This window comes from Nocardioides xinjiangensis (assembly GCF_017916455.1).
Lineage (GTDB): Bacteria > Actinomycetota > Actinomycetes > Propionibacteriales > Nocardioidaceae > Nocardioides > Nocardioides xinjiangensis.
The window spans coordinates 57672-113676 of sequence record NZ_JAFMSY010000002.1; the positions used below are offsets into that span (position 1 = coordinate 57672).

General features: G+C 73.2%; 55 protein-coding genes and 1 riboswitch (2 of these 56 only partly in view). Of the genes, 25 read left to right on the forward strand and 30 right to left on the reverse strand.

Annotated features, from left to right (window positions below; genetic code table 11):
* The 12 genes from J3P38_RS11245 to J3P38_RS11300 all read left to right on the forward strand — a co-directional run.
* A protein-coding gene (locus J3P38_RS11245) for a hemolysin family protein (RefSeq protein ID WP_210440893.1) crosses the window boundary here: on the forward strand, positions 1–510 show its 3' portion. Its footprint begins 552 nt before the window's first position; the window shows 510 of its 1062 coding nt (coding positions 553–1062); the start codon falls outside the window, past its left edge; the stop codon is at positions 508–510.
* A 20-nt stretch (positions 511–530) separates the two neighbouring features.
* Positions 531–1130, forward strand: coding sequence for a CDP-alcohol phosphatidyltransferase family protein (locus J3P38_RS11250; protein ID WP_210440894.1), 600 nt, complete (start codon positions 531–533; stop codon positions 1128–1130).
* Positions 1123–2007 carry a DUF881 domain-containing protein gene (locus J3P38_RS11255; protein ID WP_210503722.1) on the forward strand — a complete coding sequence of 295 codons (885 nt, stop codon included), beginning with the start codon at positions 1123–1125 and terminating at the stop codon, positions 2005–2007. The genes J3P38_RS11250 and J3P38_RS11255 overlap by 8 nt, the downstream gene beginning before the upstream one ends.
* The gene (locus J3P38_RS11260; protein ID WP_210440896.1) at positions 2004–2336 is read left to right on the forward strand and encodes a small basic family protein; all 333 of its coding nucleotides are present in this window, start codon (positions 2004–2006) and stop codon (positions 2334–2336) included. Before J3P38_RS11255 ends, J3P38_RS11260 begins: the two co-directional genes overlap by 4 nt.
* Positions 2329–3093, forward strand: a complete 765-nt coding sequence (locus J3P38_RS11265; RefSeq protein WP_210503723.1) for a DUF881 domain-containing protein — start codon at positions 2329–2331, stop codon at positions 3091–3093. The genes J3P38_RS11260 and J3P38_RS11265 overlap by 8 nt, the downstream gene beginning before the upstream one ends.
* 58 nt (positions 3094–3151) lie before the next feature.
* Complete coding sequence (gene gcvH, locus J3P38_RS11270) at positions 3152–3538, forward strand: glycine cleavage system protein GcvH (protein WP_307807862.1); 387 nt, start codon at positions 3152–3154, stop codon at positions 3536–3538.
* A gap of 110 nt (positions 3539–3648) precedes the next feature.
* Positions 3649–4161 carry an FHA domain-containing protein gene (locus J3P38_RS11275; RefSeq protein WP_210440899.1) on the forward strand — a complete coding sequence of 171 codons (513 nt, stop codon included), beginning with the start codon at positions 3649–3651 and terminating at the stop codon, positions 4159–4161.
* A 3-nt stretch (positions 4162–4164) separates the two neighbouring features.
* The gene (gene ftsR / locus J3P38_RS11280; RefSeq protein WP_210440900.1) at positions 4165–4905 is read left to right on the forward strand and encodes a transcriptional regulator FtsR; all 741 of its coding nucleotides are present in this window, start codon (positions 4165–4167) and stop codon (positions 4903–4905) included.
* Between the two features lie 114 nt (positions 4906–5019).
* Positions 5020–5487 (forward strand): bifunctional nuclease family protein, encoded by a 468-nt coding sequence (locus J3P38_RS11285; protein WP_210440901.1) that lies wholly within the window; start codon positions 5020–5022, stop codon positions 5485–5487.
* Between the two features lie 280 nt (positions 5488–5767).
* Positions 5768–6337, forward strand: coding sequence for a MerR family transcriptional regulator (locus J3P38_RS11290; protein ID WP_210441576.1), 570 nt, complete (start codon positions 5768–5770; stop codon positions 6335–6337).
* A gap of 90 nt (positions 6338–6427) precedes the next feature.
* Positions 6428–6532: riboswitch (glycine riboswitch) on the forward strand.
* Positions 6533–6708: 176 nt separating this feature from the next.
* Entirely contained in the window at positions 6709–9474 is a 2766-nt protein-coding gene (gcvP, locus tag J3P38_RS11295; protein WP_246856046.1) for an aminomethyl-transferring glycine dehydrogenase, read from the forward strand.
* A gap of 33 nt (positions 9475–9507) precedes the next feature.
* Positions 9508–10794 (forward strand): serine hydrolase domain-containing protein, encoded by a 1287-nt coding sequence (locus tag J3P38_RS11300; RefSeq protein WP_210503726.1) that lies wholly within the window; start codon positions 9508–9510, stop codon positions 10792–10794.
* 18 nt (positions 10795–10812) lie between these two features.
* On the opposite strand, the gene J3P38_RS11305 is transcribed toward J3P38_RS11300, so the two are convergent.
* The 5 genes from J3P38_RS11305 to J3P38_RS11325 all read right to left on the reverse strand — a co-directional run bounded on the left by J3P38_RS11305 (position 10813) and on the right by J3P38_RS11325 (position 18888).
* Entirely contained in the window at positions 10813–12210 is a 1398-nt protein-coding gene (locus tag J3P38_RS11305) for a metallopeptidase TldD-related protein (RefSeq protein ID WP_210503727.1), read from the reverse strand.
* Positions 12210–13730, reverse strand: a complete 1521-nt coding sequence (locus J3P38_RS11310; RefSeq protein WP_210503728.1) for a TldD/PmbA family protein — start codon at positions 13728–13730, stop codon at positions 12210–12212. Before J3P38_RS11310 ends, J3P38_RS11305 begins: the two co-directional genes overlap by 1 nt.
* A 61-nt stretch (positions 13731–13791) precedes the next feature.
* Positions 13792–16803: an AAA family ATPase gene (locus J3P38_RS11315; protein ID WP_210503729.1), complete on the reverse strand. Its 3012-nt coding sequence runs from the start codon at positions 16801–16803 to the stop codon at positions 13792–13794.
* A complete protein-coding gene (locus J3P38_RS18400; RefSeq protein WP_210503730.1) occupies positions 16800–17987 on the reverse strand; it encodes an exonuclease SbcCD subunit D in 1188 nt (395 codons plus the stop codon). The genes J3P38_RS11315 and J3P38_RS18400 overlap by 4 nt, the downstream gene beginning before the upstream one ends.
* Positions 17988–18060: 73 nt before the next feature.
* Entirely contained in the window at positions 18061–18888 is an 828-nt protein-coding gene (locus J3P38_RS11325) for a formate dehydrogenase accessory sulfurtransferase FdhD (RefSeq protein WP_210503731.1), read from the reverse strand.
* A gap of 183 nt (positions 18889–19071) precedes the next feature.
* Between J3P38_RS11325 and J3P38_RS11330 the strand changes: the two genes are divergently transcribed.
* Together J3P38_RS11330 and J3P38_RS11335 are read left to right on the forward strand one after the other, a co-directional pair.
* Positions 19072–19215 (forward strand): hypothetical protein, encoded by a 144-nt coding sequence (locus J3P38_RS11330; protein WP_210440909.1) that lies wholly within the window; start codon positions 19072–19074, stop codon positions 19213–19215.
* 104 nt (positions 19216–19319) lie between these two features.
* A complete protein-coding gene (locus tag J3P38_RS11335) occupies positions 19320–19763 on the forward strand; it encodes an OsmC family protein (protein ID WP_210503732.1) in 444 nt (147 codons plus the stop codon).
* On the opposite strand, the gene J3P38_RS11340 is transcribed toward J3P38_RS11335, so the two are convergent.
* The 3 genes from J3P38_RS11340 to J3P38_RS11350 are packed head-to-tail and all read right to left on the reverse strand — an operon-like array spanning position 19750 to position 21832.
* Entirely contained in the window at positions 19750–20475 is a 726-nt protein-coding gene (locus J3P38_RS11340; protein WP_210503733.1) for a peptidylprolyl isomerase, read from the reverse strand. The two genes, J3P38_RS11335 and J3P38_RS11340, sit on opposite strands and share 14 nt — an antisense overlap.
* A 25-nt stretch (positions 20476–20500) precedes the next feature.
* The gene (locus J3P38_RS11345; RefSeq protein ID WP_210503734.1) at positions 20501–21352 is read right to left on the reverse strand and encodes an aldo/keto reductase; all 852 of its coding nucleotides are present in this window, start codon (positions 21350–21352) and stop codon (positions 20501–20503) included.
* A gap of 57 nt (positions 21353–21409) precedes the next feature.
* Complete coding sequence (locus J3P38_RS11350; protein ID WP_210503735.1) at positions 21410–21832, reverse strand: hypothetical protein; 423 nt, start codon at positions 21830–21832, stop codon at positions 21410–21412.
* Positions 21833–21922: 90 nt separating this feature from the next.
* Between J3P38_RS11350 and J3P38_RS11355 the strand changes: the two genes are divergently transcribed.
* Positions 21923–23122, forward strand: coding sequence for an SPL family radical SAM protein (locus J3P38_RS11355; protein ID WP_246856047.1), 1200 nt, complete (start codon positions 21923–21925; stop codon positions 23120–23122).
* A 4-nt stretch (positions 23123–23126) separates the two neighbouring features.
* On the opposite strand, the gene J3P38_RS11360 is transcribed toward J3P38_RS11355, so the two are convergent.
* Positions 23127–23735: an SGNH/GDSL hydrolase family protein gene (locus J3P38_RS11360; RefSeq protein ID WP_210503736.1), complete on the reverse strand. Its 609-nt coding sequence runs from the start codon at positions 23733–23735 to the stop codon at positions 23127–23129.
* A gap of 219 nt (positions 23736–23954) precedes the next feature.
* A complete protein-coding gene (gene mmuM, locus J3P38_RS11365) occupies positions 23955–24869 on the reverse strand; it encodes a homocysteine S-methyltransferase (RefSeq protein WP_210503737.1) in 915 nt (304 codons plus the stop codon).
* A gap of 63 nt (positions 24870–24932) precedes the next feature.
* On the opposite strand from mmuM, the gene J3P38_RS11370 reads away from it, so the two are divergent.
* On the forward strand, positions 24933–25724 hold the full coding sequence (locus J3P38_RS11370) for an Fpg/Nei family DNA glycosylase (RefSeq protein ID WP_210440916.1): 792 nt from the start codon (positions 24933–24935) through the stop codon (positions 25722–25724).
* Positions 25725–25745: 21 nt separating this feature from the next.
* Here the strand turns inward: J3P38_RS11370 and J3P38_RS11375 are convergent, their stop codons facing one another.
* Complete coding sequence (locus J3P38_RS11375; RefSeq protein ID WP_210503738.1) at positions 25746–26411, reverse strand: alpha/beta fold hydrolase; 666 nt, start codon at positions 26409–26411, stop codon at positions 25746–25748.
* Positions 26411–28771 (reverse strand): ATP-binding cassette domain-containing protein, encoded by a 2361-nt coding sequence (locus J3P38_RS11380; RefSeq protein WP_210503739.1) that lies wholly within the window; start codon positions 28769–28771, stop codon positions 26411–26413. Before J3P38_RS11380 ends, J3P38_RS11375 begins: the two co-directional genes overlap by 1 nt.
* Positions 28772–28958: 187 nt before the next feature.
* Between J3P38_RS11380 and J3P38_RS11385 the strand changes: the two genes are divergently transcribed.
* Positions 28959–29441, forward strand: a complete 483-nt coding sequence (locus tag J3P38_RS11385) for a pyridoxamine 5'-phosphate oxidase family protein (protein WP_210503740.1) — start codon at positions 28959–28961, stop codon at positions 29439–29441.
* A gap of 19 nt (positions 29442–29460) precedes the next feature.
* Positions 29461–30255 (forward strand): SRPBCC family protein, encoded by a 795-nt coding sequence (locus J3P38_RS11390; protein ID WP_210503741.1) that lies wholly within the window; start codon positions 29461–29463, stop codon positions 30253–30255.
* 1 nt (position 30256) lies between these two features.
* Here the strand turns inward: J3P38_RS11390 and J3P38_RS11395 are convergent, their stop codons facing one another.
* On the reverse strand, positions 30257–31390 hold the full coding sequence (locus J3P38_RS11395) for a DNA glycosylase AlkZ-like family protein (RefSeq protein WP_210503742.1): 1134 nt from the start codon (positions 31388–31390) through the stop codon (positions 30257–30259).
* A gap of 151 nt (positions 31391–31541) precedes the next feature.
* Here J3P38_RS11395 and J3P38_RS11400 point away from each other — a divergent pair, with 151 nt between their 5' ends.
* Positions 31542–31727: a hypothetical protein gene (locus J3P38_RS11400; RefSeq protein ID WP_210441671.1), complete on the forward strand. Its 186-nt coding sequence runs from the start codon at positions 31542–31544 to the stop codon at positions 31725–31727.
* 69 nt (positions 31728–31796) lie between these two features.
* Here the strand turns inward: J3P38_RS11400 and J3P38_RS11405 are convergent, their stop codons facing one another.
* Positions 31797–33593, reverse strand: a complete 1797-nt coding sequence (locus J3P38_RS11405) for an alkaline phosphatase D family protein (protein ID WP_307807864.1) — start codon at positions 33591–33593, stop codon at positions 31797–31799.
* A complete protein-coding gene (locus J3P38_RS11410; RefSeq protein WP_210503743.1) occupies positions 33590–34606 on the reverse strand; it encodes a zinc-dependent alcohol dehydrogenase family protein in 1017 nt (338 codons plus the stop codon). The genes J3P38_RS11405 and J3P38_RS11410 overlap by 4 nt, the downstream gene beginning before the upstream one ends.
* Before the next feature lie 82 nt (positions 34607–34688).
* Between J3P38_RS11410 and J3P38_RS11415 the strand changes: the two genes are divergently transcribed.
* Positions 34689–36212, forward strand: coding sequence for a helix-turn-helix domain-containing protein (locus J3P38_RS11415; RefSeq protein ID WP_210503744.1), 1524 nt, complete (start codon positions 34689–34691; stop codon positions 36210–36212).
* Positions 36213–36373: 161 nt separating this feature from the next.
* Here the strand turns inward: J3P38_RS11415 and J3P38_RS11420 are convergent, their stop codons facing one another.
* Positions 36374–36625 carry a TFIIB-type zinc ribbon-containing protein gene (locus tag J3P38_RS11420; protein ID WP_210440924.1) on the reverse strand — a complete coding sequence of 84 codons (252 nt, stop codon included), beginning with the start codon at positions 36623–36625 and terminating at the stop codon, positions 36374–36376.
* 117 nt (positions 36626–36742) lie between these two features.
* Between J3P38_RS11420 and J3P38_RS11425 the strand changes: the two genes are divergently transcribed.
* From J3P38_RS11425 to J3P38_RS11435, 3 genes are all read left to right on the forward strand, one after another.
* Positions 36743–37567 (forward strand): glycerophosphodiester phosphodiesterase, encoded by an 825-nt coding sequence (locus J3P38_RS11425; protein WP_307807865.1) that lies wholly within the window; start codon positions 36743–36745, stop codon positions 37565–37567.
* A complete protein-coding gene (locus J3P38_RS11430) occupies positions 37564–38919 on the forward strand; it encodes an MFS transporter (RefSeq protein WP_210440925.1) in 1356 nt (451 codons plus the stop codon). Before J3P38_RS11425 ends, J3P38_RS11430 begins: the two co-directional genes overlap by 4 nt.
* 256 nt (positions 38920–39175) lie before the next feature.
* Positions 39176–39556: an RNA polymerase-binding protein RbpA gene (locus J3P38_RS11435; protein WP_210440926.1), complete on the forward strand. Its 381-nt coding sequence runs from the start codon at positions 39176–39178 to the stop codon at positions 39554–39556.
* Between the two features lie 36 nt (positions 39557–39592).
* Here J3P38_RS11435 and J3P38_RS11440 read toward each other — a convergent pair whose 3' ends face one another.
* The 7 genes from J3P38_RS11440 to kdd form a co-directional block, all read right to left on the reverse strand.
* Positions 39593–40120: an FxsA family protein gene (locus J3P38_RS11440; protein WP_210440927.1), complete on the reverse strand. Its 528-nt coding sequence runs from the start codon at positions 40118–40120 to the stop codon at positions 39593–39595.
* On the reverse strand, positions 40117–40869 hold the full coding sequence (locus tag J3P38_RS11445) for a polyprenol monophosphomannose synthase (RefSeq protein WP_374222535.1): 753 nt from the start codon (positions 40867–40869) through the stop codon (positions 40117–40119). The genes J3P38_RS11440 and J3P38_RS11445 overlap by 4 nt, the downstream gene beginning before the upstream one ends.
* A 6-nt stretch (positions 40870–40875) precedes the next feature.
* Positions 40876–42405, reverse strand: coding sequence for an apolipoprotein N-acyltransferase (lnt, locus tag J3P38_RS11450; protein ID WP_210440928.1), 1530 nt, complete (start codon positions 42403–42405; stop codon positions 40876–40878).
* 465 nt (positions 42406–42870) lie between these two features.
* Positions 42871–43269, reverse strand: a complete 399-nt coding sequence (gene kal, locus J3P38_RS11455; RefSeq protein WP_210440929.1) for a 3-aminobutyryl-CoA ammonia lyase — start codon at positions 43267–43269, stop codon at positions 42871–42873.
* Positions 43266–44036: a lysine 5,6-aminomutase subunit beta gene (gene kamE, locus J3P38_RS11460; protein ID WP_210440930.1), complete on the reverse strand. Its 771-nt coding sequence runs from the start codon at positions 44034–44036 to the stop codon at positions 43266–43268. Before kamE ends, kal begins: the two co-directional genes overlap by 4 nt.
* The gene (kamD, locus tag J3P38_RS11465; protein WP_210503745.1) at positions 44033–45619 is read right to left on the reverse strand and encodes a lysine 5,6-aminomutase subunit alpha; all 1587 of its coding nucleotides are present in this window, start codon (positions 45617–45619) and stop codon (positions 44033–44035) included. Before kamD ends, kamE begins: the two co-directional genes overlap by 4 nt.
* A gap of 1 nt (position 45620) precedes the next feature.
* Positions 45621–46688, reverse strand: a complete 1068-nt coding sequence (gene kdd / locus J3P38_RS11470) for an L-erythro-3,5-diaminohexanoate dehydrogenase (protein ID WP_210503746.1) — start codon at positions 46686–46688, stop codon at positions 45621–45623.
* A 166-nt stretch (positions 46689–46854) separates the two neighbouring features.
* On the opposite strand from kdd, the gene J3P38_RS11475 reads away from it, so the two are divergent.
* Together J3P38_RS11475 and J3P38_RS11480 are read left to right on the forward strand one after the other, a co-directional pair.
* Entirely contained in the window at positions 46855–48309 is a 1455-nt protein-coding gene (locus J3P38_RS11475; protein ID WP_210440933.1) for a KamA family radical SAM protein, read from the forward strand.
* Between the two features lie 208 nt (positions 48310–48517).
* Positions 48518–49474: a hypothetical protein gene (locus tag J3P38_RS11480; RefSeq protein WP_210440934.1), complete on the forward strand. Its 957-nt coding sequence runs from the start codon at positions 48518–48520 to the stop codon at positions 49472–49474.
* Between the two features lie 90 nt (positions 49475–49564).
* On the opposite strand, the gene J3P38_RS11485 is transcribed toward J3P38_RS11480, so the two are convergent.
* From J3P38_RS11485 to tatC, 7 genes are all read right to left on the reverse strand, one after another.
* Entirely contained in the window at positions 49565–50206 is a 642-nt protein-coding gene (locus tag J3P38_RS11485; protein WP_210503747.1) for a maleylpyruvate isomerase family mycothiol-dependent enzyme, read from the reverse strand.
* A 34-nt stretch (positions 50207–50240) separates the two neighbouring features.
* The gene (locus tag J3P38_RS18405; RefSeq protein ID WP_307807866.1) at positions 50241–50693 is read right to left on the reverse strand and encodes an Lrp/AsnC family transcriptional regulator; all 453 of its coding nucleotides are present in this window, start codon (positions 50691–50693) and stop codon (positions 50241–50243) included.
* A 9-nt stretch (positions 50694–50702) separates the two neighbouring features.
* The gene (locus J3P38_RS11495) at positions 50703–51644 is read right to left on the reverse strand and encodes a 5'-3' exonuclease (protein WP_246856048.1); all 942 of its coding nucleotides are present in this window, start codon (positions 51642–51644) and stop codon (positions 50703–50705) included.
* A gap of 12 nt (positions 51645–51656) precedes the next feature.
* Positions 51657–54461 carry a DEAD/DEAH box helicase gene (locus J3P38_RS11500; RefSeq protein ID WP_210440936.1) on the reverse strand — a complete coding sequence of 935 codons (2805 nt, stop codon included), beginning with the start codon at positions 54459–54461 and terminating at the stop codon, positions 51657–51659.
* A complete protein-coding gene (locus J3P38_RS11505) occupies positions 54458–55363 on the reverse strand; it encodes a diacylglycerol kinase (RefSeq protein WP_246856049.1) in 906 nt (301 codons plus the stop codon). Before J3P38_RS11505 ends, J3P38_RS11500 begins: the two co-directional genes overlap by 4 nt.
* A gap of 72 nt (positions 55364–55435) precedes the next feature.
* Entirely contained in the window at positions 55436–55840 is a 405-nt protein-coding gene (locus J3P38_RS11510; protein ID WP_210440937.1) for a hypothetical protein, read from the reverse strand.
* 32 nt (positions 55841–55872) lie between these two features.
* Positions 55873–56005: the 3' portion of a twin-arginine translocase subunit TatC gene (tatC, locus tag J3P38_RS11515; RefSeq protein ID WP_210440938.1), read on the reverse strand. Its footprint extends 635 nt past the window's final position; the window shows 133 of its 768 coding nt (coding positions 636–768); its start codon lies off the right edge, out of view; its stop codon occupies positions 55873–55875.

A 56005-nucleotide genomic window follows, 5' to 3' on the forward strand; every position in this document is an offset into this window, starting at 1 on the left:
GAGGTCGCCGCCCTCGTCGAGGAGTCGCGGGGCGAGGGGCTGCTCGAGGCGGAGGAGTACGACCGGCTCGCCGGCGCCCTCGGGTTCACCGAGAAGTCCGTGTCCTCGATCCTGATGACCCCCGACACCCTCGCCACCGTCGCCCCCGGGTCGACCGTCGCCGACGTCGAGGCGCTGTGCGCGGCCACCGGCTTCAGCCGGTTCCCGGTCGCCGGTCCCGACGGCACGCTGCTCGGCTACCTCCACATCAAGGACGCGCTGGAGTCCGACGACGACAAGCGCTCGCGCGTCATCGAGGACAAGTGGATCCGGCCGTTCGCGTCGGTCAACCCCGACGACCTGCTCCACGACGCGCTCGAGAGCCTCCAGGCCAAGGGCGCCCACATGGCACGCGTGGTGCGGCGCGACGGCGAGGTCATCGGCCTGGTCACGCTGGAGGACGTGCTCGAGGAGCTGGTCGGCGAGATCCGCGACGCGGCACACCACGACGTGTCACCGGTGGACGCCTGAGCGCTGGATAGGGTTCGTCCGTGCCAGAGGAAGCGACCCGCGTCTGGACCGTGCCCAACATCATCAGTGTGGTGCGGCTCGCCGGTGTGCCGTTGTTCCTGTGGCTCGTCCTGGGGCCCGAGGCCGACGCCCTCGCCCTCGTCGTCCTCATGGTGGCCGGGTTCACCGACTTCCTCGACGGCTGGCTGGCGCGCCGGCTGGACCAGTACTCCACCCTCGGGGAGATCCTCGACCCGGTCGCCGACAGGCTCTACATCCTGGCGGTCGTGGTCGGGCTGCTCCTGCGCGACATCATCCCGTGGTGGGTGGCGGTCGCGCTGCCGCTGCGTGACCTCTTCCTGTGGGGACTCGTGCCGGTCCTGCGCACCCGGGGCTACTCCGCGCTCCCGGTGCACTTCCTCGGCAAGGCCGCCACCTTCAACCTGCTCTACGCGTTCCCGCTGCTCCTGCTGGGCGGTGGCGACGGCATCGTCGCCACCCTCGCCCGGACCTTCGGGTGGGCGTTCGCGTGGTGGGGCATCGGCCTCTACTGGTGGGCCGGTGTCCTCTACGCGTGGCAGGTGCGCACGCTGCTGAGGGACACCCCCCGCCGCACGTCACCGGCGTCCGAGCATGGCTGAGCCCTCCGCCGGCACCACCGAGCGCCGCCTCCCCGAGCACGTCACCACGCCGCTGCTGACGCTGATCACCACGCGCTCGATGGACGAGGACTACGCGCACGTCGCGCAGCAGCGTGCCGCAGCGGGCGACGTACGCCCCCAGGTCGCGCGGCCGCACTGGTCGAGCGTGCTCGCGATCGCCGCGCTGGGCGTGATGGCGGCCGTCGTGGCCGCGCAGACGGACCGGCAGGCCGACGTCGACGAGCTGAGCCGCGCCGCGCTCATCGAGCAGATCGACATGCGCAGCGACGAGGTCCGCGCGCTGCAGCGCCAGGTCGTCGAGCTGACCAGCTCCAACGCGGACGCGGCGAGCAGGAGCACGCAGCTGCAGGGACGGCTCGACGACATCCAGTCGCGTGTGCGGCGCGCCGAGCTCAACACCGGCTACTCGGCCGTGCACGGCCCCGGCGTGCGCATCACCGTCGACAACCGGCCCGACGTCGAGGTCAACAGCGAGATCCGCGACGAGGACCTCGCGATCCTCGTCGACGGGCTCTTCGAGGCGGGCGCGGAGGCCGTCGCCGTCAACGACCAGCGGATCAACGTCCTCGGCGGGATCCGCAACACCAACCGCGCGATCCACGTGAACGGGCGGCCCGTCATCCCGCCCTACGTGGTGTCCGCGATCGGCGACCCGAGGACCCTGCAGGCGCGCCTGCTCCAGACCAGCCAGGGGCAGGAGTGGTTCACGCTCGTCGACGGGCTGGACTTCGTCTACTCGTCGGAGAATGTGGACGACATCCGCCTGCCGCCGGCGCCCGAGCGGGCGCTTCGTGATGTGATCGAGCTCGACGCCGACGCCTCCAGCGGACCGACCAGAGAGGGGAGCTCGCCGTGATCGCCGCCCTTGGGCTGCTCCTCGGCATCATCGCCGGACTCGCGTTCGCGCCCGACGTGCCCCTGGGCCTGCAGAACTACCTGCCCATCGCGGTCGTGGCGGCCCTCGACGCGGTGTTCGGCGGCCTGCGCGCCTACCTCGACGGCATCTTCGACGACAAGGTCTTCGTCGTCTCGTTCGTCAGCAACGTCGTCGTGGCCGCGGCGATCGTCTACCTCGGCGACCAGCTCGGCGTCGGGTCGCAGCTGAGCACGGGCGTCATCGTCGTGCTCGGCATCCGCATCTTCTCCAACGTGGCGGCGATCCGCAGGCACGTGTTCCATGCCTGACGAGCGACCGGCGCACGGGCGGCCCGCACCGGACGAGCCCGGCCGCGAGCGGCTCCGGGTGGCGCTGACGAAGCCGACGCGCCGCCAGGCGGTGGTGGCCGTGCTCCTCGCGGTGCTCGGCTTCGCCTTCGTCGTCCAGGTCCGCGACACGCAGGCCAACGACACCTACGAGGGACTGCGCGAGGGCGAGCTCATCGAGGTGCTCGACGGACTCACCGGCACCGCCGAGCGGGCGCGCCGCGAGGTCGACCGGCTCGAGGCGCGCCGCGACGAGCTCCAGGACGAGAACCAGGCCCGCGCCGCCGCCCTCGACGAGGCCGAGCAGCGGGTGCGCACGCTCAACATCATCGCCGGCCTCGTGCCGGTCACGGGCCCCGGCCTGCGGGTGACCATCACCGAGTCCACCAGCCGGGTCAGCGTCGGGTCGCTGCTCGACACCGTCCAGGAGCTGCGCACCGCCGGAGCGGAGGCGATGGAGTTCAACGACTCCATCCGCCTCGGCGCGGACAGCTCGTTCGAGAACGCCGTCGGCGGGATCGAGCTCGACGACCAGCTGCTCGAGCCGCCGTACGTCCTCGACGTCATCGGCGACCCGCACGTCCTCCGCACGGCGCTGACCTTCTCGACCGGCCCCATCGAGACGCTCGAGACGCTCGACGGCGCGACGGTGACCGTCGAGGAGCTCGAGCAGGTCGAGATCACCAGCGTCCGCGACGCGCCCCGGCCCGAGTATGCGGAGCCCGGCAGCGGCCAGTAGCCTGCCGAGGAGCCGCGGCCACCAGCCGACGTACCCGCCGACCACCCGAGGAGCCCCCGTGTATCCGGAGAACCTGAAGTACACCAGCGAGCACGAGTGGGTCCGCACCCCCGGCGACACCGACGGCTCGGTCCGGGTCGGCATCACGGAGTTCGCGCAGGACGCCCTCGGCGACATCGTCTACGTGTCGCTGCCGCAGGTGGGCGACCAAGTCACGGCCGGCGAGACCTGCGGCGAGCTCGAGTCGACCAAGTCGGTCAGCGACATCTACGCGCCGGTCACCGGCGAGGTGGTCGCCACCAACTCGGCCCTCGACGCCACGCCCGAGCTGGTCAACAGCGACCCCTACGAGGCCGGCTGGCTCTTCGAGGTCAGCGTCACCGACGCGTCCGAGGTCGACGGCCTCATGGACGCCGCGGCCTACCAGGCCGGCCTGGGCGGCTGAGTCGTCCGCCCGGTCGCCGACCACCGGATCCACCGGGCTGGTAAGTTCGGACCAACCGTCAACCTCAACCCTCGGCTGAGGGTTCAGTGTCGATCCGTCGAGGAGCCTCCATGCCGTTCTGCACCGCCTGTGGCAAGCAGAACCCTGACGATGCCCGCTTCTGTGCCCAGTGCGGCACCAAGCTGCTCGGCGGGGACGACGCGGGCACCAGCCCGGTCGAGACCACAGCGACGATCACCTTCGGGGCGCCCGACCAGCGCGAGTCCTCCGACCGCCAGCTGAGCCCGGTCGACGCGGCCGCCGTGGACGCGCTGCCCGAGGGTCACGCCCTGCTCGTCGTCCAGCGCGGTCCCAGCGCCGGCAGCCGCTTCCTGCTCGACACCGACGTCGTCGGTGCGGGCCGTCACCCCGACAGCGAGATCTTCCTCGACGACGTCACCGTCTCGCGCCGGCACGCGGAGTTCCGGCGCTCCGGCACCGGCTACGCCGTCAGCGACGTGGGCAGCCTCAACGGCACCTACGTCAACCGCGACCGCATCGACTCCGTCGAGCTAAACGACGGCGACGAGGTGCAGATCGGCAAGTACCGGCTCGTCTTCTTCTCCTCCCACCCGGGCAGCTGATCCGTGGCCGCCTCGGCATCGGCAGGGCAGGGTCGCGGCGCCCGCTACAACATCGGGCAGGTCCTCGACCAGCTCCGTCCTGACTTCCCGGGCGTGACGATCCCCAAGATCCGCTTCCTCGAGGACCAGGGCCTGGTCAAGCCCGAGCGCACCGCGGCCGGCTACCGGAAGTTCTCGGGCGAGGACGTCGCGCGGCTGCGCTACATCCTGCTGATGCAGCGCGACCACTACCTGCCGCTGAAGGTCATCGGCGACCACCTCGACGCCATCGACCGCGGCCTCGAGCCGCCGGCGATCGAGTCGGTCGTGCCGACGGTGCCCAAGGTGGCCCTCGCCTCCGACGGGCTGCCCAGCCCGGAGTCGTTCCGCCGCACCAGCGACCTGCGTCTCTCGCGCCGGGAGCTGATCAAGGTCGCGGAGATCTCCGAGGAGCTGCTCGCGCAGCTCGAGCAGTACGGCCTGGTCAGCGCGCGGACCGGCACGGGGCACTTCGACAGCGACGCCCTCGTCGTCGCCCAGACCGCGCGCGAGCTGGCCGACTTCGGCTTCGAGCCGCGCCACCTGCGGGCCTTCAAGACGGCGGCCGACCGGGAGGTCGGGCTGGTGCAGCAGGTCGTGGCCCCGCTGGCCCGGGGCCGCGACGCGGCTGCTCGCGGACGCGCCGAGGACGCCACCTCGGAGATCGCGGCCCTGTCGGTGCGGCTGCACGCCACGCTGGTGAAGGTGGGCCTCGACCGGGGCTGACCCCTGAGCGGTGCGTCCCGCGGGTGCGTGGCCGGCCACCCGCCGGCGGGGACGCTCGGAGGGGCACCGCCGACAGGCACCTCCAACCTCACCAGCCGTGAGTAGGGTGGAGCCATGCGGGAAATGGACGTCATCGGGGTCCGTGTCGAGATGCCCTCCAACCAGCCCATCGTGCTGCTGCGCGAGGTCACGGGGGAGCGCTACCTGCCGATCTGGATCGGGGCGGTCGAGGCCACGGCCATCGCGTTCGCCCAGCAGGGCGTCACGCCCCCGCGCCCCCTGACGCACGACCTCATGCGCGACGTGCTCGAGGCGACGGGCCAGCGGCTCGACGAGGTGCGGATCATCGACATGCAGGACGGCGTCTTCTACGCCCAGCTGGTCTTCGAGGGCGGCGCCGAGGTCGGAGCGCGCCCCTCGGACTCCATCGCCCTGGCCCTGCGCACGGGCAGCCGCATCGTGTGCGCCGAGTCGGTGCTCGAGGAGGCCGGGCTCGCCGTGCCGGCCGAGCAGGAGGACGAGGTGGAGCGGTTCCGCGAGTTCCTCGACCACGTCTCGCCCGACGACTTCGAGTCGCCTTGAGCGAACGGGCGGCCGGGGCGTCCCTCGCCCTCCTACGTCGTCCGGTAACCATCACCCTCAACCTGAGGTTCAGGGTTTGCGACACGCCGGGTCGTGGATGGACAACCCGCACGTGCGGGCTTACCTTGAACTGTCTCTGTTGTAACTCCACCGTTGTGGTTGCCGGTCCTCCGGCTGCCGGGCGGGCCCTTCCCCCAGGAGTTACCGCTCAGCGGAGGATCTGACCTGGAGGGTCACTGTGGGTAGCAACGAGAACGAGCAGGGCGCGGACGCCGCCGGGATGAAGGCTGCTGCCGAGGCGGCCGGCCTCGCCGAGGAGCAGGGTCTGCTCTTCGACGACGACGTCTCGCCGCTGCCCAGCGACACCGGCTACCGCGGGCCGACCGCCTGCAACGCGGCCGGCATCACCTACCGGCAGCTCGACTACTGGGCCCGCACCGGGCTGGTCGAGCCGAGCGTGCGCGGCGCGGCCGGGTCCGGCTCGCAGCGGCTCTACTCCTTCCGCGACATCCTGATCCTCAAGGTCGTCAAGCGGCTGCTCGACGCGGGCATCTCGCTGCAGCAGATCCGCACCGCGACCGCCCACCTCCGCGAGCGCGGCACCGACGACCTGACCCGGGTCACCCTGATGAGCGACGGGGCCTCGGTCTACGAGTGCACGAGCAACGACGAGGTCATCGACCTGCTGCAGGGCGGCCAGGGCGTCTTCGGCATCGCGATCGGCGGCGTCTGGCGCGAGATCGAGGGCACGCTCGCCGAGCTGCCGTCCGAGCGCACCGCCGAGGAGGCCGGCACGGCCGTCCCGGGCGACGAGCTCGCCGCGCGCCGCGCGGCTCGCAAGACCGGCTGAGCCCCGCCACTCCCCGCACCACGTCGAGGCCGTCCGGACACCGGGCGGCCTCGCCCAACTCCCGGGTGGGCCGCTAGACTCGTCGTGCTGACATCCCATGCGGGAGAGTCACCGCGGCCGGCTCGCCGGCCTGCGGTGCGCCGAAGGGGCAATTCCTCCCCGGAACCTCTCAGGCACCCGGACCGCGCTGGGTTGGCACTCTGGAGGCCACCGGGCCGACAGAGGGGGAGGTCCAGTGACCTCAGGGAGCCCTCGTGCCGGACGCCACCCCGACCCCCGCCCCGACCCCCGCCCCGACCCCAGTCCCCGCCGACACGCTCGGGGAGTTCGTTCGCCGCCACATCGGCCCCGACGAGTCTTCCGTCGCACACATGCTGCGGGCGGTCGGTCACGAGTCGCTCGAGTCGCTGATGGCGGCTGCGGTCCCGGGCGGCATCCGCACCGCCGCCGCGCTCGACCTGCCCGACCCGCTCGACGAGGAGGCCACGGCCCGCGCGCTGCGGACCCTCGCCTCGCAGAACCGTCCCGCCGAGGCGATGATCGGACTGGGCTACCACGCGACCATCACGCCGCCGGTCATCCGGCGCAACGTGCTGGAGGACCCCTCCTGGTACACGGCGTACACGCCCTACCAGCCCGAGATCTCCCAGGGCCGCCTCGAGGCGCTCCTGAACTTCCAGACCGTCGTCGCCGACCTCACGGGCCTGCCGACGGCCAACGCCTCGCTGCTCGACGAGGGCACCGCGGCCGCCGAGGCCATGACGCTCGTGCGTCGTGCGCAGCGCAACGCCAGCGGCCCGTTCGTCGTCGACGCCGACGCCCTGCCCCAGACGATCGACGTCGTGCGCACCCGCGCCGAGGGAATGGGCATCGAGGTGGTCGTGGCCGACCTCGACGAGGGGTTGCCCGAGGGCGACGTGTGCGGCGTGCTGGTCCAGTACCCCGGCGCCTCGGGGGAGGTGCGCGACCCCCGGCCGGTGATCGACGCCGTGCACGAGCGCGGCGGTCTCGCCGTCGTCGCCGCCGACATCCTCGGACTGGCCCTGCTGGAGGCGCCCGGGACCTTGGGCGCCGACGTCGTGGTGGGGTCGTCGCAGCGCTTCGGCGTGCCCCTGTTCTACGGCGGTCCGCACGCCGGCTTCATGGCGGTGTCCTCCGGCCTGGAGCGCCACCTGCCCGGCCGCCTGGTGGGCGTCTCGGTGGACGCCGAGGGCCGCCCGGCGTACCGCCTCGCCCTGCAGACGCGGGAGCAGCACATCCGTCGCGACAAGGCGACGTCCAACATCTGCACCGCCCAGGTGCTGCTCGCGGTCGTGGCCTCGATGTACGCCGTCTACCACGGGCCCGACGGGCTGCGGCGGATCGCGCGGCGCACGCACGAGCACGCCGGCCGGATCGTCGCGGCGCTGCGTGCCGGGGGAGTGACGGTCCTCAACGAGACCTGGTTCGACACCCTCACCGTCGCCGTGCCGGGTCGCGCCGGCGAGGTGGTCGCAGCCGCCCGCCAGGTGGGCCTGCACCTGCGGCTGGTCGACGAGGACCACGTCGGCCTCTCGACGTCCGAGCGCACCAGCCCCTCGACGGTGGCTGCTGTCCTGAGGGCCTTCGGCGTGGCTCCGGCGGCGGACGACGTGGAGCCGGGACTGCCCGATCAGCTCGTGCGCACGACGGACTTCCTGACCCACGAGGTGTTCAACTCCCACCACAGCGAGACGCAGATGCTGCGCTACCTGCACCGCCTGTCGTCGCGTGACTACGCCCTCGACCGGGGGATGATCCCGCTCGGGTCGTGCACGATGAAGCTGAACGCGACCACGGAGATGGAGCCGGTGAGCCTGCCCGGGTTCGCCGACCTGCACCCGTTCGCCCCGGCCCAGGACGCCACGGGCTACCGCGAGCTCGTCGACGACGTCGAGCGGTGGCTGGCCGAGGTGACGGGCTACGACAAGGTCTCCGTGCAGCCCAACGCCGGCTCCCAGGGCGAGCTCGCCGGCCTGCTGGCGATCCGCGGCTACCACCTCGCCAACGGCGACGTGGGCCGCGACGTCTGCCTGATCCCGTCCTCGGCGCACGGCACGAACGCGGCCTCGGCGGTGATGGCGGGCATGAAGGTCGTGGTGGTCAAGGCCTCCGACGACGGCTCGGTGGACCTCGACGACCTGCTGGTCAAGTGCGAGCAGCACGCCGAGACGCTGGCCGCGATCATGGTGACGTACCCCTCGACGCACGGCGCCTACGAGGACACCATCACCGACCTGTGCAAGATCGTCCACGACCACGGCGGGCAGGTGTACGTCGACGGCGCCAACCTCAACGCGCTGCTCGGCCACGCCCGGCCCGGCGAGTTCGGCGGCGACGTCTCGCACCTCAACCTGCACAAGACGTTCTGCATCCCGCACGGTGGTGGTGGTCCCGGCGTCGGCCCCGTCGCCGTGCGCTCGCACCTCGCGCCGTACCTGCCCTCGCACGCGTCGCACCCCGAGGCCGGGAAGCGGCAGGGCATCGGTCCCATCAGCGCGGCGCCCTACGGCTCGGCCGGCATCCTGCCGATCACGTGGGCCTACATCCGCATGATGGGCGCCGAGGGGCTCACGCGCGCCACGGCGGTCGCGGTGCTGTCGGCGAACTACATCGCCCACCGGCTCGGGGACCACTTCCCGGTGCTCTACCGCGGCCACGGCGACCTGGTGGCGCACGAGTGCATCCTCGACCTGCGCGGCATCACCAAGGCCAGCGGCGTCACGGTCGACGACGTCGCGAAGCGGCTCGTCGACTACGGCTTCCACGCCCCGACGATGTCGTTCCCGGTGGCCGGGACGCTGATGGTCGAGCCCACGGAGTCCGAAGACCTCGGCGAGATCGACCGGTTCTGCGACGCGATGATCGCCATCCGTGCGGAGATCGCACGCGTCGAGGCGGGGGACTGGACGCCCGAGGACTCCCCGCTGCGGCACGCGCCGCACACCGCCCGCGCGCTGGTCGGCGAGTGGGAGCGTCCGTACACCCGCGAGCTCGGCGTCTTCCCGCGGGGCATCGACCCCGACAAGTACTGGCCGCCCGTGGCCCGGATCGACCAGGCCTACGGCGACCGCAACCTGGTCTGCTCGTGCCCGTCCCCGGAGGCGTTCGCCGAGTGACCGCCACGGCGCAACGCGCCTAGGGTCGGGTCCATGGGCGACCAGCGACAGCGACTGCTGGACCTCGCTCAGGCGGAGGGCCGGCTGACGTCGGTCGTCGGCGCGGTCCTCGACCGCTACGGCGCGGTGTGGGCCGGTGGTGCCGGCCAGGCGCCGGGCCTCGACGGGCAGTACCGCATCGGGTCGATCACCAAGACGATGACGGCCGTCCTCGTCCTGCAGGCGCGCGACGAGGGCCTGCTCGACCTCGACGACCCGCTGTCCGCGCACCTCGGCGACGTCGGCTACGGCGAGGTCACCCTCCGCGAGGCGCTCGCCCACTCCTCGGGGATGCAGAGCGAGCCGCGCGGCCCCTGGTGGGAGCGCACGCGGGGCGGCGACTTCGCGGCGCTGGTCGCCGCCAACGACGGCAGCGGGCGGGTCGCGCGGGCGGGGGAGTGGTTCCACTACTCCAACCTGGGCTACGGACTGCTCGGGGAGGTCGTCGCCCGTCGGTTCGGCGCGCCCTGGCGCGCGCTCGTGGCCGAGCGGCTGCTGCAGCCGCTCGGGATGCGCACGACGTCGTACCTGCCGCGTCCCGGTGCCCAGGCGGGCTGGAGCGTCGACCACTTCACCGGCATCCGGGTGCACGAGCCGCTCGCCGACACCGGGGCGATGGCGCCGGCGGGGCAGCTGTGGTCCACGCTCCCGGACCTCGTCACCTGGGGACAGGTGCTCGGGGGTGCCCGGCCCGACGTGCTGGCGGTGCCCTCGCTGGAGGAGATGCAGCGGCCGGTCACGGCCGGCTACGGGCTCGGGCTGATGCTCGACACGCACCCGGGCGGCCGTCTGGTGGGGCACACCGGGTCGGTGCCGGGCTTCCTCGCCGCGCTGCACGTCGACCCCGTGAGCGGGATCGGCGCGGTCGTGCTGGCCAACGCCACCACCGGCATCGACCCGCGAGAGCTCGCCGTCTCGCTCATCGACGGCGACCCGGACGCCGACGACGCCCGCCCGGTGCCCTGGCGGCCGACGGTGGCCCTGCCACCCGAGGTCCACGGCGTACCGGGGCTCTGGTTCTGGGGCAACACCGCCTACGACGTGCGCTGGCACAACGACGGGCTCGAGCTGCGGGCCATGGCCCGCGGCAACGTCGTCACCGACCGCTTCGAGGTCGTCGACGGGGTGCTCGTCGGGACGCTCGGCTACCACCGGGGCGAGCGGCTGGCGCTCGTGCGCCGCCCGGACGGCTCGATCCGCAACCTCGAGTGCGCGACGTTCGTGTACACCCGCACGCCCTACGACCCCGAGGTCGACATCCCGGGCGGCCACCCGCGGTGAGCGGAGCAGGCGGGCGGGTCAGACTCCCTGCGACACGCTCGACATGTTGAAGTCCGGGATGCGCAGCGCCGGGGTCGCGGTCCGTGAGAAGTAGTCGTCGCCCCACTCGCGGCTGAAGCTCGGCACGGACGCCGTGGCCGCGCTGAACCGGTTGAGCAGGTCGATGGGGCTCTCGTTCCAGCGGAAGTTGTTGGCCGCGCCGACGATCTCGCCGTCCTCGACCACGTAGACGCCGTCGCGGGTCAGCCCGGTCAGCAGCATGGTCTGCGGGTCGACCTCGCGGATGTACCACAGGCAGGTCAGGAGCAGACCGCGCTGCGTGCCGGCGACGAGGTCGTCGATCGTGCCGGCGCCGTCACCGACCTCGAGGACGAGGTTGTCGATCATCGGCGTCACCGGCTGCCCCGTCATCGCCGCGGAGTGGCGGGTCTGCAGCAGCCCGGTGAGGAGGCCGTCGCGGATCCAGTCGGTGCGCTCGAGGGCGAGCCCGTTGTCGAAGACGGAGTCGGTGTTGTCCGAGGACCCCGCGACGACGAACGGCGCGCACTCCAGGCCGGGATGGGCGGGGTCGGAGAACAGGTTGACCCCGGGAGCCGCCACCTTGTCGTGGATCCGCGTCCCGCCGCCTCGGCGGCTGTAGACCGACTCGCCCTCGTGTGCCACGCGGGCGCCGGCGCCCCAGTAGGCGTCGATCATCAGGTCGGCGACCGAGGACGGAGGGAGGATCGTGTCGTAGCGGCCGGCGGGCAGGTCGACCCGCCGCTCCGCCCACGCCAGCCGCTGGGCGACGGTGGCGGCCATCGCCGCGGCGTCGACGTCGCGGAAGTCGCGCGTGGCCCCACCGGTCCAGGCGCTGCGGGTCAGCGAGGCGTCCTTGCCGGTGCAGGCGTAGTGCCCGGTGGGCTGCACGTGACGCAGCCGCAGCCCGCGGGAGGAGCCGAGGTAGGTCGTCACGACCTCGTGGTTGACGAAGCCGTAGAGCAACCGGTCCTCCGCCGTCGCCTGGACGAACGCCTCGCCGAGCGCCGGGGCGAAGGCGTCGTAGACGCCGATGTCGGTGGTCACCGGCTGGTCGTCCCAGTCAGGGGACGTGAGGTCGGCGACCAGCTCGGCCTCGTCCTCGGCGGGGGTGCCGGCGCGAGCCGCGGCGTCGGCGGCCTCGACGAGCGCGCCGACCTGCGCGGTGGTGGCGGCGCTCCCGGACACCGATCCGGTGGCGATCCCGCCGTCGACCGAGGCGAAGCTGATGACGGTCACCGAGACCTCGGTCATCACCCCGTTGGTGGTCAGGGTGTTGTTGGCCCAGCGCAGGTTGGCGCTGGTGGCGTCGCGGACGATGGCGATGCAGTCGTCCGCGGTCGACGTGGCGAGCGCGTGCTCGACGAGTTGCTGGGCGGTGCTGCGCATGGACGTCATCAGTGGCCTGCCTCGTCGAGGGTGTTGAGGATGTTGACCCCGCGGAACAGCGCGGTCGGGCAGCCGTGGCTGACCGCGGCCACCTGGCCGGGCTGGGCCTTGCCGCAGTTGAACGCCCCGCCGAGCACCCAGGTGTCCGGGCCGCCGACCGCCTCCATGGAGCCCCAGAAGTCCGTGGTGGTGGCCTGGTAGGCGACGTCGCGCAGCATCCCGTCGAGACGGCCGTCGGTGATCTTGTAGAACCGCTGGCCGGTGAACTGGAAGTTGAAGCGCTGCATGTCGATCGACCAGGACTTGTCGCCGACCACGTAGATGCCGCGCTCCACCCGGGCGATCAGGTCGTCGGTGCTCAGTCCGTCGGTGCCGGGCAGGAGCGAGACGTTGGCCATGCGCTGGATCGGGATGTGCCCCGGCGAGTCGGCGTACGCGCACCCGTTCGATCGCCCGCCGTTGAGCTCCGGCTTGAGGTGGCCCATCGAGCGGTCGAGCTGGTAGCCGACGAGCACGCCGTCGCGGACGATGTCCCACGTCTGTGTCTGCACCCCCTCGTCGTCGTAGCCGACCGTCGCCAGGCCGTGCTCCTGGGTGCGGTCGCCGGTGACGTTCATGACCGGGGAGCCGTACTGCAGGGTGCCGAGCTTGTCGTAGGTGGCGAACGAGGTGCCGGCGTAGTTGGCCTCGTAGCCGAGTGCCCGGTCGAGCTCGGTGGCGTGGCCGATCGACTCGTGGATGGTGAGCCAGAGGTTCGAGGGGTGCACGACGAGGTCGTACGCCCCGGCCTGCACGCTGGGCGCCTTCAGCTTCTCGGCGAGCAGCTCGGGCACCTCGGCGAGCTCGGCGTCCCAGTCCCAGTGGGACCCGGTGAGGTACTCCCACCCGCGTCCCACCGGCGGGGCGATCGAGGCCATCGAGTCGAAGACGCCGGTCTCCGCGTCCTCGCCCGTGGCCTCGAACCCCGGCTGGAGGCGGACGCGCTGCTGGGTGGTGCGGGTGCCGGACAGGTCGGCGTAGTACTTGTTCTCCTGCACCTGCTGCAGGAACGCCGTGGCGTGGGCGACGGCGGCACCGGCGCGGAGCCGCTCGGTCCAGTCGACGAGCAGCGCGGCCTTGTCGCGGGTGGGCACCTCGAGCGGGTTGACCTCGTAGCCCGAGACCCAGGTGACGTCGCCGTGGACCGGCTCGGGCGCCAGCTCGACCGGGGTCGTGGTCATCGCCGCCGCGACCCGAGCGACCGAGACGGCCGTGTCCGCGACACGTCGGGCCTCGGCGTCGGTGAGCACCACCCCGGACGCGAAGCCCCACGCGCCGTCGTGGACGACGCGGACCGCGAAGCCGAGGTCCTCGGCGTCGCTTGCGGTCTGGAGGACCCCGTCGCGCGCGCCGAGGTACTGGTAGCGGTTGCGCTCGAACCGGAAGTCCGCGTGGCTCGCGCCGAGCTCCGCGGCCCGGTCCAGGGCCACCTCGCCGAGCCGGCGGTGCGGCAGGTCGCTGAAGGTCGGGTCGAGCCCGGGCGCACTCATGCGCACGAACCTAGCCGAGCACCAGGGCGCGGCACGACCGACATCCTGGGCAGCAGCACGATCAGGCGAGGGCGAGGGTGGTGCGGCTGCCGCTGCGGCCCCGGTGGACGCGCAGCTGGGTGGGGATGCGGGTCTGCAGCTCGGGGACGTGGCTGACCACGCCGACCACACGCCCGCCGTCGCGCAACGTGTCCAGGGTGTCCATCACGTCCTCCAACGTCTCGGAGTCGAGCGCGCCGAAGCCCTCGTCGACGAAGAGGGTGTCGAGGTCGGTGCCGCCGGCCTCGTCGGTGATCACGTCGGCGAGGCCGAGGGCCAGGGCGAGGGACACCACGAAGGTCTCGCCGCCGGACAGGGTGGCGGGGTCGCGGTCGTCGCCGGTCCAGTCGTCGCGGACCAGCAGGCTCAACCCGCCGCGTGTCTCACCGGCACCGCGTCGGCCCGTGTGGACGAGCGTGTAGCGCTGGTCGCTCATCGTCGTCAGTCGCAGGTTCGCCGCGTCGACGACCTGCCCCAGGCGGTGCGCGAGGACGTAGGCGGACAGCCGCATCTGGAGCCGGTTGTCGGGGTGCTTGCCCTCGACCAGCGCGGCGAGGTCGGTGACGAGGTCGAGGTCGTCGAGGACCGGCTGCCAGGCCGACAGCGCAGCCGTCACCTCCTCGGCGAGGCCGCCGAGCCGGCGGGCGCGGTCGCGCAGCGCCAGGTCGCGCTGGCGGGCGGCGACCGCCTCCTCCCTGGCGGTGCGGTGGGCCCGCGCCAGCGCCTCCAGGTCGGGCGGATCGGCCTCGGCGGACCGGGCCAGGGCCTCGTCGGCGAGGAGTGCGCCCACGCGGGCGACCTCGCGCTCGTGGCTCTCGATGGCGTCGAGCAGCGCGGCGAGGGTGTCGGGCGGCAGCCAGGCGGCGGCTGCTGCGGCGGACGACGCGAAGCCGGCAGCGGCAGCCACCTCGTCGGCGGCGGCCTGTGCGCTCGTCGCCGTGCCGCGGGACCGGGCGAGGTCGGACGTGATCTCGTGGTGCCGCCGCGCGAGTGACTCGACCCGCTGGTGGTGCGCGGCGAGGGCGTCGAGGTCGGAGCCCTCACCGAGCACCGCGCCGATCTGCTCGTGCAGCGCCTCGATGCGGGACGTCAGGACCGCGGCCTCCGTCTCGTGTCGGGACACAGCAGCGACGAGCCGCTCGCGCTCACCGGTGAGGGAGGCCTGCTCCGTGCGGAGGTCGTCGACGCGCGTCGCCAGCGGTTCGGCGCGGGCCGCCGCGGCGCGTGCCCGGTCGCGCTGCGCGGTGACGCGCAGCTCCTCGGCGAGCAGGCGCTCGAGCGACTCGCCCGACTCGGTGCGGGCCACCGCGAGCTGCGCCTCGAGGCCGCGGACCTGCTGGGCGTGTGCCTCGACGACCACCTCGAGGTCGTCGACCTCACGACGGGCGCGGCGCTCGGCGGCCTCGTCGGGCGCGCCGGGCGCCGGTGAGGCGGGGGAGGGGTGCTCGGCCGAGCCGCACACGGGGCAGCAGGCCCCGACGGCGAGCTTGCCGGCGATCTCGGCGGCCATCCCGTCCAGTCGCTGCTCTCGGATCTCGACCAGGGTCTCCCGGGCGAGCAGCCGCGCCTCCGTGGCCCCGCGCAGCTCGGCCTCGGCCGCCGCCAGCCTGGAGGTGAGCTCCTCGGCGGCGCGTGCCGCGCCCACCCGGGCGCCGAGCACTCGCAGCTCGCGGTCGAGCGCCTCGGCGGTGGTGACCGCTTCGCGTGCCGCCGCGAGGTCCGGCTCGAGCCGCGCGAGCGCCAGGGGCACCTCCGCGAGGCGTTCGTCGACCTGCCGCAGCTGCGCCTCGAGCTGCTCCCGCGCCCGAGCGGCGGCGGTGACCTCGCGGTCGAGGTCGCGGGCCTGTCGCTGCAGGGGACGCACGCGAGCGACGTCGGCCAGGGTGCTGGTCGCCGTGCGCAGGTGGTCGTCGACGTCCGTCGCCTCGAGGGACGGCGCGCCCAGGACGCCGGCGAGCGCGGCGAGGGCGTCAGCTGCTCGCCGCTCGAGGTCGGCGACCTCGGCGCGGGACTGGACCGCGAGGTCGTGCAGGGACCGCACCGCAGTGGCGCGCTGGGCTGCGGCGGCGCGGTGAATGCGGGAGGCGTGCTGGGCGGCCTCGGCCTCGAGCGCCGTCCACGAGCGGTGCGCGGCGGCGTGGGTGGCGCGCAGGCGGGCGAGCTCGACGCCTGCGGCGTCGGCCGCCGCGGCCGCTGCCTCGGCGCGGGTCGCCGCGTCGACGGCGATCGCCTGCTCCTCCGACGCGCGGACCGCTGACTCCAGCATCGCGCGCACCCAGGGTCCGAGCGACGTGGGGTCGGCCGTCCACTCCTCGGGCACACCCTCGCCGCCCACCTCGCTGACGCGGCTGACCAGGTCGGCGACCGCGGAGCGGTGTGCGTCGCAGGTGCGCCTCAGCTCGACGCGGCGGTCACGCAGCCAGCGCTCGGTGCGGTCGAAGCGTCCGGTCTGGAAGACCTGCTGCAGCAGGGCGTGCCGCTCCTCGGAGCGGGCCCGCAGGAACGCCTGGAACCTGCCCTGGGGCAGCAGCGCGACCTGGCAGAACTGGGGCAGCGTCATCCCGACGAGCCGGGTCACGAGGTGCCCGGCCTCGTCCAACCGGGTGGTGAGCGGCTGCCACTGGTGACCCGCGCCGTCCGACCCGTCACCGGTGGTGTCGTCGGCGGGCGGACGACGCTCCGAGATCACCACCCGCGCCTGCTCGGTCGTCGTGCCGCTCCCGCGCTTCTTGGGGCGGGTCCAGGCCGGCGACCGGTCGATGCGGAACCGCCGGCCCGAGAGAGTGGCCTCGAGCACGACCCGGGGAGCCACGCCGGGCGCGGCATGGTCGGAGCGCAGCCGCTTGGCGATCGCCCGGTCGCCGGGCACGTCGCCGTAGAGGGCGAAGCACACGGCGTCGAGGACGCTCGACTTGCCGGCTCCGGTCGGCCCGCTGAGCAGGAACAGCCCAGCCGCTGATAGGGCGTCGAAGTCGACCGTCGTCGGGTCGGCGAACGGGCCGAAACCGACCACGTCGAGGCGGTGGAGCCTCACCCGGCACCACCGGGTGCGGGCGCTGCCGCCGCGGTGACGAGCACGTCCTGGTCGGGGTCGTGGCAGCAGGCGTCGACGGCCTCCTGGAGCAGGGCCGACTCGGCCGCGGTCGCCCCGGTGCCGCGCACGTGGCGCACGAAGTCGAGCGCGATCGCGTGGTCGCCGGCCCCGGCGGCCGGTCGCGGCGGCGCCTGCGGGTCGGCGGCCGGGATGGGGAACTGCAGGACCAGCGTGTGCGGGAAGCGTCGGCGCAGCTGCTCCATGGCGCGAGCCGGCCGACGCGGGTCGGTGAGGGTCACCTGGACCCAGTCGTGTTCGTGGTGGGTGAGCGAGGGGTCGGCGAGGAGGTCGTGCAGGGTGCCGGAGAGGCGTGCGAGCCGGCGCGGGACCGGCGCGTCGATCCACGTGGACGAGACCAGGCCGGTGGCCCCGAGCTCGACGAGCCAGGAGCCCTTGACCTGGTCGGCCTCGGAGAAGGAGTAGGCCAGGGGCGAGCCGGAGTAGCGCAGGCCCTCGGACAGGACGTGGCGGCCGTGCAGGTGGCCCAGGGCGGTGTAGTCGACGCCCTCGAAGACCGTGGTGGCGACGCGCGACACCCCGCCGACGCTGATGTCGCGCTCGGACTCCGACGGCGTGGCCCCGGCGACGAAGGCGTGGGCGAGGACGACCGACCGGGTCGTCGCCGGCCGGGCCGCGAGGTCGGCACGGACCCGGCGCATCGCCTCGCTGAGCGCCGCCTCGTGGCTGCGGTGACCGAGCGACCACGGCTCGAGGAGCGCGGAGGGGTCGAGGTAGGGGATGGCGTGGATCGCCACGTCGCCGTGGCGGTCGCCGAGCAGCACGGGGGTGCCGACCGAGGAGGCGTCGGTGCGGACGAAGACGCCGGCGGCGTCCATGAGCCTGGAGCCGAAGCCGAGCCGCCGGGCACTGTCGTGGTTGCCGCTGCTCACCACGACGCGGGCTCGCGACGCGGCGAGCCGGGCGAACGCCTCGTCGGCGAGCGCGACCGCGTCGACGTGCGGCAGCGCCCGGTCGTAGACGTCGCCGGAGACCACGACGACGTCGACCGCCTCCTGCTCCACCACCTCCAGCAGGTGGTCGACGAACGCACCCTGGTGGCCCAGGAGGCCCTCGCGGTGGAAGGACCTCCCCAGGTGCCAGTCGGAGGTGTGGAGGATGCGCACGGGACGACCGTAGAACGCACCACCGACAGCACCCGACCACCACGCCGTGGGGGCCGGGATCGGTGCCCGGGGGTCAGGAGTAGCTGACCGTGCGACGTCCGGAGGTGAAGCCCCAGAGGTCGATGCCGGCCTCCCGGGCCAGGGCGGCGGCCAGGCTGGTCGGGGCGCCGACGGCGACGATCGACCCGATGCCGCTTGCGGCGGCCTTCTGCACCAGCTCGAACCCGACGCGTCCGCTCAGCACGAGGCAGGCCGACGCCGGTGGCTCGCCGGCCAGCACCCGCGCACCGACGACCTTGTCGACGGCGTTGTGGCGGCCCACGTCCTCGCGCACCACGAGCAGCGTGCCGTCCGCGTCGGCCAGGCCCGCCGCGTGGACGCCGCCGGTCCGCGCGAACAGCTTCTGGCGCTCACGCAGCGCGTCGGGGAGGCGGCGTACGACGTCCGCGGCAGGCCGGTCGCCCGACCATCGCGCCGCCGGCCGCGTGGCGAGCGCCTCGCTGACGCTGTCCTTCCCGCACACCCCGCAGGCGGAGGACCCGGCCGACGCGGCGACGTGGCGGTGGGGGAGCTCGGCGCCGCCGGCGAGGGTCACCGTCACGACGTTGAACTCCTGCTCGGGCGTCAGGTCCGCATCGGTGCAGTAGGCGACCTGGACCAGCCCGTCCTGCGTGGCGAGGCCCTCGTTGACCAGCCAGCCGGCGGCCAGCTCGAAGTCGTGGCCGGGGGTGCGCATGGTGACCCACGCGCGGCGCGGCTCGACGCCGGCCGCGCGCACGCGGATCTCGAGCGGCTCCTCGGTGATCAGCCGGTCCTCGCGGGACACCGGGTCCGGCCCGGCGTGCTCGACGACACGTGTCCGGACCGAGGGGCCGGGCCGTCGTGCTCGATCGGTGGTCACCCCTCGACCCTAGCCCGGGGGCGTTGCGGGCGCCGCCGGCCCGGTGGCGGAGATCACCCGCTCGTGGATACCGGGCGCCCCGCGGAGTGGTCGTACGATGTAAGAGCCGCAACGACGCGGCTGCGTCTTACATCTTCTCTCGCTCAGGTGGGGGCCAGGACGCCCCCGGAAGGACAGATCCCCATGAACCCGCAGCTGCACCTCGCCATCAGCCTCGTCGATGCACGAGCGCGATCGGCCGAGGACCGTGCCCTCCTGCGCAACGTGGAGATCGCCCGTCGCGAGGAGCGCCGCGCCCGACGCGCGGCCCGCCGCAGCACCCGCTGACCCGCGGGGCCAGGGGCCAGGGGCCGCAGCGGGCCCGGCCGCTGGGCGGACCGGCGAGCTGGTCGCCGGTCGTGGCCCCTGCTCGCTCTGGCAGGGTGAGCGCCATGAGCGACCAGACGGACCCGTCCCTCCGCAGCGTCGAGCTCACCCGGATCGGGCCGGCCCGCTTCAAGGCCACCAACGCCCGCGGTGGCGAGACGTTCTTCGGCACCGGGGGAGAGGACCCCGACTTCACCCCGGTCGAGCTGCTGCTGGCGGCGATCGCCGGGTGCAGCGCCCTCGACGTCGAGGCGATCACGCACAAGCGCACGTCCAGCACCAGGTTCGACGTGCGCGCCGAGGGTCGCAAGGTGCGCGACGAGCACGGCAACCACCTGACGGGCCTGCGGGTGTCGTTCGACGTGGCCTTCCCCGAGGGCCGCGAGGGCGACGTGGCCAGCGCCCGCCTCCAGGCCGCCATCGAGATGTCGCGCGACCGGCTGTGCACGGTCTCGCGCACGGTGCAGCTGGGTGCGGACGTGGCCTACGACCGGGTCAGCCGACCGTGACCTCCTCGATGGTGACCTCCTTGTTCGGGGTGCCACCACCGGCCGGGTGGGCGCCGTCGTTGCCCTCGGCGGCGATGGCGTCGATGACCTCGAGGCCGGCGTCGTCGATGGTGCCGAAGACGGTGTAGTCGGGCGGGAACTGCGAGTCGCGGAACACGAGGAAGAACTGCGAGCCGTTGGTGTCGGGGCCCGCATTGGCCATGGCGAGCGTGCCGGCCGGGTAGGTCTCGTCGCCGCTCAGCTCGTCGGCGAAGGAGTAGCCGGCGCCGCCGGAGCCGGTGCCGGTCGGGTCGCCGCACTGGAGGATGCCGAAGCCCTCCTGGTCGCCGATGCGCGGGCACGGGGTGTCGTCGTAGAACCCCTGCTCGGCCAACGACACGAACGAGTTCACCGTGCACGGCGTGGTGGCTGCGTCGAGGGTGATGCCGATGTCGCCGAAGTTGGTCGTGATGGTCGCCGGGACGGTGCCCTCGGCCTGCGCCTCCGCGTCGGGCGCCTCGACGTCGCGGGCCGGCTCCTGCCCGTCGGTGGGGTACTCGCAGGTGGTCGTCTCGCCGGAGGCGGAGGGTGACCCGCTCGCGCTCGGGCTCTCGCTGGAGGTGTCCGTGGCGGCGTCCTGCCCGTCGGCCTCGTTGCCGCACGCGGCGAGGGAGAGGACGGACAGGCACGCGGCCACGGAGGCGAGGCGCTTCAGGGGTGAGGGGGTCGACATGGCGCCGATGGTAGCCAGCGGCTGCTCACATCTCCTCGTGGGTGTCGGGGTCGCCGCCGAACAGCCGGCCGTCGGGCTCGGCCAGCCCCGAGATCGCCGCCACCTCGTCGTCGGTGAGCTCGAAGCCGAAGACGTCGAGGTTCTGCGCCTGGCGCGCGGGGTCCGCGGACTTGGGGATCGGCAGCGAGCCGAGCTGGACGTGCCAGCGCAGGATGACCTGGCCGGGGGAGACCCCGTGCGCCGCCGCGGCCGAGGTGACGACGTCCTCCTCGAGCGGCGCGCGCCGCTTGCCCATGGGGCTCCACGCCTCGGTGCGGATGCCGAGCCGCTCGTGCACCTCCCGCATCTCGGCCTGCGGGAACCGGGGGTGCAGCTCGACCTGGTTGACCGCCGGCGTGACGCCGGTGTCGTCGATGATCCGCTCGAGGTGCTCCGCGGTGAAGTTCGAGACGCCGATGGAGCGGACCAGGCCGTCCTTCTGCAGCTGGACGAGCGCGCGCCACGCCTCGACGTACCTGCCCTGGCCGGGGTTCGGCCAGTGGATGAGGTGGAGGTCGGTGCGCTCGACGCCGAGCCGCTCGAGGGAGCCGCGCACCGACGCGATGGCGTCGTCGTACGCGTGGTGGCGGCCGGGGATCTTGCTGGCGACCAGAATCTCCTCGCGGGGGAGGCCCGAGCGTCGGACTGCCTCGCCGACCTCGACCTCGTTCTCGTAGTTGACCGCCGTGTCGAGCAGCCGGTAGCCGGCCTCGATGGCGCTCAGGATCGCCGCGGTGCCGTCCTCGCCCTGGAGCGGGTAGGTCCCGAAGCCGATCGCCGGGATGGTGGTGCCGTCGTTGAGGTCGTACGCCGGGATCGCGCTCGGGTCGTGGGCCATGGCCCCACCGTAGGGGGAGCGGCGGCAACCCGGTCAGGGGGCCGGGCGGCCGGGCCGTCAGGAAGTCAGGCCCACGACCAGGACGAGGCCGACGAGCGCGGTGGCTCCGAGGCCGTGGCCGAGGAGCACCGACTTGGGGATCTGCTTCTCGACCACCCGCACGTCCGCCGGGTCGGCGGCCGGCTTGTGCAGCGTGTCGGAGTGCCCGAACGTCCGGGCCGCCATGACGAGCCCTCCGGCCACGCTCGCCAGCAGCGAGCCGAGCGTCACCCAGACCCACATCTTGTCGGCGGTGAGCAGCCACGCGACCCACCACACCGGGGCGATGATGCCGAGCAGCGAGTGCCCGAAGACGACGAGGGACGGCAGGCGGGTGGCGCGGGCCGTGCTCGACCGGGAGTTCGACGAGGCGACGGACATGAACAGGTAGGACCCGACGACCACCTGCACCACCAGCAACATCATCACGAGCTTCGACATGACGCCCGGTACCCCGTGCGGCGCCGATCACGCGGGCACCCGGCGGCGCGGACGGGGCATGACCGGGCCCGGGGGAGGGAACCTCGTGAGATGCCCGACGAATCCGCCGGCGCGCCCGACGTGGACCTCGGCGTGCCGCTCGCGCTGGACGTCCAGCCCCTGCCGCACAGCGCGAGCGGTGAGGCCACGACCGAGACCGACCTGTCCCGGTTGGCGCCGCCCAGCCGCCCGGCGCGGCGATGGGTGCCCAAGCGCGTCGTGGTCACCCCCGCCGCGCTCGACGAGCCGCACGGCCAGCGCGTCGTGGCTCGGGTCGAGGCGCTCGGCATCGAGGTGGAGCGGCTGCGCGCGAACCGGCTGACCGGGGTGCGGGGGGAGTCGGACCGGGAGACCTACGCGCGGGCGAAGTCGACGATGGCGATCGTGGTCAGCCCACCCAGCCGGCGTCGGCTGCAGCCCATCGCGCCGAGCGCCGACTGGCGCGTCGACCTCGCCGAGGGCTGCCCGGCGCACTGCCAGTACTGCTACCTCGCGGGCTCGTTGTCCGGGCCGCCGGTCACCCGGGTCTACGCCGACCTCGACGGCATCCTCGACGGCCTCGCCGACTACGTCGGGACCGGCACCGTCACCAGCCGCTCGGCCGCCCGCAGCGAGGAGGGGACGACGTTCGAGGCCTCGTGCTACACCGACCCGCTCGCCCTCGACCACCTCACCGGCAGCTGGCAGCGGGCGATCGAGCACTTCGGCGCCTGGGACGCGCCGGTGCAGCTGCGGTGGACCACGAAGTACGGCGACGTCGACCGCTTCCTCGACCTGCCGCACGCGGGCCGGACGCGCGTGCGCTTCAGCGTCAACTGCCTGCCCGTGACCCGGCGCTGGGAGGGTGGCACCAGCACGCTCGAGCAGCGGCTCGACGCGCTCCGCCGGCTCGCCCTCGCGGGCTACCCGGTCGGGCTGACGATCGCGCCGATCATGCCGCTGGAGGGCTGGCGCGACCACTACGGCCACCTCCTCGACCTCGTCGAGCAGGCCGTGGCCGACGTACCGGCGCTGGACCTGACCGCCGAGCTGATCACCCACCGCTTCACCGCGTCGAGCAAGGAGGTCCTGCTCGGGTGGTACCCACGCACCACGCTGGAGATGGACGAGGCGCGACGCTCGGTCAAGCGCGGCAAGTTCGGCACGAGCAAGCACGTCTACCCCCGCGAGGTGATGGCCGAGCTGCGAACGTGGTTCGACGACGAGCTCGGCCGGCGGCTGCCGCAGTGCCGGATGCTCTACTGGACGTGAGGGATCACCGGCGGCCGACGACGTCGCGGGCCGCCGCCTCGACGGCCGGCAGCATCGCGTCGGCGATGACGGCGTAGCCGGCGCTCGAGGGGTGGAACCGGTCGGTGGAGAACAGTGAGGGATCCGTGCCGAACGCCCGGGAGGCTCGCTGGTCGCCGTCGGCGACGCGGCCGCCCTCGGCCAGCACGGCCGCCGACTGCCGCTCGCGCAGCACGTCGCCGGCCGCGCGGACGACGTCGCGCAGGTACGGCGGCACGTGGGGGACCGCGCTGAGGTCGGGTGCGGGTGCCACCACGACCTCGCTGCCGGCGGCGCGGAGGCGGCGTACGGCGTCGGCCAGCGCGGCCACCGCCCGGTCGACCGGCTCGCGGTGGGTGAGGTCGTTGGCGCCGATGACGACCACGGCCAGCTGCGGGGACCACCGCAGGGCGGCGTCCACCTGGGCGGCGAGCCCGGCGCTGCGGGCGCCCGGCACGGCGTACGTCGCGAGCTCGACGTCGACGCCGCGCACCACCAGGCCGTCGACCAGACGCGGACCCAGCCGTTCCCGGTCCCGGCTCGCTCCCTGTCCCCACGCGATGGAGTCGCCGAGCAGCGCGAGTCGAACGGTCATGTCCTCAGCAGAGCAGACCGGACCAAGGAACGGGGGGCAGGGCAGGGAGAGGGGCGGGGCCCGACCGCCATGCATAATGACATAATGTCAGTTATCGGCGATATGGCCAGGCGTGGCGGCCGCGCCCATCGTCGGCCCGAGGTGCAGCCAGCCCTGACGGGACATCGTGGAACATCGGGGTCGTCCAGTGACCCCGAACCTCCACCATCTCGGACGTGCTCAGCTGCCGCTGACGCGGCCGAGCGCCCGGCGCAGGGACGAGACGTCCTCGGGCCCGACGCGGCAGCACCCGCCGACGAGCCGCGCGCCGCCGGCGACCCAGCCCGCCACGTCGTCGGCGTGGAAGGCCGAACGGCCCTCCCACATGCGAGTGGCGGCGTTCCACGACTGGCCGGAGTTCGGGTAGACCACGACCGGGCGTCGAGCACCGACGAGCGGGACCGCCGTCCCCGCGTCGGCCGGCGTCGTGCAGTTCACCCCCACCGCGATCACCTCCGCCACGTCGGCGGCCATGGCGAACGCCTCCGCCAGCGGCTCGCCCGCCCGGGTCCGGCCGCCGGCGGCCGACAGCGACAGCCACGCCGGGACGCCGGTGCCGTCGAGCTCCGCCAGCACGGCCTCCACCTCGGCCAGGCACGGCACGGTCTCGACGGCCAGGACGTCCGCACCCGAGCCGACGGTCGAGGCCAGGACCTCGAGCCTCGGGCGGTGGAAGGCCCGCAACCCGGCGACGTCGAGGTCGTAGTCGCCGCGGTACTCCGAGCCGTCGGCCAGCACCGCGCCGTACGGGCCCACCGAGGCGGCGACCCAGCCGCCCGGCGCCACGGCGTCCCGTGCCGCCGCGGCCAGCTCGACGCTGCGCCGGAGCAGGGCGGCGACCTCCCCGCGGTCCGCGCCCTGCGCGCCGAAGCCCTCGAAGGAGACCTGGTACGACGCCGTCGTGGCGACCTCGGCGCCGGCGGCGAAGAACTCCCGGTGGGCGGCCTCGACGGCCGCGGGCTCGTCACGGAGCAGCCGGGCCGACCAGAGGTCGCTGGACAGGTCGTGGCCGTGCCGCTCGAGCAGCGTGGCGAGGCCGCCGTCGAGGACGACGGCGCGCGAGGCGACGGCGTCGCGGAGGCTCGTGCGGGTCATGGCGGCGAGTCTGGCACCCGAGGGGTGTGCCCGGTCCCTTGCCCGGTGGGCGAGCATCGGTGCGTGCCAGAGGGACACACCATCCACCGCCTCGCCCGTCGCCATGCCCGGCTGCTCGTCGGCCACCCGGTGGCCGCCGACAGCCCCCAGGGCCGCTTCGAGGACGGCGCGCGCCTGCTCGACGGCCGCATCCTCGAGCGCACGGACGCGTGGGGCAAGCACCTGTTCCACCAGTACGGCGACCTGTGGCTGCACGTCCACCTCGGCCTCTACGGCACGTTCGACGACGGCGTGCTCCCCGCTCCCCCGGCCCGCGGCGCCCTCCGGCTCCGCCTGGTCGGCGGCGGTCACTGGCTGGAGCTGCGCGGGCCGACGGCCTGCGAGGTCCTCACCGCTGCCGAGCGCAAGCGGATCCTCGCGCGCCTGGGGCCGGACCCGCTGCGTCGCCGCCCCGACGTGACGGCGTTCGTCACCCGCGTGCTCACCAGCCGCACGCCGATCGCCACCTTGCTGATGGACCAGTCGGTCGTGGCCGGCATCGGCAACGTCTACCGCGCCGAGGTGCTCTACCGCCACCGGCTCGACCCGTTCCGCCCGGGCCGGGACCACGACGCGGCGGTGCTCCACGCCCTGTGGGACGACCTGGTCGTGCTGATGCGGGCTGGGGTGCGCGTCGGGCGCATCATCACCACCCGGCGCGAGGACCGCGAGCGCCGCACCGGCAGCCCCCGCCGGGAGGACGCGCACTACGTCTACCGCCGCACCGGCCTGCCGTGCCGCATCTGCGGCACGCCCGTGCAGGACGCCGAGATCGCCTCGCGGCGGCTCTACTGGTGCCCGGTCTGCCAGTCCTGACCACCGCCGGCCGCGCGCCGGTCAGGGCAGCAGCGCCTGCACGGCCGCCGGGTCCTCGACGTGGGCGTTGTGACCCAGCCCGGGCAGCGTCACCGGGTCGGCGACCAGCGCGGCGAGCTCCGCGTGGCTGACCATCGGGTCGTGCTCGCCGCGCGCCAGCACCACCGGGCAGTCGACGGCCGCCAGCAGGGCCGGCACGTCCGGCACGCCGACGCCGAAGGTGCGCGGGTCCTGGGCGAGCCGCCAGCCGCTCCCCTCCCCCACCACCGCGGTGCCGACCGCGGGGTCGTCGGGAGCGACGAGGCCCGCGAGCCCGGAGACGCGGAGGAACCGCTCGGCGGCCTCCTCCCGGGTCGCGTACGTCGCCACCGGGCGCTGCGCCACCGCAGCCGCACGTGCCACGTCATCGGGCGACCAGGCCACCTTGATCCCGAGGCCCACGACGCCCGCCACCCGCTCCGGGGCCATGGCGGCAAGCGCCAGGGCGACGACCCCGCCCATCGAGTGCCCGACCAGCGGCACCGGGCCGTCGAAGCGCTCGAGCAGCGGGCGCACCGCGTCGGCGCACCGCTCGAAGGAGTACGTCGGCTCCCAGGGCGCGGTCCCGTGACCGGGCAGGTCGGGCGCGACGCCGTCGTAGCCGCGCCACACCGCGCCCGTGGCGCCGAGGCCGTGCAGCAGCAGCATCAGGCGCCGACGTAGGCCGCGAGGTGCTTGCCGGTCAGCGTCGGCTCCGCGGCCGCCACCATCTCGGCCGGTGGGCCCTCGAAGACGACGGTGCCGCCGTCGTGGCCGGCGCCCGGCCCGATGTCGATGATCCAGTCGGCGTGGGCCATCACCGCCTGGTGGTGCTCGATGACGATGACCGACCTGCCGGAGTCGACGAGGCGGTCCAGCAGCGCGAGGAGGTTCTCCACGTCGGCCAGGTGCAGGCCGGTGGTGGGCTCGTCGAGGATGTAGACGTCGCCCTTCTCCCCCATCTGCACGGCCAGCTTGAGGCGCTGCCGCTCGCCGCCCGACAGCGTCGTCAGGGGCTGTCCCAGGGTGATGTAGCCGAGCCCGACGTCGACGAGCCGCTCCAGGATCGTCACGGCGGCCGGGATCCGGGCCTCGCCCTGCCCGAAGTGCGCGAGCGCGTCGACGACCGACATCTCGTGCACCTGCGCGATGTCCTTGCCGCCCAGGGTGTGCTCGAGCACCTCGGCCTTGAACCGGCGGCCCTCGCACTCCTCGCACGGCGACTCGACGGTCGCCATCGGGCCGAGCTCGGTGAAGATCACCCCCGCGCCGTTGCACGTCGAGCACGCGCCCTCGGAGTTGGAGCTGAACAGCGCCGGCTTGACGCCGTTGGCCTTCGCGAAGGCCTTGCGGATCGGCTCGAGCAGCCCGGTGTAGGTGGCGGGGTTGCTGCGGCGCGACCCCTTGATCGCGCCCTGGTCGATGACCACGACCCCCTCGCGGCCGGCGAGCGAGCCGTGCACCAGCGAGCTCTTGCCCGACCCGGCCACGCCCGTGACGACGGTGAGCACCCCGAGGGGCACGTCGACGTCCACGTCCTTGAGGTTGTGGGTGCTCGCGCCGCGGACCTCCATCGCGCCGGTCGGCCCACGCACGGCGTCCTTGAGCCGGGCCCGGTCGTCGAGGTGGGTGCCGGTGATCGTGCCGCTCGTGCGCAGCCCGTCGACGTCGCCCTCGAAGCAGATCGTGCCGCCGGCGGAGCCGGCGGCCGGTCCGATGTCGACGACGTGGTCGGCGATCGCGATGGTCTCCGGCTTGTGCTCGACCACCAGCACCGTGTTGCCCTTGTCGCGCAGCTGGAGGAGCAGGTTGTTCATCCGCTCGATGTCGTGCGGGTGCAGGCCGATGGTCGGCTCGTCGAACACGTAGGTGACGTCGGTCAGCGAGGACCCGAGGTGCCGGATCATCTTGGTGCGCTGCGCCTCGCCGCCGGACAGCGTGCCGGCCGGCCGGTCGAGCGACAGGTAGCCGAGCCCGATCTCGGAGAACGAGTCCAGCAGGTGCTGCAGGCCCGCGAGGAGGGGCGCCACCGAGGGCTCGTCCAGCCGGCGCACCCACTCGGCGAGGTCGCTGATCTGCATCTGGCACAGGTCGGCGATCGACTTCCCGGCGATCTTCGACGCCCGCGCCTCCGGCGTCAGCCGGGTGCCCTCGCACTCCGGACACGTCTGGAAGGTGACCGCGCGCTCGACGAAGCGCCGGATGTGCGGCTGCATCGCCTCGGGGTCCTTCGACAGCATCGACTTCTGGATCTGCGGGATGATGCCGTTGAAGGTGAGGTTGACGCCCTCGACGTTGATCTTGGTCGGCTCCGCCCACAGCATCGTCTCGAGCTGCTTCTTGGTGAACGACCGGATCGGCTTGTCCATCGGCAGGCCCATGCCCTCGAAGAGCCGGCCGTACCACCCGTCCATCGAGTAGCCGGGCACCGTCAGCGCGCCCTCGGAGAGCGACTTGTCCTCGTCGTAGAGCGCGGTGCGGTCGATGTCGTTGACCTTGCCCATGCCCTCGCAGCGCGGGCACATGCCGCCGAGGTAGACCTCCTGCTTGGCGATGCGCCGCTCGGTGCGGCCGCCCTTCTCGGTGGTCATCATCCCGCTCGCCTTGCGGGTCGGGACGTTGAAGGAGTACGCCGTCGGCGGGCCGACGTACGGCTCGCCGAGCCGGCTGAAGAGGATCCGCAGCATCGCGTTGGCGTCGGTCGCGGTGCCGACGGTCGAGCGCGGGTTGGCGCCCATCCGCTCCTGGTCGACGATGATCGCCGTCGTGAGCCCCTCGAGGTGGTCCACGTCGGGGCGCGAGAGCGACGGCATGAACCCCTGCACGAACGCGCTGTAGGTCTCGTTGATCAGGCGCTGGGACTCCGCCGCGATGGTGGCGAAGACCAGCGAGCTCTTGCCGGACCCCGACACCCCGGTGAAGACGGTGAGCCGCCGCTTCGGCAGCTCGACCGTCACGTCCTTGAGGTTGTTCTCCCGGGCCCCCACGACCCGGATCAGTGCGTGGTCGTCGGCTGGGTGTGTGGTCATGCTGCGCTCTCCCCGTCGTCCTTCGGCCCTCGAGCCGTCGAGCCCTCGAGCCGTCCGCCCGCCGGGTCGCTGCCCGCCCCGCGGCTGCGGGCCATCCTGCCAGTACGACGGCCGGGCGGGCAGGAGTGTGACCGCACCCGCCCGGCGGGATGAGGTGAGGGTTTGTCCACCGTGCGAGGGTCGAAGCATGACGACACACGACGACCAGATCTCGACCGTTGCGGAGCTCATGCGGGCCACCGACATCGCCGTGCTGACCTACGTGTCGCTCGACGGCGCCCTCGTCTCCACGCCCATGGCCACGCGTGACTTCACCGATCCCGGCACCATGTGGTTCCTCACCGAGCGCGACACCGACAAGGTCCGTGCGATCCAGGCCGACCCGCGCGTCAACGTCACCTACCACGGCGACAACGGCTGGGTCTCCCTCAGCGGCACCGCGACGGTCAGCGACGACCGGGCGAAGGTCGCGGAGCTGTGGGACGCCTCCGCCGACACGTGGATGTCCGGTGGTCCCGAGGACGCCGCCAACGTGGCGCTGCGCGTCGAGGGCGCGACCGCGGAGTACTGGGAGTCGCCCGGCAAGGCCACCGCTGCCGTGCAGCTGGTGAAGGGGCTGGTGAGCAACAGCCGCCCCGACATGGGCGACAACGACACCGTCGAGCTCTGACCAGAGCCCGGCTGCCGACATGCTCGTCGAGGCACACGGACCCGCACCCGCCAGCGACGTCTGGCGTCGGTTCACCGAGCCGGACGCCTGGCCCGGCTGGGCGCCGCAGATGAGGAGCGTGGAGGCCGACGACGCGGTGCTGGCCCCCGGCACGCGCGGCCGCGTCCACGGCCCGGCCGGCGTGGCGGTCGACTTCCGGATCCTCGACGTCGACCACGAGCTGCGGTCGTGGTCGTGGAGCGTGGGTCGCGGTCGGGCAGCCGTGCGGATGGATCACCACGTGCTGCCCGCCCCGGACGGCGGCAGCCGGGCCGTGCTCCGGGTGCCGGGGTCGGCGGCGACCGTGCTCCAGCCGTACCGCCTCCCGGCGGTCGCGGCGCTGCGGCGGCTGGTGCGGGCCACGACCGGCGGGGAGGCGCCCGCCGAGGCGGTCGCGTCGTTCGACTTCGCGTTCGCGCCGGCGTACGCCCTCGCCGGCCGCGCGTTCGGCGTGACGCCGAGCACCACGACCGTCGAGGTGGGCCCGCAGTGGCTCTACGTGCGCTACGGGCCCTGGCGGCTCGTCACCCCCCGCAGCAACGTGGCCTCCGCCGAGGTGACCGGCGACTTCCGGTGGATCCGCACGGCCGGCCCACCGCACCTGTCGCTGAGCGACCGCGGCGTCTCCTTGACCACCAACGGCGAGCGCGCCCTCTGCGTGACGTTCCACGAGCCGGTGCCCGCCATCGACCCCACGGCGACGATCACCCATCCCGGCGCGACGCTGGCGGTGGCCGAGCCCGAGCGGCTGGCAGCGGCGCTCGGTCTCGCGTGACTCAGGCGCGAACGGGCTCCAGGCCCAGCCACGCGGCGAGGGCGTCGACCTCGGCGTCGACCCGCCGTCGCCGGGCGGAGGACCAGTCGCCGTCCTCGTGCACGGCGTCCACGAGCAGCACGCCGCCCTCGCGGTCGGCCGTGGCGTCGACCTTGCCCACCAGCTCGTCGCCGTCGAGGACCGGCATGGCCCAGTAGCCCCACCGCCGCCTCGCTGCGGGCTTGTACATCTCCAGCTGGTAGTCGAAGCCGAACAGCTCCTCCATCCGCCTCCGGTCGAAGATGAGGCGGTCGAGCGGCGACAGGACCGCCGCTCGGCCCTCGAAGTCGTCGAGGTCCGCCAGGCGCTCCGGGTCGACCCGCCAGCGACCGCGTACGCCCTCGACGCGCGCGCCGACGCCGGTGTTCCGCACGTCGAACGGCTCCTGCCAGGCCTCGATGGCGCGGGGACGGGCGATGCCGAAGGCGCGGAGCCGCCGCGCGGCCAGGATGCGGTGGGCCTCCTCGGCGGGCACGGCGGGGTCGCCGGGGTGCACCCTCGAGGCGAGGTCCCACCGCCGCTCGCGGCCCTCGCGGGAGGCGACGGCCACCTCACCACGTGCCTCCATGTACTCGAGGAGCTTCATCACGTTCTTGCTGTCGGTCCAGCCGGTCGACCGCCACGGCACCTCGCAGCTGTCCGGCAGGTCCCGGGCCGGGGTGGGGCCCTCGGCGCGCAGCACCGCCAGGATCTCCCGTCGGCACCCGTCGTTGGCGGCGACCCAGTCGCGGAGCTCCTCCTGCCACTCCCTCAGCGGGGGACGCCCGGGCCAGGACTCCATGTCGGCCCGGAACAGCGCGACGTCCTCGCTGGGGCGCAGCATCCCCGCAAGCTCGACGACCGCGCCGTCACCCACCAGCTCCTCGAGGTCCTCGGGCTCGTACCCCTCCCCCAGCCGCGTCCACAGGGCGAGGTCGGCGTGCCGGGCGACCACCTGGGTCAGGTCGACCTGCAGGAACCCGAGGTGGCGCACGGTGTCCAGCACGTCGGTCGGCCTGTCGGCCGCGAGCAGCTGCGCGCGTACGGCGATCCGCCGGGCCTGCCGCGGCGACAGCGTGACCTCGCCCCGCGCATCGGCTCCCCCGTCGGCTCCCATGGCGCGATCCTAGGCGGCGAGGGACCGTGCGGAGGCACCGCGCGCACGGGCCAGCCGGCATGGCCCGAACGGGTCATTCCTGCCCCAGATCGGTCGATCGCGGCGGTGTTCGCGCCCTCGGGGCGTCATCGGGTGTCACCGTGGACGTCACGTGGAGGACATCGCGAAGACACCGACCTGTGGGGGCCGCATGTGGGACACCGTCGAGACCAGCACGGACCACCTCTCGCACGACCTGCCGTGCGCCGGGTGCGGACACGGGCGGCACACCTACCTGCCGTGCTCCGACACCTGCGACTGCGCGCACGGGCGCGACCGGGTGCTCACCACCACCTGACGCACCACCTGACGCACCACCTGACGCACCACGCGACCCACCACCGGGGACGTCCCGGCCGCGCGGTCCTCAGCGCTGACGCACCGAGCCGTCGGCGACCCGCCGCCCGACCCGCCGCTGGACCTTCGCGACGACGCCGCCGCGGGGCGGGGCGTTGCCGTCCTCGTCGAGCTCGTACGCCTCGACCTTGGCCAGCCGGGGCCGCGCGTGGTCGTCGACGACCTCCCCGGTCACCCACCACAGCCGCATGCCGCGCCCCGCGAGCCGGAGGAAGGCCAGGTTGTTGTCGAACCACGGTCCTTCGGCGTACGTCCACCGGAGCGGAGCGTCGGGCACGCGCGTCGAGCGGGAGGCGAGGCGCCCCACCGGGCCGGCGACGCCGTAGGACAGCACGGCCGTGGCGAAGCGCAGGTTCCTCGAGAGCGGGTTGCGGATCGGGGAGCACACCGCCTGGAGGATCGTCGAGCGCAGGGGCGGACCGCCCGCGGCGGCCCGCGCCTCGGTGACGTAGCTGTGGTGCACGTCCCCGGACAGGAACGTCACGGTGGCCGGCGCCTCGCCGCGCTGCCCCGCCGCGACCGCCAGGGCCTGGTGAGCCACCTCCTGGAAGCTCCTCTGGAACGCGCCCCAGTGCTCGAGGTCGACGAGCTGGCGCAGCTTCTCGCCGGTCCGGGCGCCGCGGTCGCCCCACGCTCCCGCGGCCAGCGCCTCGCTGAACGCCTCGAGGTGGTGCAGACCACGCGCGAGGAGGAACGGCAGCGACGTGGCGATGAACAGGTGGTCGACGTCGCCGCGCATCTGGTCGTCGAGCCACGCCGCCTCCTCGGGGTCGAGCATCGCCCGCGACTCGGGCTCGAGCCGCCGGGCGGCGCGGGAGTCGACGACGACGAGCCGCGCCTGCGTGTCGAACTCGCGGGTGTAGCTCCAGCGGTAGGTGTGCGGCTGCTGGTCGACCCGCTCGGCGAACGCGTCGAGCAGCGGTCCGAGGTCGCGCTCCTCGTCGCCGGCATGGGCCCGCACCTGCGCGTACACCTCGTCCTCCGCACGCTCGGTGGGCGACAGGTTCCCGAGGTGCTGGTAGACCCAGTAGGACGCGAGCCCGCCGACGATGCGCCCGTGCCACCACGACGTCGCCTCCATCTCGCGACGCCACTCCAGGGAGGTGTTCCAGTCGTCGCGGATGTCGTGGTCGTCGAAGATCATCGCGCTCGGCACGGTCGACAGCAGCCAGCGGTTCGCCGGGTCCGACCACGCGAGCCGGTAGAGGTGTGCGTACTCCTCGTAGTCCTGCAGCTCGCTCCACGGCGCCTGGTCGATGTCGCGGCGGGACTCGATGAAGTCGCGCATCTCGTCGGTCGTCTCGTCGGCGTAGACCTGGTCGCCGAGGAAGAGCAGCAGGTCGGGGAGCCGGTCCGCGGCGAGATCCGGGTCGTCGGGGTCGGCGGGGTCGACCTGCGCCGCGACGCGCAGCGCCCAGGCCCGCAGGGCGTCGACGCCGTGGCTGCGGTTGCCCTTCGCGTCGTGGGAGACCGAGGTCCGGCACGACCCGAAGGCGAGGTGGAGCGGCCGGCCCGGCTCGAGCGTCGCGATGACCGGCGCCGGGAAGGGCGAGGCGGGCTCCGGCCACACGGTGCGCCCGTCGACCGCGACGGTGTAGGCCTCGGTCGTGCCCGGCTCCAGCCCGTCGAGCTCGACGAGGGCGTAGTGGTGGCCGTGGACGCGGAACGTCCGGGCGTCGGCAGAGGTCTCGCCCCGGGTCACGGTCACCGTGGCGGGGCCCTCGGTCTCCACCCACACGGCTGCGGAGGTGTCGTCGACGTGGCGCAGCAGCGGCCCGAGCCGCAACGCCTCCGCGGACCCGTTCACGGCTGCAGCAGCACCTTGATCGCGCGCCGCTCGTCCATCGCCCGGTAGCCCTCGGCGGACTCCGCCATCGGCAGCGTCAGGTCGAAGACCCTGCCCGGGTCGATCGCCCCGGACAGGACGCGCTCGAGCAGGTCGGGGAGGTAGCGGCGCACCGGTGCCATCCCGCCCGCGAGGCCGACGTTCTTCTGGAACATCCGGCGCACCGGTGGCTCGACCCCGTGCGGCACGCCCACGAAACCGACGGTGGATCCCGGTCGCGCGACCGCGAAGGCGGTGCTCATCGCGGCGTCGGTGCCCACGCACTCGAGCACGGCGTCGGCGCCCACGCCGGCGGTCAGCTCGGCGATCCGCGCCTCCCCCTCCTCGCCGCGCTCGGCGACGACGTGGGTGGCGCCGAAGGCGCGGGCGATCTCCTGGCGCGGCTCGTGGCGCGACATCGCCACCACCCGCTCGGCGCCGAGCTCCGCGGCGGCGAGCACGCCGCTGAGACCGACGGCGCCGTCCCCGACCACGACCACGGTGTGCCCGGGCTGCACGCCGGCCGCCACCGCAGCGTGCCAGCCGGTGGCCATCACGTCGGTGAGCGCGAGCAGGGACGGGACGAGACGCTCGTCCGGCATCCCGTCGGTCGCCACCAGGCTCCCGTCGGCCTGCGCGACGCGGGCGTACTCCCCCTGCCCGCTCTGGGTGATCCCGAGGTTGACGCACGCGGACTGGACGCCGGCGCGACAGTGCGCGCAGGTGTTGTCGCAGTGGCAGAACGGGACGAGGACGAAGTCGCCCACCTTCGTCCTGGAGACGTCCGAGCCGACCTCCTCGACGACGCCGACGCACTCGTGGCCGATCGTGCTGCCGGCCCGGACGGGGTTCTCGCCGCGGTAGGGCCAGAGGTCCGAGCCGCAGATGCAGCCGGCGACGACCTTGACGATCGCGTCCGTCGGCTCCTGGATGACGGGGTCCGGGACCTCTTCGAAGCGGATGTCCCCGGGGGCGTGGATGGTGGTGGCGCGCATGGTCGCGATCCTGCCACGCTCCCCCGAGCCACGCGCACGCGCGCCGAATGGCGCTATCTCATATCTGAGATATCGTGGTGCCATGGCTGACTACAAGGGTCGTATCGGCAACCTGATCCGCGACGCTCGCAAGCACCGGGGACTCACCCAGCACCAGCTCGCCGAGCTCCTCGGCACGAGCCAGAGTGCCATCAACCGCATCGAGAAGGGCCACCAGAACCTCTCCCTCGAGATGCTCGCCCGCATCGGGGCGGCGCTCGACTCGGAGATCGTCGCCCTCGGCGCGGGCCCCACGCACCTGCGCGTCGACGGCCCGACGACGCTGTCGGGCTCGATCGACGTCAAGACCTCGAAGAACGCCGGCGTCGCGCTGCTGTGCGCGTCGCTGCTCAACAAGGGACGCACGACGCTGCGCAAGGTCGCGCGCATCGAGGAGGTCAACCGCCTCCTCGAGGTGCTCAACTCGCTCGGGGTGGCGACCCGCTGGCTCAACGACGACAACGACCTCGAGATCGTGCCCCCGGCCGACCTCGACCTCTCGCAGATCGACGAGGGTGCTGCGCGACGCACCCGCTCGGTGATCATGTTCCTCGGCCCGCTGCTGCACCGGGCGGAGGAGTTCGAGCTGCCCTACGCCGGCGGCTGCAACCTCGGCACCCGCACGGTCGAGCCGCACATGGCGGCGCTGCGCCCGTTCGGCCTCGAGGTCAAGGCCACCGACGGCGCCTACCACGCGAGCGTGAACCGCGCGCTGGAGCCGGAACGGCCGATCGTGCTCACCGAGCGCGGCGACACCGTCACGGAGAACGCGCTGATGGCCGCCGCGCTGCACCCGGGCACGACGGTGATCCGCAACGCCTCCTCCAACTACATGGTCCAGGACCTCTGCTTCTACCTGCAGAAGCTGGGCGTCGTCGTCGAGGGCATCGGCACCACCACGCTGAAGGTCACCGGTCGCTCGACGATCGACGTGGACGTCGACTACGCGCCCGCCGAGGATCCGATCGAGGCGATGTCGCTCCTGGCCGCGGCCATCGTCACCAAGTCGTCCATCACCATCCGCCGGGTGCCGATCGAGTTCCTCGAGATCGAGCTCGCCACGCTCGAGGAGATGGGTTTCCGCTACGACCGCTCGGCGGAGTACCCCGCCCTCAACGGCGAGACCCGGCTGGTCGACATCACCACCCATCCCTCCGAGCTGCGCGCGCCGCTCGACAAGATCCACCCGATGCCCTTCCCCGGGCTCAACATCGACAACCTGCCGTTCTTCGCGGTCATCGCCGCGACCGCCGAGGGCCAGACCCTGCTGCACGACTGGGTCTACGAGAACCGGGCGATCTACCTCACCGAGCTCAACAAGCTCGGCGCGCAGGTCAAGCTGCTCGACCCGCACCGGGTGCTCGTGGAGGGCCCCACGCACTTCTCCGGCGCCGAGATCGTGTGCCCGCCGGCGCTGCGCCCCGCGGTGGTGCTCCTCATCGCGATGCTCGCCTCGAAGGGCCGCAGCGTGCTGCGCTCGACGTACGTCATCCACCGCGGCTACGAGGACCTCGCCGAGCGCCTGAACGAGCTCGGCGCGAACATCGAGACCTTCCGCGACATCTGAGGGCTGGCCGGTTTGGAATCCCCCGCCTAAGCGGGGGATTCCGAACTTCCGGGGGCCTGCACACCCCCAGAAGTTCACGACCCGCGAGCGAGGTCCGGGCCGCCCGGAGGTCCTCGACCCCCGGCGCTGCTGCCGAGGCCCCCCGTGGCGCGCGCGAGAGCTCAGCCGAACAGCGTCTCCACCCAGGCGCGCGACTGCCGGCCCGTGACCGGCGGCGCGGTCATGTCGGCGGTGATGCGCGGCAGCGGGGCGGTGTGCTGGCCGGCCTGGGCGTGCCAGTCGTTCTCCGCCTCGATCAGCACGCCGAGATCGGCACGCGAGAGGAACACCCCGTGCCCCTCGGGGCACTGGCTGACCGTCGCCTCGCCGAGGGTCTTCTCGTCCATCTCGACACCGCACCGGGGACACGTCATGCTCTCCATCCTCCGACGGTACCGCCGCCTCCATACTTCTCGCGTGAGCCCAGCCCGCGACGTCCTCACCCGCCCCCGCCCCGTTCCCCCGTACGACGACGCCGCGGGGGCCGCCCGGTGAGCGCGCCGCGCCCCCCTGCGAGCGGCTACCTGGACTCGCCCCGCCCGCTCGCGTTCGCGCACCGCGGCGGGGCCTACCACCCCGAGATCGAGGGCCTCGAGAACACGCTGGCCGCGTTCGCGCACGCGGTGCGGCTCGGCTACACGTACCTCGAGACCGACGTCCACGTGACGAGCGACGGCGTCCTGCTGGCCTTCCACGACACGGTCCTCGACCGCGTCACCGACCGCACCGGCAGCATCGCCGACTCGACGTACGCCGAGGTGCGGGAGGCCCTCATCGGGGGGAGCGAGCGCGTGCCGACGCTCGCCCAGCTCTTCGACGCCTTCGCCGCCGCCCGGTTCAACATCGACCTCAAGTCGGACGGCGCCGTCGAGGCGCTGGCCGCATTCGTCGAGGACCGCGAGGCCTGGGACCGCGTGCTGGTGGGGTCGTTCTCCGCCCGCCGGATGAACGCCTTCCGCAGGCGCACCCGCGGCCGCGTCGCGACCTCGGCACACCCGCTCGAGGTCGTCGCGTACGTCGTCTCCCCCAGCGCCCGCCTCGCGCGGCTCCTGACCCGCGGGCGGCCCGTGGCGCTGCAGGTCCCGCACCGCCGCGGCCCCCTCGTCGTGGCGTCGGCCGGCCTGGTGCGCCGGGCGCACGCGGCCGGCGTCCAGGTGCACGTGTGGACGATCGACGACCCGGCCGAGATGAACATCCTCCTCGACCGTGGTGTCGACGGCGTCATGACCGATCGCACCGACATACTCAGGGACGTGCTCCGCGCCCGCGGACAGTGGCACGGTCCCGCCGAGGGACGTACGGAGGGGGACGCATGACCGGGGTCGGGGGCGGGATCGCCAACCTGGAGCCGCTCGAGCAGGCACGCGAGCAGAAGGCCTGGTACTTCTACGACTGGGCCAACAGCGCCTTCGCCACCACGGTCTCCGGCGTGCTGTTCGGGCCGTACCTCATCGCCATCGCCGAGGAGGCCGCGGTCGACGACCGCGTGTCGGTGCTCGGCCTCGACGTCGCCCCCGGGGCGCTGCCGGCGTACGTCGTGACGTTCTCCACGCTCGTCTCCGCGGTCCTGCTGCCGCTGCTGGGCGCCGTCGCCGACCGGACCTCGCGCAAGAAGGACATGCTGGCCGGCTTCGCCTGGGCCGGCGCCTTCTTCGCGGGACTGCTGTTCTTCATGTCCGGCGACAACTGGCAGCTGGGCGCGATCACGTTCGTGCTGGCGAACCTCTGCTTCGGCGCCTCGGCGGTGTTCAACGACGCGATCCTGCCCCTCATCTCGAGCGAGTCGGAGCGGGACCGGGTCTCCACGCGCGGCTGGGCGTACGGCTACGCGGGCGGCGGCCTGCTGCTCGCGCTGAACTTCGTGCTGGTGAGCCTCCACGACACGTTCGGCCTCACCGAGGGGATGGCGGTGCGCATCTCCCTGCTGTCCGCGGCGGTGTGGTGGGCGGCGTTCACGCTCATCCCGTTCCGGGGCCTGCGCAACCACCCGCCCGCGCACGTCGAGCACGTCGAGGGCGGCGTCGTGCAGCGCAGCTTCGGACAGCTGTGGGCCACGCTCAAGGACATGCGCAACTACCCGGTCGCGCTGACGTTCCTGCTGGCCTACCTCTTCTTCAACGACGGCATCCAGACCGTCATCAGCCAGGCGTCGGTCTACGGCGTCGAGGAGCTCGGGTTCCCCCAGGGGACGATGCTGGGCGTCTACCTGCTGGTGCAGTTCGTCGCGGTCGGCGGGGCGCTGCTGTTCGGCCGGGTGGCGGCCCGCCGCGGCGCGAAGTCGACCATCCTGGGCGGCCTGGTGGTGTGGATGCTCATCGTGACCGCCGCCCTGTTCATCCCCGAGGAGTCCCTCCTGCCGCTCGTGGCCCTCGGCGTCGCCATCGGCGTCGTCCTCGGCGGCACCCAGGCGCTGGCCCGGTCGTACTTCTCGCTGCTCATCCCGCGGGGCAAGGAGGCCGAGTACTTCAGCTTCTACCACGCGATGGAGCGCGGGACCTCGTGGTTCGGCACCCTGGTGTTCGGCCTGGTCTACACGTTCACCGGCTCCTACCGGCCGGCGATCTTCGCGCTCATCGTCTTCTTCGTGATCGGCGGCCTGCTGCTGCTGCGCGTGGACACCGCCCGCGGGATCCGCGAGGCGGGCAACGAGGTGCCCGCGGTCATCTGAGCCCCCGGGCGCAGCCCGGACGGGCGGACACGCGCCGCTCGGAGCGCGCCGTACCCCTGCGGGTGAGGTTGGTCTCGCCTGAGCGTGCGAAGGGCACGCTCGAATCCGCGGAATTGTGACGCCCCCGCTACCGTTGAAGATCGAAGGAGACGGGCCGCGTCGTCACGAGCGGCGTTCACGGACCCCGGTCCGGCTCGTCTCATCCTTGACCCGGTACACAACAGCGGGTTTCAGCAACCCATTGGAGGTGGGCACGGTGGCGGAGCGCACACTACGTGGCGCAAGGCTTGGTGGTCAGAGCTTCGAGGACGAGCGCGGGATCGAGTTCGCCGCTCGGCAGCAGGTCGGCTATCGCTGCAAGCAGGGACACGACTTCGAGGTCACGATGTCGGTCGAGGCCGACATCCCGGCCGTGTGGGAGTGCCCGCGCTGCGGCGCCGAGGCGCTGAGCACGGCAGGCATCATGCCGGAGGAGAAGGTCGAGAAGCCCGCGCGCACGCACTGGGACATGCTCCTCGAGCGTCGCTCGGAGAAGGAGCTCGAGGACATCCTCAAGGAGCGTCTGGAGCTGCTGCGCGGCGGCGAGATCGGTCCCGCGCACCTGCACCGCGCGAACAAGAAGAAGCGCGTCGGCTGAGCCGGCCGCTCCCCTGACGCGTCACTCGACCACGTCTCACTCGACCACGTCGCCCCGGACCACCGGCCCCTCGCCGCCCGGTCCGGGGCGGCTGGCATTTCGCGGCCCGAACCCGGCGCCGAAGGCGCCGGCGGCGCCGAGGGGCGCCACCACGAGGCGTCGCTCCACCACCGTGGTGAGCAGTCGCCTGGCGACCGGCCGCGTGAACGGCAGGATCAACAGGATGCCGACGAGGTCGAGCACGAAGCCGGGGCTGAGCATCAGCGTGCCGCCGATGAGGACGAGCGCACCGTCGGCGATCTCGCGGGCCGGCATGCGCCCGTGCTGCAGCGCCTCACGCAGTGCCCGCCACGCGCGTCCGCCCTCGCGCTTGACCAACCACGCGCCGAGCAGGCTGTCGAGGACCAGCAGCACGATGGTCCACCAGGGACCGACCAGCCGGCCGACCTGCAGGATCGCCCAGATCTCGACGAGCGGGACAACGACGAACGCCGCGGCCAGGGCCGGCCGCAGCCAGCGGCGGGAGCGGCGGGGACCCGTGCGGAGCGACGCCGATGCGCTCATGCCCGCTCCCTGCTCCTGCGCAGCTGCGCCCGACGCTCGGACAGCCCCCACCGGGTGATGAGCCGGAGCGACTCGCTGGCGACCTGGCCGCTCATCTTGGAGTCGCCGCGTTCGCGCTCGACGAACTCGATCGGCACCTCGGTGAGGCGCAGCCCGCGGCTCAGGGTGCGGTAGGCCAGGTCGGTCTGGAACACGTATCCAGTAGACCGCACCGAGCCAAGGTCGATCGCCTCCAGCGTGGCCCGCCGGAACAGGCGGAAGCCCGCCGTGGCGTCCTTGACCCGGATGCCCAGCAGCAGCCGGACGTAGAGGTTGCCGCCACGGGAGAGCAGCAGCCGCTGCGCCGGCCAGTTGACGACCGACCCGCCGGGAACGTAGCGGGAGCCGATCACCAGGTCGGCGGTGTGCAGCGCGTCGATCAGCCGCTGAAGCTGCTCGGGCTGGTGGGAGCCGTCGGCGTCCATCTCGCCGATGACGTCGTAGCCGGCCTCGAGCGCGACGGCGAAGCCGTTGAGGTACGCGGCGCCCAGGCCGGCCTTCTCGGTGCGGTGCACGACCCGGACGGCAGGGTCCGCGTCGGCGAGCTTGTCGGCCAGGACACCGGTGCCGTCGGGGCTGTTGTCGTCGACGACGAGCACGTCGACGCCGGGCTGGGCCGCCCGCAGCCGTTCGACGATCCACTCGAGGTTGTCCGCCTCGTTGTAGGTCGGGACGACCATCACGCAACGGCCGAGGCCTTCCACTGCCACGCCCTGCTACCTCGCTCCGTCGGCTGCCGTCGCGGCGCGGTCGCGCCGCCGGGTGCGACGATAGGGCACCAGCACGAACAGCGTGTGACCTACGAGGAACACGAGGGTGAGCCGCGCCGGCCAGGTCCCGAGGCGCACGGCGGGCGTGGTGGTCGTGCTGAGCCCGACCGTCTCCACCAGCACCTCCTGGCCGCGGGCGGGCACCGAGGAGGCGATGGACCCGTCGGGCCGCACCACGCCGGAGATGCCGTTGATCGCGGCGACCACGACCCAGCGCCCCGTCTCGAGCGCGCGCAGCCGGCTGATCTCGAACTGCTGGGCCAGCTGCCCGGTGCGGCTGAACATCGCGTTGCTGGTCTGCACCGTCACCAGCTCGGCGCCGCGGCCCACCTGGCCGGCGATGCCGTCGTCGTAGGCGACGTCGAAGCAGATGGCGTCGGCCACCAGCAGGTCCCCCACGCGCAGCGGCTCCAGGCTGGTGCCCCGCACCATGTCGCGCGGCACCTCGGTGAGGCGGCCGTAGGTCGAGGGCATGAGGCTGCTGCCGCGGAACGGGATGTACTCGCCGTAGGGGACGGGGTGCAGCTTCGTGTAGCGGTCGCCGCCGCCGAGGCCCGGCCGGAAGACGATCCCCTGGTTGAGCACCCGGGTCTCGTCGACCGGGTCGCTGTTGGTCCCGCCGACGATGATCGGCACGTCGATGGCGTCGGAGGCCGCGACGATGCCGTCGTTGACCCCGGTGTCGAGGAACGGGTCGACGGCCGTCGAGTTCTCCGGCCAGACGACGAAGTCGGGCTCCGGCGCCTCGCCGGCCGCCACGGCGTCGGCGAGCTGCTGCGTCAGCCGGACGTGGTTGGCGGTGACCTCCCGGTGCACCGCCGGGACGTTGAGCCCGGTGCCCGGCACGTCGCCCTGCACGGCGGCCACGGTGGCCGTGCCGGACTGCTCGACGGGGAAGGGGAAGAGCGCCGGCGCGAGCGTCGCAGCGGCGAGCGCTGCCGCGACGGCGTACGTCCGCGGTGCGGGCGTGCGCACCCGGAGCAGCAGCCACGCGAGGGTGGTGCCCGTCAGGGCGACGAGGAAGCTGGTGCCGGTCATCCCGATCCACGGCACAGCGTCGGCCCACGGGGTGTCCGCGGTCGCGTAGACGAGGCGGCCGAACGGCATGCCGCTGAACGGGAAGCCGCTGCGCCAGGTCTCGATGCCGACCCACCAGAGGGCGGCCAGGACGGGCCAGGCGCGCATCCGCAGGCTCCACGCCAGCCCGACGCCCAGGGGCACGAAGAACGCGGACTCCATCGCGCACATGGCGATCCACGCGTCCGTCCCGACCGAGCGCATCCACACCATGACCGAGAAGGTGAACGCGACGCCGAAGACCAGGCTCGGGACCCAGGCCCGGCCCGGTCGCAGGCCGCGCACGGAGAACACGAGCGCCGCGATCGCCGGGGGCATGAGCCAGGAGTGGCCCACCGGCTCGAAGGCGGCCGCCAGCACGAGCCCCGCGACCAGGGCGAGGAGGCAGCGCAGCGGCACGCAGAGACCGTAGCCGACGGCTGCACACGTGCAGCGGAGCGGGAGGGACGAGGGGGCTTCGGACCGACGCGCGAGCCGACTGGCTGCCGATCGCACGAAGTTGTCTACGGCCCCGAGGTCCCTCCCGCATCCAGCCCCCGCGGGGCGTCGTCGACGGGTCGGCGGACACGGGGCACCGCTGGCTCCACGTACCTCACGTCAGTCTCCCCACTGCCGATGACGCCACCCGCGAGCTGCACAGGCGGACCCCGGAACCCTCCCTCCCCCAAGGGGTGATGTCAACCGGCTCCTGACCTGCGCGTTCGGGCGAAACCGCAGGTCAGCGCCGGGCAGGCGGTCGGGCAGTCGCTCGAGGAAATCTCGGCGGCGACGGCGTGTCGTGCTCGACACGCCGGTGTCGGTACTCCCGGACCAGGGATGCGGGTCGCCGGACCCGGGTCGGGGACGCGGGGCGAGGGACGGCGGTCAGGGGCGCGCGGGCACGACGACGGTGCCCGTGGCCGTCGTGGCCACGACCGGCGGGTCGAGGACCTCGGCCGCGCCGGGTGCCTCGGCGCTCGGCGTACCCCGTCCGACGACGTGGACGGCGAAGTCCATCACCCGGCTGCGGGTGCCCTCGCGCACGAGCGTCGCGGTGATCTCCAGGACGTCGCCGGCGCGCACCGGTGCCCGGAACTGCACGTCGGAGTACGACGCGAACAGCCCCTCGTCGCCGTCGAGGACGATGCACATCTCGGTCGCCACGTCGCCGAACAGGCCGAGGCTGTAGGCGCCGTCGACCAGGTTCCCGGCGTAGTGGGCGTGCGAGTAGGGGACGTAGCGGCGGTGCGTGACGACGGTGCCGACGCGGGACTCGGTGCTCATGAGGCCTTCTCCGTGCTGGTGCCGGCCGGCCCGCGAGGACCGGCAAGCCGGTGGACGATGAACGACGCGACCTCGCCGGGCGTCGTGCCCCTGCTGAAGACCCGGTCGACGCCGAGCTCGTCGGCCATCGTCTCGTCGAAGCGGGGCCCGCCCACGACGAGGAGCGGACGCCGCGCGGCGGGATAGGCCTCCCGGAAGGCCGCGGACATCTCGCGGGTGTTGAGCAGGTGGGCGTCGCGCTGGGTGACGACCTGGGAGACCAGCACCGCGTCGGCCTTCTCCTCGCGGGCCGCCTCGACGAGCTGCGGGACCGACACCTGGGCGCCGAGGTTCACGACCTTGAGCTCGCGGTAGTACTCCAGGCCCTTCTCCCCCGCGAACCCCTTGATGTTGAGGATCGCGTCGATCCCGACGGTGTGCGCGTCGGTGCCGATGCAGCCGCCGACGACCACCAGGCGGCGCCGCAGTGACCGCTTGATGGCCGCGTTGGCCTCCTTGGGGGTCAGCAGCGGGTAGTCGCGCTCCACCACCTCGACGGTGCTGGGGTCGACGAGGTGGTTCACCCGCCCGTACACCACGAAGAACGTGAAGCCCTCCCCCATCGCCTTGGCGTGCACGACCAGCGCCGGGTCCATCCCCATCTTGTTGGCGAGCTGCACGGCGGCACCCTCGGCGACCTTGGAGTGCGGGATGGGCAGGGTGAAGGACAGCTGCACCATGCCGTCGCCGGTGGTGTCGCCGTAGGGACGGACGAGTCCGGTGCTCATGCGCCCTCCAGGATCTCGGTCGCGGGGTTGTAGTAGTCGGCGGCCTTGGGCGCGACGCCGTCGAGCCCCTTGCCCTTGTCGGCCGGTCGCTTCATCAGGCCGAACGTGCCGTCGGCGATCGCGGACAGCAGCGGCGGCTGCCCCGGCGCGCTGCGGTCGGCCTTGATCTCCTCGAGCAGCCCGACGGCCTCGCCGAGCACCTGGCGGGCCCGACCGGCGATGAAGCCGTCGGGTGCGGGCCGGAAGTCCTCGTGCAGGTTGCCGGCGGCGTTCATGACGTAGCGGACGTTCTGCAGGGCCAGGTCGCGGTCGGAGATCCAGGGCGTGACGACGGCTTCGGTCATCATGCCCACGAGCAGGATGCCCTGACCGGTGAGGGCGCCGACGAGGTTGAAGAAACCGTCGAGCAGGTAGCCCTTGAAGATGTCGCCGGTCATGTGCCGGGTGGGCGGCATCCACTTCAGCGGCGCGTCGGGGAACAGCTCGCGGGCCAGCATCGCGTGGGCCAGCTCGAGGCGGAACGAGTCGGGCACCTCGGGGTCGATCTCGAACGCGTGGCCGAGCCCGAGCTGCCAGTCCTCGAGGCCGGCCTCCTTGGCGAAGTACTCGTTGAGCAGCTGGCTGGTGGTGACCGTGTGCGCGGCCTCGACCGCGTCGGCGGTGGTGAGGTAGTTGTCCTCGCCGGTGTTGATGATGATGCCGGCCCGGGCGTGCACCTGGCGGCTGAAGCGCTGGTCCACGAACGTCCGGATCGGGTTGATGTCGCGGAACAGGATCCCGTACATCGAGTCGTTGAGCATCATGTCGAGGCGCTCGAGGCCCGCCAGCGCGGCGATCTCCGGCATGCAGAGCCCCGAGGCGTAGTTGGTGAGCCGGACGTAGCGGCCGAGCTCCCTCGACGTCTCGTCCAGCGCCGCGCGCATGAGGCGGAAGTTCTCCTGCGTGGCGTACGTGCCGGCGAAGCCCTCGCGCGTCGCGCCCTCCGGCACGAAGTCGAGCAGCGACTGGCCGGTCGAGCGGATCACCGCGATGACGTCGGCGCCCTCGCGCGCGGCGGCCTGCGCCTGCGGGATGTCCTCGTGGATGTCGCCGGTGGCGACGATGAGGTAGATCCACGGCTTGCTCGGGGCGTCGCCGACCTTGGCGATCATCCTCTCGCGGGCCGCGCGCTGGCGGTCGATGGTCCTGATCCCGGCGCCGACGGCCTTGCGGGCGGCCGCCCTCGCGCGCGTCGCGTCCTTGCCCTCCGGCACGCGGAAGGTCACCGAGCCCGCCGCGGCCTTCTGGGCGAGCGTGAGCAGGTCGTCGCCCTCGCCCCGGAGGAGTGCGTCCCACACCGGCAGGCTGACGCCGTGCTCGAGGCCGACGTCGGCGCGGACGACGTCCGCCAGGCGGTTCACCCACGGCGTGCCGTCGGGGTCGGCGCCGGCGAGGCCGGCGAGGCGGAGCGTGGCGCGCTCGACGCTCACCGTGGTGTGCCGCTGGGCGAGGTCGACGATCGGTCGCCCGACCTGCCGGGCCAGCGTCCGCGCGCGGCGCACGTCGGCGCGGTCGATGCCCAGGGTGCTGGTCGTGCGGGCCACCTCAGAGCCTCCGCTCGAACAGTGCCCGGACCCCGGCGTCCGAGCGCAGCAGCTCCATGGCGTACGCCGCGTGGCCGGGGACGTAGCCGTTGCCGACGAGCATCCGCACGTCGGCGGCCAGCCCTTCGGCACCGAGTGCCGCGGCGCTGAAGCTGGTGGCCATCGAGAAGAAGACGACCGTGCCGCCGTCGGCGGTCGCGAGGATCGCGCCGCCCTCGCAGCCGGGCACGTCGACGCAGACGACGGTGACGTCGGCGGGGCCACCCGCCGCGGTCACCGCGTCGCGGAGCGCGACGGGGTCACGGGCGTCCGCGACGGCGACCCTGTCGGCGAGACCGGCGGCGGTGAGCAGGTCGTGCTCGCCCTGGTGGGGCACCACCCCGATCGTGCGCTCCGCTCCGGCGGCCCGGGCGGCGGCCAGGCTGAGGGAGCCCGACTTGCCCGCGGCGCCGATCACCGCGACGGTGGGCCGCGCGCCGCGGGCGACGTGCTCCTCCACGACGCGGGCGGTCAGGGCGGGCGCGCCGCAGACGTCCATCACGCTGAGCGAGAGCGCGGGGTCGAGGTCGTCGGGGATGACGGCGGCGATCGAGCGACCGAAGAGCACGGCGTAGCCGTCGCAGGGCACCTGCTCGCTGCGGCCGTCCCAGCGGGCGAGCCCGTCCTCGATCACGAGCGGGGTCAGGGTGAGGCTGACGAGGGTCGCGACCCGATCGCCCACCGAGAGGCCGAGCGGCGACTCGGGGCCGACCTCCTCGACCGTGCCGACGAGCATGCCGCCCGAGCCGGTCTCGGGGTTCTGCATCTTGCCGCGCGTGGCGACGATGTCGAGGACCTCGGCACGCACGGCGTCGCCGTCGGTGACCCCGTCGTGGGTGTGCACCCGCTCCAGCTGGCGGAACGACGCCGCGTCGAGGTTCAGCCGCTCGACGCGGACACGGACCTCGTCGGACCAGAGCTCGCGCCGCGTGTCGAGGCGCTGCGCCGCCTGCGGGAGCACGGTGCGCTCGTCGAGCACCCGGTGCAGGCCCGTCGGGTCGCCCGTGCGGATGTCCGTGTCGGTCGTCATTCAGAGCATCCTTCTAGGTTCACGCGGTTCAGCGGGAAATCTTGCGGCGTGGCACTGGACGCGCCGTACGTTCTCCACGTACTCTCCCAGATGTGTCGCCGCACACACAACCGGCGCGCCGCACGTCCCGACCCGGGCGCCTCCCAAGGCCCTGCAAGGAGATCGCATGAGCATCGAGACCGCCGTCGGCCTCGCCACCGGACAGCCCTACCCCTACCAGCGGGTGGAGCTCGTCGAGCCGGACTGGACCCGCTTCCCGGGCTGGTCCGACGTCACGGCAGCGGACTGGGCGTCCGTGCAGTGGCAGCGCGCGCACTGCATCAAGAACGTGAAGCAGCTGCGCGAGCTTATGGGCGACCTGCTCGACGAGCGCTTCTACGCCGACCTCGAGCGCGACCAGGCCGAGCGCGCGACGATGTCGATGCTCGTGCCGCCGCAGATGATGAACACGATGGCGCCGGCCTTCGAGCCCGCCGGCCCCGGCTCGCTGACCGAGGAGTTCTACGCCGACCCGGTCCGGCACTACATGATCCCGGTGTTCAGCGACCGGCGCACCGACTGGCCCTCGCACCCGCACGCGGCCCGCGACTCCCTCCACGAGCACGACATGTGGGCCACCGAGGGCCTCACCCACCGCTACCCCACCAAGGTCCTCGCCGAGCTGCTGCCCACCTGCCCGCAGTACTGCGGCCACTGCACGCGCATGGACCTCGTGGGCAACTCGACGCCGGTCATCGACAAGCTGAAGTTCGCCGCGAAGCCCAACGACCGGCTCGGCGACATGCTCGACTACCTCCGGCGCACGCCGTCGGTGCGCGACGTCGTGGTGTCCGGCGGCGACGTGGCCAACATGCCCTGGCCCCGCCTCGAGGCGTTCCTCATGTCGGTGCTCGAGGTCGACAACATCCGTGACATCCGGCTGGCCACGAAGGCGCTCATCGGCCTGCCGCAGCACTGGCTGCAGCCCGACGTCGTCGAGGGCGTCGCCCGCGTCGCCGCGGTCGCCCGCTCGCGCGGGGTCTCCCTCGCGATGCACACCCACGCCAACCACGCGAGCTCCGTGACGCCGATCGTCGCCGAGGCCTCGCGCGCGATGCTCGACGCCGGCCTGCGCGACGTACGCAACCAAGGCGTGCTGCTCAACGGCGTGAACGCCGACCCGCACGCGCTGCTCGACCTCTGCTTCCGGCTACTCGACGGGGCGCAGATCATGCCCTACTACTTCTACATGTGCGACATGATCCCGTTCTCGGAGCACTGGCGGGTCTCGGTCGCCGACGCGCAGCGCCTCCAGCACCACATCATGGGCTACCTGCCCGGGTTCGCGACGCCGCGCATCGTGTGCGACGTGCCCTTCGTCGGCAAGCGGTGGGTGCACCAGCTCGCCGACTACGACACCGAGCACGGCATCTCGTACTGGACGAAGAACTACCGCACGTCCATCGAGGCCGACGACGCCGAGGCCCTCTCGCGCCACTACGAGTACTACGACCCGATCCACACCCTGCCCGAGTCCGGCCAGCGGTGGTGGGAGGAGCACGGCCGCCTCGACGAGGCCTCCCTCAAAGCCGCCGAGATGGCCGAGGCGTCGCGGCGTACCGCCGCGCTGCAGGCCTGGTAGGCGCGCGGCCCCTCCGCCCCTGAGCGCCCCCTGAACGCCCCCTGAAGTCCGGCAATCCCCCGCTTAGGCGGGGGATTGCGAACATCAGGGGGCCTGCACGCCACCGGAACTTCGCACAACCCTCGGCAAGTCCGGTCCGCGGTCGGCGTCCTCCACAGCCGGCACCACCGGCGTTTCCGCCGCCCCGCTCACCGGGCATCACGGGTGCATGCAGCGACCGCCCGCACCCGACCTCACGCACGTCGTCCGCCTCCGCAGCGAGCTGGTCGACGACGGCTACACCGACCACCAGCTCCGCGTGCTCGTACGCGCCGGTGTCCTGCACCGGGTCCGGCGCGGCGCGTACGTCGACCGCGCGCTGTGGGAGCGCTTGTCCCCCGTCGACCAGCACCGGGTCCTGTGCCGCGCCGTGCTCCGCGTCGCGCACCCGCTGACGGCGCTCACCCACGTGTCCGCGGCCGTCGAGCTCGGCGCACCGGTGTGGAACATCCCGCTCGACGAGGTCCACACGACGCGCACCGACGGCAAGGCGGCCCGCCGCGAGGCCGGGGTCGTGCACCATGCCGGCGCCCTGCCGGAGGAGGACGTGCGCGTCGTCAACGGCGTACGCGTGGGGCCGGCCGCCCGGGCCGCCGTCGAGGTGATGGCCAGCGTGCCTCCTGAACCGGCGCTGGTCGTCACCAACGGCCTGCTGCACGGACAGCACATGACGCGCGAGGAGCTGGTCGCGTCGGCGCGGGCGATGAAGCACTGGCCGCACACGCTGTCGGCGCACGTCGTCGTGGCGCTCGCCGACGAGCGGATGGAGTCCGTGGCGGAGACGAGGACGTACTACCTCTGCAGGCAGCAGCACCTGCCGAGGCCCGAGCCGCAGTACCCGGTGGTCGACGAGCACGGCCAGGTCTTCGCGCGCGCCGACTTCGCGTGGCCGGAGCACGGTGTGTTCCTCGAGTTCGACGGGCGCGTGAAGTACGAGCAGCACCGGCGTCCCGGGGAGACGCTCGAGCAGTACCTCATGCGGGAGAAGCGCCGCGAGGAACGGATCTGCCAGCTCACCGGCTGGGTGTGCATCCGCATCGGCTGGACCGACCTGGCCGACCCGGTGACGACCGCCGCCCGGATCCGCCGCCTGCTCGACAGCCGGCGCGGCCCGATCGGCGCCTGACCTGCCGAGGGTTGTGCGAACCTCCATGGGTATGCAGGCCCCCGGAAGTTCGCGATCCCCCGCTTAAGCGGGGGATTGCAAGAAACGACCTCACAACCGCGGGAGCAGGACCGGTACGCCGGGGCCGTCGAGCTCCTCACCGGACACCGGGCGCCCGTACACCAGGCGCACGGCCGCGTTGGCCGACAGCGTGACCTCCGGCCCGTCGCCGTGGCTCCAGCCGGCCTCCGGCACGACGAGGCGGACCCCGGCGACGCGACGGCGCGAGCTCCCGCCGATGACGGCTGTGAGCGGCCACGGCGTGGCGAGGGCGAAGTCCGCGATCCGGCCGACGGCCGGCGGCGGGAGGTCGTGCGGCAGGCCGAGCGGGCGGCGTACGTCGATGCCGTGCACGACGGCGTCCGCCAGCGCCGAGACCCTCGGCATCCCGATCGGCGTTTCGCCGGACCGGGCGTTGTCGGTGAGCTGCTCGAGGATCGCCTCGCGGCCCCGCGCCGACCACGCCACCGCGGTGCGCGCGATCATCCGGTTCACCGAGCGGTACCGCGCCAGCGCGACGGCGCCCTGCAGGGCGCCGAGCGTCGGCGTCCACGCCAGGTGCGCCGCGACGTCCACCACGCGCCAGCCGGCGCACAGCGAGGGCTCCTGCCACTGGGCGGTGGTCAGGGCGGACAGGTCGTCCACGAGCGCCAGGCGCTCGGCGGTCAGCAGGTCGTGCGTGGACGGTGCCATGGGCGCTCCCGGTGCGGCGGGCGGGACGGGACGGTCAGTCGATGGGTCGGTTCTCGTAGGGGGTCGAGAGCACGATCGTGGTGCGCGTCGAGACGCTGGCGGCGCCGCGGATCCGCGCGAGCAGCTCCTCGAGCGCCAGCGGCGTGGCGACGCGGATCTTGAGGATGTACGACTCCTCGCCGGCGACCGACCAGCACGACTCGATCTCTCTGATGCCGGCCAGTCGCTCGGGATAGTCGTCGGGCTGCGAGGGGTCGATCGGGGTGATCGAGATGAACGCCGTCAGCGGCCGGCCGAGCTGGTCGTGGTCGATCGTCGCGCCGTAGCCGGTGATGAGCCCGCGCTGCTCGAGCCGCTTGACGCGCTGGTGCACCGCCGAGGTGGACAGGTCGGTCGCCTTGCCGAGGTCGGTGAAGGACATCCGCCCGTCGGCGGCCAGCAGCGAGAGGATCTGCCGGTCCTTGGACTCGACCTCGGAGGAGCTCACGGCGTCACCCTAGTGCGCGCCGGACAGTGCCTGCACCAGCCGCACGGCAGACGAACCGAGGCCCCACTTCTCGTCCAGGGCCACGAGTGCGTCGTGGTCGGCGGGGGTGCGGGGCCGGGCGAGGTCGGGCGTGCCGAGGTCGAGGTCACGGCGTACGGCGACCACGCGTGGCGCGACCGCGAGGTAGTCGGCAGCCGCCTTGATCTTGCCCCGCGGGCCGGGCCCCATGTCGGAGCCGGGGTCGGCGGCGGCCTCGATGATCGCCTCGACGGTGCCGAAGCGGTTGAGCAGCGTGGCGGCCGTCTTGTCCCCCACCCCGGCGACGCCCGGCAGCCCGTCGGAGGCGTCCCCGCGCAGGGTCGCGAGGCCGGCGTACTGGTGGGCGTCGACGCCGTACTTGGCGCGCACCCAGGCGTTGTCCACGCGCTCGTGGCGGCTGACGCCGCGCGCGACGTAGAGCACGCGCACCGCCGCGTCGTCGTCGACGAGCTGGAACAGGTCGCGGTCGCCGGTGACGATGTCGACCGGCATCCCGGCGCCGGTGGCGAGGGTGCCGATGACGTCGTCGGCCTCCATCTCGGGGTGGCCCACGACCGGGATGCCGTAGGCCTCGAGCACCGACAAGATGATGGGGACCTGCGCCTCGAGCGGGTCGGGCACCTCCTCGACGTCGGGCCGGGGGCCCGGGACGGCGCGGACCACCCGGTGCGCCTTGTAGGAGGGGATCAGGTCGACGCGCCACTGCGGCCGCCAGTCGTCGTCCCAGCAGCAGGCCAGGTGCGTGGGGTCGTACTCCCCCACGAGCCGGCTGATGAAGTCCATCAGCCCGCGCACGGCGTTGACCGGTGTGCCGTCGGGTGCCTTCAGCGAGTCGGGCACCCCGAAGAACGCGCGGAAGTAGAGCGAGGCGGTGTCGAGCAGCATGAGACGGCTGCCGGCGGGGGCGGTCATGTGCTCAGCCTGTCACTCCGCGAGCACGGAGTACGCGATCACGCCGCGCTTGAGCAGCTTCGCCGTCGCGCGGGCGGTGTCGCGCAGCTCGCGCTCGCCCGCGGCGTCGGCCACCTGGCCGCACAGGTCGAGCAGCTGCTTCATCCAGCGCACGAAGTCGCCCGCCGACAGGCCGGTCACCATCAGCACGTCGTCGAGGTCGTCGCCCTCGGCCCAGCGCCACGCCGCCCAGGCGAACCCGATGTCGGGCTCGCGCAGGAAGTCGAGCTTGTGGTCGCGCTCCAGCGCGTCGAGCTGCCCCCAGAGCCGCACCAGTTCGGCGAGCACCGGCCGCACGCGGCCGCCGGGCATCTTCGGCGACGACGCGTCGTCGGCGCGCCGGGCCTCGAAGACGAGGGCGGACAGCACGGCCGCGAGCTCGGACGGCGCGAGCTCGTCGAACAGGCCGGCCCGGATCGCCTCGGCCGCGACGAGGTCCATGTCGGTGTAGATGCGCCGCAGGTGGGCGCCCTTCTCGGTGACGGTGTCGCCCTCGAGGTAGCCGAGCGCGGCCAGCACGTCGCAGACGCGGTCGAAGGTCCGCGCGACCGTGTTGGTGCGGTTCTCCACCCGCCGCTTGAGCGTCTCGGTGTCGCGCTGCAGCTTGAACCAGCGCTCCGCCCACCGCGCGTGGTCCTCGCGGTCGGGGCACCGGTGGCACGGGTGGGCCTTCAGGTCCGCGCGCAGCCGTGCCACCTCGCGGTCGGTCGCGGTGTCGGCGCCGTCGCGCTGCTTCGACTGCCGCGGGGCCGGGCCCTCGAAGCTGTCGGCCCTGTCGCGCAGGGCGGTGGCGAGCTCGCGGCGCATGGCGGGGTTGCGGCCGTTGAACGACTTGGGCACCCGCAGCCGGCCGATCGCCTCGACGGGGACCGGGAAGTCCATCGGCGCCAGCCGGCGGGCCTGGCGGTCGGCGGTCACGACATAGGGCCTCGGCTCGTCGCCGGAGTGCCCCGGGTCGATGACCACCGCGAGCCCGCTGAACTTGCCGGCGGGCACGTGGATGACGTCGCCGGGGCGGAGCTTGCCGAGCGACCGTATGGCCTCCTCGCGGCGGTCCAGCCGCCGGTCGCGGGCCGCGCCCTTTTCGAGGTCGGAGATCCGCCGGCGCAGCCCGGCGTACTCCATGAAGTCGCCGAGGTGGCACGTGGCCGCCTCCCGGTAGCCGTCGAGCGCCTCCTCGGCCTTGTGCACCTGCCGAGCGAGGCCGACGACCGCCTTGTCGGCCTGGAACTGGGCGAACGACTGCTCGAGCAGCTCGCGGGAGCGGGCCCGGCCGAACTGGTGCACCAGGTTGACCGCCATGTTGTAGGACGGCCGGAAGGAGGAGCGCAGCGGGTACGTGCGCGTCGAGGCGAGGCCGGCGACCTCGCGCGGGTTCATGCCCGGCTGGTAGAGCACGACGCCGTGCCCCTCGATGTCGAGCCCGCGGCGACCGGCGCGACCCGTGAGCTGGGTGTACTCCCCCGGCGTCAGGTCGGCGTGCGACTCGCCGTTCCACTTCGAGAGCTTCTCGATCACCACGGTGCGCGCGGGCATGTTGATGCCCAGGGCGAGGGTCTCGGTGGCGAAGACGACCTTGACCAGCCCCTCCTGGAACAGCTCCTCCACCACCTGCTTGAACGCCGGGAGCAGGCCGGCGTGGTGGGCGGCGATGCCGCGGGTGAGGCCGTCGAGGAACTCGTGGTAGCCGAGGACGTGCAGGTCCTCCTCCGGCAGCGTGCGGGCCGCCTCCTCGACGCGCGCGAAGATCTCGTCGCGCTCCGCGGCCGTGGTCAGCCGGGTGTTGGCCTGCACGAGCTGGGTCACGGCGGCGTCGCAGCCGGCGCGGCTGAAGATGAACACGATCGCCGGCAGCAGGCCCTCGCGGTCGAGCCGCTCGACCACCTCGACCCGGCTGGGGATCCACACCCGGCGTCCGTTGCCGACGGCACGGGGGTTCTTCGAGGACCCCGGCTTGCCCTTGCGGGGCGAGCGGCGGTCACGCATCAATCGCGAGCTCGCCCAGTCGTCGCGGGCGATGCGGGTGAGCTCGTCGTTGACCGGCGCGCCCTCCTTGACGAAGCCCGCGCTGGCGTCGACGTCGGAGGAGGCGAACAGGTCGAGCAGCCGGCGGCCCACCATGACGTGCTGGAACAGCGGCACCGGCCGCTTCTCCTCCACGATCGTGGTCGTCTCGCCGCGCACGGTGGCCAGCCACTCGCCGAACTCCTCGGCGTTGGACACCGTCGCCGACAGCGACACCAGCGTCACCGACTCCGGCAGGTGGATGATCACCTCCTCCCACACGGCGCCGCGCATGCGGTCGGCGAGGTAGTGCACCTCGTCCATGACGACGAACCCCAGGTTGAGCAGCGTGCGCGAGCCGGCGTAGAGCATGTTGCGCAGCACCTCGGTGGTCATCACCACCACGGGCGCCTCGCCGTTGACCACGTTGTCGCCGGTCAGCAGGCCGACGTTGTCGGCGCCGTAGCGCCTGACGAGGTCGTGGTACTTCTGGTTGGACAGCGCCTTGATCGGGGTCGTGTAGAACGCCTTGCGGCCGGTCTGCAGCGCGAGGTGGATCGCGAACTCACCGACGATCGTCTTGCCGGAGCCGGTCGGTGCGGCGACGAGCACGCCGCGGCCGCTCTCGATCTCCTGGCACGCGCGGACCTGGAAGTCGTCGAGCTCGAAGCCGTGCAGGCTGGAAAACTCCTTGAGCATCGGATAGGGCTTCTCCCGCCGGAACGCCGCGTAGCGCTCGGCAGGGGACAGCTGCTCGTCGGGACGGTCGCTCATGCGAACACCTCCAGCGCGCCGGGCACGCACTCGATCGTGATGGGCAGCGGGCCGAAGCGCTCGCCGTCGGCGTACGACACGATGCCGGGCGCGGCCACCGTCACCGAGCGGACCCGGCGGTGGACGTACTCCTCCACGCCGTCGATCCTCCCGGTGAACAGGCGCGGGTAGGACCGCACCAGCTTGGGCTTGCTCATGCGCGTGATGACGACGACGTCGAGCAGCCCGTCGTCGAGCAGCGCCCCCTCGGTGATGCGCAGGCCACCGCCGAAGGACGGGCCGTTGCCGACGGCGACGAGCATCGCCTCGTGCTCGATCGTCTCGTCGTCGAGCCGGAGGACGTAGGGGATCGGCCGGAAGGTGCGCAGCTCGGCCAGCGTGGCGAGGTTGTAGCGCATCTGGCCGCGCGGCCACGTCATCGTGTTGGCCCGCTCGTTGACGATCGCGTCGAAGCCGGCGGCGAGCACGGTCACGAAGTAGCGGTCGCCGCTGCGCGCCAGGTCGATGGTGCGGCGGCGCGACGCCACGACGCGGTCCGCGGCCGCCGCCGGGTCGGTGCGCGGGAGCCCGAGGTAGCGGGCCGCGTCGTTGCCGGTGCCCGCCGGGATCACCCCGAGCGGGATGCCGGAGCCGGCCACCGCCTGGGCGCCGAGGTGCACGAGGCCGTCGCCGCCGCACACCACGAGCGCCTCGACCCCGTCGGCCACGCAGCCGCGTGCCAGGTCGGCCGCCTCGTCGGCGTCGCGGCCCTGCAGGTTGCGCACGACGAAGCCGCTCTCGCGCAGCCGCGCGAGCGCGACGTCGCGGTGACGGGCACCTCTGCCCCGACCCGCGGTGGGGTTGGTCAGCAGTGCGATCTCGCGCCCGGTCACCGGGTGGCCGGACGCACGGGCGTCGTGCATGGCGCGACCCTATCCCCCGGCCCCGACAGGTCCGGGCCGGTGGCCCACCGCGGGCCGGTGCGGCGCCCGGGGCTAGCCGAGCCGCAGCAGCGCGGCGTAGCGCTCGGTCCGCGCGCCCACGGCGCGGGCGAGGCGGCTCAGGGCGTCGAGCACGAGCTCGGGGTCGAACCCGGTGCCCGGCACGGCGAGCACCAGGCGCGACTCGAGGCTGCCGACCACCACCTGCCCGTGCCGCCACGCCTGGTGGACGCGCAGCCGGCTCGCGTCGTCGACGACGGGCGCCGGGTACGCCTCGTCGACCGCGAGCAGGTCGCACGCGAGCTCCTGCGCGGCCTCGGGGGCCGAGCCGTCGGCGGTCAGGCGCCCACGCACGAGGTGGCCGGTGCGCAACCCGGCGTCGGCGCGCCACACGACGTCCGCCGTGCCGAGCCACTCCGGCAGGTCGAACGGGTCGAGGTCGGTGATCGCGCCGGGCATGCGTCCACCCTGTCAGACCGCGCCGCGGCCGGTCAGATCGGCGAGAGCTCGTCCGGGGACAGGCCGGAGTTCGGCCCCCGGCGGGCGCGGCGGCGGTCGTTGAGGCGGGCGATCGCCTCCGAGGCGAAGAACAGCAGCACCATCGGCCCGGCCATCAACGTCATC

Excerpts from the sequence above, each read along its gene's own strand:
- J3P38_RS11390 (WP_210503741.1), top strand. The coding sequence starts at position 29,461 with ATGCTCGTCGAGGCACACGGACCCGCACCCGCCAGCGACGTCTGGCGT.
- J3P38_RS11485 (WP_210503747.1), bottom strand. The coding sequence starts at position 50,206 with ATGGCACCGTCCACGCACGACCTGCTGACCGCCGAGCGCCTGGCGCTC.
- J3P38_RS11360 (WP_210503736.1), bottom strand. The coding sequence starts at position 23,735 with ATGACCGTTCGACTCGCGCTGCTCGGCGACTCCATCGCGTGGGGACAG.
- J3P38_RS11375 (WP_210503738.1), bottom strand. The coding sequence starts at position 26,411 with ATGCTGCTGCTGCACGGCCTCGGCGCCACGGGCGCGGTGTGGCGCGGC.
- J3P38_RS11275 (WP_210440899.1), top strand. The coding sequence starts at position 3,649 with ATGCCGTTCTGCACCGCCTGTGGCAAGCAGAACCCTGACGATGCCCGC.
- J3P38_RS11440 (WP_210440927.1), bottom strand. The coding sequence starts at position 40,120 with ATGAGCGCATCGGCGTCGCTCCGCACGGGTCCCCGCCGCTCCCGCCGC.
- J3P38_RS11290 (WP_210441576.1), top strand. The coding sequence starts at position 5,768 with ATGAAGGCTGCTGCCGAGGCGGCCGGCCTCGCCGAGGAGCAGGGTCTG.
- J3P38_RS11495 (WP_246856048.1), bottom strand. The coding sequence starts at position 51,644 with ATGACCGCCCCCGCCGGCAGCCGTCTCATGCTGCTCGACACCGCCTCG.
- J3P38_RS11305 (WP_210503727.1), bottom strand. The coding sequence starts at position 12,210 with ATGACGTCCATGCGCAGCACCGCCCAGCAACTCGTCGAGCACGCGCTC.
- mmuM (WP_210503737.1), bottom strand. The coding sequence starts at position 24,869 with ATGACCCGCACGAGCCTCCGCGACGCCGTCGCCTCGCGCGCCGTCGTC.
- J3P38_RS11255 (WP_210503722.1), top strand. The coding sequence starts at position 1,123 with ATGGCTGAGCCCTCCGCCGGCACCACCGAGCGCCGCCTCCCCGAGCAC.
- J3P38_RS11265 (WP_210503723.1), top strand. The coding sequence starts at position 2,329 with ATGCCTGACGAGCGACCGGCGCACGGGCGGCCCGCACCGGACGAGCCC.
- J3P38_RS11355 (WP_246856047.1), top strand. The coding sequence starts at position 21,923 with ATGCCCGACGAATCCGCCGGCGCGCCCGACGTGGACCTCGGCGTGCCG.
- J3P38_RS11330 (WP_210440909.1), top strand. The coding sequence starts at position 19,072 with ATGAACCCGCAGCTGCACCTCGCCATCAGCCTCGTCGATGCACGAGCG.
- kal (WP_210440929.1), bottom strand. The coding sequence starts at position 43,269 with ATGAGCACCGAGTCCCGCGTCGGCACCGTCGTCACGCACCGCCGCTAC.
- gcvP (WP_246856046.1), top strand. The coding sequence starts at position 6,709 with ATGCTGCGGGCGGTCGGTCACGAGTCGCTCGAGTCGCTGATGGCGGCT.
- J3P38_RS11430 (WP_210440925.1), top strand. The coding sequence starts at position 37,564 with ATGACCGGGGTCGGGGGCGGGATCGCCAACCTGGAGCCGCTCGAGCAG.
- J3P38_RS11350 (WP_210503735.1), bottom strand. The coding sequence starts at position 21,832 with ATGTCGAAGCTCGTGATGATGTTGCTGGTGGTGCAGGTGGTCGTCGGG.
- kdd (WP_210503746.1), bottom strand. The coding sequence starts at position 46,688 with ATGACGACCGACACGGACATCCGCACGGGCGACCCGACGGGCCTGCAC.
- J3P38_RS11340 (WP_210503733.1), bottom strand. The coding sequence starts at position 20,475 with ATGTCGACCCCCTCACCCCTGAAGCGCCTCGCCTCCGTGGCCGCGTGC.
- J3P38_RS11395 (WP_210503742.1), bottom strand. The coding sequence starts at position 31,390 with ATGGGAGCCGACGGGGGAGCCGATGCGCGGGGCGAGGTCACGCTGTCG.
- kamE (WP_210440930.1), bottom strand. The coding sequence starts at position 44,036 with ATGAGCACCGGACTCGTCCGTCCCTACGGCGACACCACCGGCGACGGC.
- J3P38_RS11420 (WP_210440924.1), bottom strand. The coding sequence starts at position 36,625 with ATGACGTGTCCCCGGTGCGGTGTCGAGATGGACGAGAAGACCCTCGGC.
- J3P38_RS11345 (WP_210503734.1), bottom strand. The coding sequence starts at position 21,352 with ATGGCCCACGACCCGAGCGCGATCCCGGCGTACGACCTCAACGACGGC.
- J3P38_RS11410 (WP_210503743.1), bottom strand. The coding sequence starts at position 34,606 with ATGCGCGCCACCACCATCCACGCCCCCGGGGACATCCGCTTCGAAGAG.
- J3P38_RS11510 (WP_210440937.1), bottom strand. The coding sequence starts at position 55,840 with ATGCCCGGCGCGATCACCGACCTCGACCCGTTCGACCTGCCGGAGTGG.
- J3P38_RS11475 (WP_210440933.1), top strand. The coding sequence starts at position 46,855 with ATGAGCATCGAGACCGCCGTCGGCCTCGCCACCGGACAGCCCTACCCC.
- J3P38_RS11380 (WP_210503739.1), bottom strand. The coding sequence starts at position 28,771 with ATGACCACACACCCAGCCGACGACCACGCACTGATCCGGGTCGTGGGG.
- J3P38_RS11385 (WP_210503740.1), top strand. The coding sequence starts at position 28,959 with ATGACGACACACGACGACCAGATCTCGACCGTTGCGGAGCTCATGCGG.
- J3P38_RS11500 (WP_210440936.1), bottom strand. The coding sequence starts at position 54,461 with ATGAGCGACCGTCCCGACGAGCAGCTGTCCCCTGCCGAGCGCTACGCG.
- J3P38_RS11505 (WP_246856049.1), bottom strand. The coding sequence starts at position 55,363 with ATGCACGACGCCCGTGCGTCCGGCCACCCGGTGACCGGGCGCGAGATC.
- J3P38_RS11335 (WP_210503732.1), top strand. The coding sequence starts at position 19,320 with ATGAGCGACCAGACGGACCCGTCCCTCCGCAGCGTCGAGCTCACCCGG.
- J3P38_RS11285 (WP_210440901.1), top strand. The coding sequence starts at position 5,020 with ATGCGGGAAATGGACGTCATCGGGGTCCGTGTCGAGATGCCCTCCAAC.
- J3P38_RS11300 (WP_210503726.1), top strand. The coding sequence starts at position 9,508 with ATGGGCGACCAGCGACAGCGACTGCTGGACCTCGCTCAGGCGGAGGGC.
- J3P38_RS11480 (WP_210440934.1), top strand. The coding sequence starts at position 48,518 with ATGCAGCGACCGCCCGCACCCGACCTCACGCACGTCGTCCGCCTCCGC.
- J3P38_RS11415 (WP_210503744.1), top strand. The coding sequence starts at position 34,689 with ATGGCTGACTACAAGGGTCGTATCGGCAACCTGATCCGCGACGCTCGC.
- J3P38_RS11310 (WP_210503728.1), bottom strand. The coding sequence starts at position 13,730 with ATGAGTGCGCCCGGGCTCGACCCGACCTTCAGCGACCTGCCGCACCGC.